General features: G+C 65.5%; 51 protein-coding genes (1 of these 51 only partly in view). 11 read left to right on the top strand and 40 right to left on the bottom strand.

Translation table 11 applies throughout. The features are described 5' to 3' along the window. The 9 genes from J5M67_RS18810 to J5M67_RS18770 form a co-directional block, all read right to left on the bottom strand. On the bottom strand, positions 1–48 hold the beginning of the coding sequence (locus J5M67_RS18810) for an MFS transporter (protein WP_207886849.1). It extends 1,224 nt beyond the left edge of the window; 48 of the gene's 1,272 nt are visible here — the first part of the coding sequence; it begins with the start codon at positions 46–48; its stop codon lies beyond the left edge, outside the window. 54 nt (positions 49–102) lie between these two features. Next, positions 103–1,167 (bottom strand): sugar phosphate isomerase/epimerase, encoded by a 1,065-nt coding sequence (locus J5M67_RS18805; RefSeq protein ID WP_207886848.1) that lies wholly within the window; start codon positions 1,165–1,167, stop codon positions 103–105. Between the two features lie 126 nt (positions 1,168–1,293). Next, positions 1,294–2,787: a PLP-dependent aminotransferase family protein gene (locus J5M67_RS18800; protein ID WP_207886847.1), complete on the bottom strand. Its 1,494-nt coding sequence runs from the start codon at positions 2,785–2,787 to the stop codon at positions 1,294–1,296. Between the two features lie 146 nt (positions 2,788–2,933). Beyond that, positions 2,934–3,617 (bottom strand): hypothetical protein, encoded by a 684-nt coding sequence (locus J5M67_RS18795; protein ID WP_243434746.1) that lies wholly within the window; start codon positions 3,615–3,617, stop codon positions 2,934–2,936. Positions 3,618–4,030: 413 nt separating this feature from the next. After that, positions 4,031–4,345 carry an AzlD domain-containing protein gene (locus tag J5M67_RS18790; protein ID WP_207886846.1) on the bottom strand — a complete coding sequence of 105 codons (315 nt, stop codon included), beginning with the start codon at positions 4,343–4,345 and terminating at the stop codon, positions 4,031–4,033. Further along, entirely contained in the window at positions 4,342–5,040 is a 699-nt protein-coding gene (locus J5M67_RS18785) for an AzlC family ABC transporter permease (protein WP_207886845.1), read from the bottom strand. The genes J5M67_RS18790 and J5M67_RS18785 overlap by 4 nt, the downstream gene beginning before the upstream one ends. 146 nt (positions 5,041–5,186) lie before the next feature. Further along, positions 5,187–6,227 (bottom strand): sterol desaturase family protein, encoded by a 1,041-nt coding sequence (locus J5M67_RS18780; RefSeq protein WP_207886844.1) that lies wholly within the window; start codon positions 6,225–6,227, stop codon positions 5,187–5,189. Positions 6,228–6,620: 393 nt separating this feature from the next. Continuing rightward, the gene (locus J5M67_RS18775) at positions 6,621–7,490 is read right to left on the bottom strand and encodes a DUF2971 domain-containing protein (RefSeq protein ID WP_207886843.1); all 870 of its coding nucleotides are present in this window, start codon (positions 7,488–7,490) and stop codon (positions 6,621–6,623) included. Positions 7,491–7,555: 65 nt separating this feature from the next. After that, the gene (locus J5M67_RS18770) at positions 7,556–8,536 is read right to left on the bottom strand and encodes an SIR2 family protein (protein WP_207886842.1); all 981 of its coding nucleotides are present in this window, start codon (positions 8,534–8,536) and stop codon (positions 7,556–7,558) included. Positions 8,537–8,925: 389 nt separating this feature from the next. Here J5M67_RS18770 and J5M67_RS18765 point away from each other — a divergent pair, with 389 nt between their 5' ends. Next, positions 8,926–9,405, top strand: coding sequence for a Bro-N domain-containing protein (locus J5M67_RS18765; protein ID WP_207886841.1), 480 nt, complete (start codon positions 8,926–8,928; stop codon positions 9,403–9,405). A gap of 537 nt (positions 9,406–9,942) precedes the next feature. On the opposite strand, the gene J5M67_RS18760 is transcribed toward J5M67_RS18765, so the two are convergent. The 4 genes from J5M67_RS18760 to J5M67_RS18745 all read right to left on the bottom strand — a co-directional run bounded on the left by J5M67_RS18760 (position 9,943) and on the right by J5M67_RS18745 (position 14,037). Continuing rightward, a complete protein-coding gene (locus tag J5M67_RS18760; protein WP_207886840.1) occupies positions 9,943–11,568 on the bottom strand; it encodes an NADP-dependent glyceraldehyde-3-phosphate dehydrogenase in 1,626 nt (541 codons plus the stop codon). Positions 11,569–11,761: 193 nt separating this feature from the next. After that, positions 11,762–11,902 carry a hypothetical protein gene (locus J5M67_RS18755; RefSeq protein ID WP_207886839.1) on the bottom strand — a complete coding sequence of 47 codons (141 nt, stop codon included), beginning with the start codon at positions 11,900–11,902 and terminating at the stop codon, positions 11,762–11,764. A gap of 167 nt (positions 11,903–12,069) precedes the next feature. Continuing rightward, positions 12,070–13,422: a GntP family permease gene (locus J5M67_RS18750; protein WP_207886838.1), complete on the bottom strand. Its 1,353-nt coding sequence runs from the start codon at positions 13,420–13,422 to the stop codon at positions 12,070–12,072. A gap of 93 nt (positions 13,423–13,515) precedes the next feature. Further along, complete coding sequence (locus tag J5M67_RS18745) at positions 13,516–14,037, bottom strand: gluconokinase (RefSeq protein ID WP_207886837.1); 522 nt, start codon at positions 14,035–14,037, stop codon at positions 13,516–13,518. A gap of 228 nt (positions 14,038–14,265) precedes the next feature. On the opposite strand from J5M67_RS18745, the gene J5M67_RS18740 reads away from it, so the two are divergent. Continuing rightward, on the top strand, positions 14,266–15,309 hold the full coding sequence (locus J5M67_RS18740) for a LacI family DNA-binding transcriptional regulator (RefSeq protein ID WP_207886836.1): 1,044 nt from the start codon (positions 14,266–14,268) through the stop codon (positions 15,307–15,309). Between the two features lie 171 nt (positions 15,310–15,480). Here J5M67_RS18740 and fahA read toward each other — a convergent pair whose 3' ends face one another. Further along, positions 15,481–16,785 carry a fumarylacetoacetase gene (gene fahA / locus J5M67_RS18735; protein ID WP_207886835.1) on the bottom strand — a complete coding sequence of 435 codons (1,305 nt, stop codon included), beginning with the start codon at positions 16,783–16,785 and terminating at the stop codon, positions 15,481–15,483. A 1-nt stretch (position 16,786) separates the two neighbouring features. Continuing rightward, entirely contained in the window at positions 16,787–18,085 is a 1,299-nt protein-coding gene (gene hmgA, locus J5M67_RS18730) for a homogentisate 1,2-dioxygenase (RefSeq protein WP_207886834.1), read from the bottom strand. A 90-nt stretch (positions 18,086–18,175) separates the two neighbouring features. Between hmgA and J5M67_RS18725 the strand changes: the two genes are divergently transcribed. After that, complete coding sequence (locus tag J5M67_RS18725; protein ID WP_207886833.1) at positions 18,176–18,916, top strand: IclR family transcriptional regulator; 741 nt, start codon at positions 18,176–18,178, stop codon at positions 18,914–18,916. Between the two features lie 102 nt (positions 18,917–19,018). On the opposite strand, the gene J5M67_RS18720 is transcribed toward J5M67_RS18725, so the two are convergent. Further along, on the bottom strand, positions 19,019–19,663 hold the full coding sequence (locus tag J5M67_RS18720) for a response regulator transcription factor (protein WP_207886832.1): 645 nt from the start codon (positions 19,661–19,663) through the stop codon (positions 19,019–19,021). A gap of 234 nt (positions 19,664–19,897) precedes the next feature. Between J5M67_RS18720 and hpaC the strand changes: the two genes are divergently transcribed. Next, positions 19,898–20,428 (top strand): 4-hydroxyphenylacetate 3-monooxygenase, reductase component, encoded by a 531-nt coding sequence (gene hpaC, locus J5M67_RS18715; RefSeq protein ID WP_207886831.1) that lies wholly within the window; start codon positions 19,898–19,900, stop codon positions 20,426–20,428. A gap of 25 nt (positions 20,429–20,453) precedes the next feature. Further along, on the top strand, positions 20,454–21,386 hold the full coding sequence (gene catA, locus J5M67_RS18710) for a catechol 1,2-dioxygenase (RefSeq protein ID WP_207886830.1): 933 nt from the start codon (positions 20,454–20,456) through the stop codon (positions 21,384–21,386). A 647-nt stretch (positions 21,387–22,033) separates the two neighbouring features. Here catA and J5M67_RS18705 read toward each other — a convergent pair. From J5M67_RS18705 to paaF, 24 genes are all read right to left on the bottom strand, one after another. Further along, positions 22,034–24,178: a methyl-accepting chemotaxis protein gene (locus tag J5M67_RS18705; protein WP_207886829.1), complete on the bottom strand. Its 2,145-nt coding sequence runs from the start codon at positions 24,176–24,178 to the stop codon at positions 22,034–22,036. Between the two features lie 78 nt (positions 24,179–24,256). Further along, positions 24,257–25,582 (bottom strand): hypothetical protein, encoded by a 1,326-nt coding sequence (locus J5M67_RS18700; RefSeq protein WP_207886828.1) that lies wholly within the window; start codon positions 25,580–25,582, stop codon positions 24,257–24,259. Between the two features lie 253 nt (positions 25,583–25,835). Continuing rightward, positions 25,836–26,783 carry a helix-turn-helix domain-containing protein gene (locus tag J5M67_RS18695; RefSeq protein WP_207886827.1) on the bottom strand — a complete coding sequence of 316 codons (948 nt, stop codon included), beginning with the start codon at positions 26,781–26,783 and terminating at the stop codon, positions 25,836–25,838. 92 nt (positions 26,784–26,875) lie between these two features. Continuing rightward, a complete protein-coding gene (locus J5M67_RS18690) occupies positions 26,876–27,910 on the bottom strand; it encodes a phosphotransferase enzyme family protein (protein ID WP_207886826.1) in 1,035 nt (344 codons plus the stop codon). Positions 27,911–27,919: 9 nt separating this feature from the next. Beyond that, positions 27,920–29,194 (bottom strand): aspartate aminotransferase family protein, encoded by a 1,275-nt coding sequence (locus J5M67_RS18685; protein ID WP_207886825.1) that lies wholly within the window; start codon positions 29,192–29,194, stop codon positions 27,920–27,922. Further along, a complete protein-coding gene (locus tag J5M67_RS18680) occupies positions 29,187–30,503 on the bottom strand; it encodes an amino acid permease (RefSeq protein WP_207886824.1) in 1,317 nt (438 codons plus the stop codon). Before J5M67_RS18680 ends, J5M67_RS18685 begins: the two co-directional genes overlap by 8 nt. 367 nt (positions 30,504–30,870) lie before the next feature. Next, positions 30,871–31,395 carry a cytochrome C gene (locus J5M67_RS18675; RefSeq protein WP_207886823.1) on the bottom strand — a complete coding sequence of 175 codons (525 nt, stop codon included), beginning with the start codon at positions 31,393–31,395 and terminating at the stop codon, positions 30,871–30,873. A gap of 7 nt (positions 31,396–31,402) precedes the next feature. Next, the gene (locus tag J5M67_RS18670; RefSeq protein WP_152223868.1) at positions 31,403–31,924 is read right to left on the bottom strand and encodes a methylamine dehydrogenase light chain; all 522 of its coding nucleotides are present in this window, start codon (positions 31,922–31,924) and stop codon (positions 31,403–31,405) included. 21 nt (positions 31,925–31,945) lie between these two features. Next, the gene (mauD, locus tag J5M67_RS18665) at positions 31,946–32,575 is read right to left on the bottom strand and encodes a methylamine dehydrogenase accessory protein MauD (RefSeq protein WP_207886822.1); all 630 of its coding nucleotides are present in this window, start codon (positions 32,573–32,575) and stop codon (positions 31,946–31,948) included. A 3-nt stretch (positions 32,576–32,578) separates the two neighbouring features. After that, complete coding sequence (locus J5M67_RS18660) at positions 32,579–33,118, bottom strand: MauE/DoxX family redox-associated membrane protein (RefSeq protein WP_207886821.1); 540 nt, start codon at positions 33,116–33,118, stop codon at positions 32,579–32,581. A gap of 14 nt (positions 33,119–33,132) precedes the next feature. After that, complete coding sequence (locus J5M67_RS18655; RefSeq protein ID WP_207886820.1) at positions 33,133–34,284, bottom strand: amine dehydrogenase large subunit; 1,152 nt, start codon at positions 34,282–34,284, stop codon at positions 33,133–33,135. A 991-nt stretch (positions 34,285–35,275) separates the two neighbouring features. Further along, positions 35,276–37,327: a phenylacetic acid degradation bifunctional protein PaaZ gene (paaZ, locus tag J5M67_RS18650; protein WP_207886819.1), complete on the bottom strand. Its 2,052-nt coding sequence runs from the start codon at positions 37,325–37,327 to the stop codon at positions 35,276–35,278. A 174-nt stretch (positions 37,328–37,501) separates the two neighbouring features. Continuing rightward, entirely contained in the window at positions 37,502–38,578 is a 1,077-nt protein-coding gene (gene paaE / locus J5M67_RS18645) for a 1,2-phenylacetyl-CoA epoxidase subunit PaaE (protein WP_207886818.1), read from the bottom strand. Between the two features lie 167 nt (positions 38,579–38,745). After that, complete coding sequence (paaD, locus tag J5M67_RS18640; RefSeq protein ID WP_207886817.1) at positions 38,746–39,279, bottom strand: 1,2-phenylacetyl-CoA epoxidase subunit PaaD; 534 nt, start codon at positions 39,277–39,279, stop codon at positions 38,746–38,748. After that, positions 39,266–40,027 (bottom strand): 1,2-phenylacetyl-CoA epoxidase subunit PaaC, encoded by a 762-nt coding sequence (paaC, locus tag J5M67_RS18635; RefSeq protein WP_207886816.1) that lies wholly within the window; start codon positions 40,025–40,027, stop codon positions 39,266–39,268. The genes paaD and paaC overlap by 14 nt, the downstream gene beginning before the upstream one ends. A gap of 10 nt (positions 40,028–40,037) precedes the next feature. Continuing rightward, entirely contained in the window at positions 40,038–40,319 is a 282-nt protein-coding gene (paaB, locus tag J5M67_RS18630; protein WP_017520939.1) for a 1,2-phenylacetyl-CoA epoxidase subunit PaaB, read from the bottom strand. 20 nt (positions 40,320–40,339) lie between these two features. Then, positions 40,340–41,332: a 1,2-phenylacetyl-CoA epoxidase subunit PaaA gene (gene paaA, locus J5M67_RS18625; protein WP_207886815.1), complete on the bottom strand. Its 993-nt coding sequence runs from the start codon at positions 41,330–41,332 to the stop codon at positions 40,340–40,342. Positions 41,333–41,755: 423 nt separating this feature from the next. Next, positions 41,756–42,109, bottom strand: a complete 354-nt coding sequence (locus J5M67_RS18620; protein WP_207886814.1) for a DUF1428 domain-containing protein — start codon at positions 42,107–42,109, stop codon at positions 41,756–41,758. A 344-nt stretch (positions 42,110–42,453) separates the two neighbouring features. Beyond that, entirely contained in the window at positions 42,454–43,773 is a 1,320-nt protein-coding gene (paaK, locus tag J5M67_RS18615; protein ID WP_207886813.1) for a phenylacetate--CoA ligase PaaK, read from the bottom strand. Positions 43,774–43,946: 173 nt separating this feature from the next. Beyond that, positions 43,947–45,161, bottom strand: coding sequence for a 3-oxoadipyl-CoA thiolase (gene pcaF / locus J5M67_RS18610; protein ID WP_207886812.1), 1,215 nt, complete (start codon positions 45,159–45,161; stop codon positions 43,947–43,949). Beyond that, positions 45,158–45,598, bottom strand: a complete 441-nt coding sequence (gene paaI / locus J5M67_RS18605) for a hydroxyphenylacetyl-CoA thioesterase PaaI (RefSeq protein ID WP_207886811.1) — start codon at positions 45,596–45,598, stop codon at positions 45,158–45,160. Before paaI ends, pcaF begins: the two co-directional genes overlap by 4 nt. After that, positions 45,591–47,108: a 3-hydroxyacyl-CoA dehydrogenase PaaH gene (paaH, locus tag J5M67_RS18600; RefSeq protein ID WP_207886810.1), complete on the bottom strand. Its 1,518-nt coding sequence runs from the start codon at positions 47,106–47,108 to the stop codon at positions 45,591–45,593. The genes paaI and paaH overlap by 8 nt, the downstream gene beginning before the upstream one ends. A gap of 3 nt (positions 47,109–47,111) precedes the next feature. Then, on the bottom strand, positions 47,112–47,903 hold the full coding sequence (gene paaG, locus J5M67_RS18595; RefSeq protein WP_207886809.1) for a 2-(1,2-epoxy-1,2-dihydrophenyl)acetyl-CoA isomerase PaaG: 792 nt from the start codon (positions 47,901–47,903) through the stop codon (positions 47,112–47,114). Positions 47,904–47,943: 40 nt separating this feature from the next. After that, entirely contained in the window at positions 47,944–48,717 is a 774-nt protein-coding gene (paaF, locus tag J5M67_RS18590; protein ID WP_207886808.1) for a 2,3-dehydroadipyl-CoA hydratase PaaF, read from the bottom strand. Positions 48,718–49,121: 404 nt separating this feature from the next. Here paaF and paaN point away from each other — a divergent pair, with 404 nt between their 5' ends. From paaN to J5M67_RS18560, 6 genes are all read left to right on the top strand, one after another. After that, the gene (gene paaN, locus J5M67_RS18585) at positions 49,122–50,816 is read left to right on the top strand and encodes a phenylacetic acid degradation protein PaaN (RefSeq protein WP_207886807.1); all 1,695 of its coding nucleotides are present in this window, start codon (positions 49,122–49,124) and stop codon (positions 50,814–50,816) included. A gap of 1 nt (position 50,817) precedes the next feature. Further along, entirely contained in the window at positions 50,818–51,417 is a 600-nt protein-coding gene (paaY, locus tag J5M67_RS18580; protein ID WP_207886806.1) for a phenylacetic acid degradation protein PaaY, read from the top strand. Between the two features lie 77 nt (positions 51,418–51,494). Continuing rightward, positions 51,495–52,418, top strand: coding sequence for a phenylacetic acid degradation operon negative regulatory protein PaaX (gene paaX, locus J5M67_RS18575; protein ID WP_207886805.1), 924 nt, complete (start codon positions 51,495–51,497; stop codon positions 52,416–52,418). Between the two features lie 139 nt (positions 52,419–52,557). Continuing rightward, the gene (gene feaR, locus J5M67_RS18570) at positions 52,558–53,472 is read left to right on the top strand and encodes a transcriptional regulator FeaR (RefSeq protein ID WP_207886804.1); all 915 of its coding nucleotides are present in this window, start codon (positions 52,558–52,560) and stop codon (positions 53,470–53,472) included. 433 nt (positions 53,473–53,905) lie between these two features. Beyond that, on the top strand, positions 53,906–54,313 hold the full coding sequence (locus J5M67_RS18565; RefSeq protein ID WP_207886803.1) for a cytochrome c family protein: 408 nt from the start codon (positions 53,906–53,908) through the stop codon (positions 54,311–54,313). A gap of 49 nt (positions 54,314–54,362) precedes the next feature. Next, complete coding sequence (locus J5M67_RS18560) at positions 54,363–55,853, top strand: aldehyde dehydrogenase family protein (RefSeq protein WP_207886802.1); 1,491 nt, start codon at positions 54,363–54,365, stop codon at positions 55,851–55,853. Positions 55,854–56,445: the final 592 nt, after the last annotated feature.

Below are 56,445 nucleotides of genomic sequence, written 5' to 3'. Positions count from 1 at the left end.
AACCAGGACGATAAAACGGAGCCACTTGGCTTTAGCCTGTGCTGTCATTGTTGTTCTCCACCGTTTACGGATAAGGGTTGGCCGCCGGAGCGACCGTCGGAATCAGGCGGCGTCGGCCAGGGTCAGTTCGGCCAGCAGGCGGAACTCGTTCAGCAGCCCGCGCACATGGCGCACCTGGTTGTTCGCCCAGCGATGCTCGTCGGCCAGCATGCGTTCCAGGCTGTAGCCCGGCGGCAGCGGCGTTTCGCTCATCTCGCGATAGGGAATGAACGGGTCGGCGGCCTCGTCGCTCTGGCGGAAGGACGGGGCGATGTAGTGGTTCTCCTGCTCGAGGATGAAGGCCACCACCTGGGGAGCGGTGTCGCCGAGCAGCAGCAGTTCCAGCAGCATCCGCGCGCCGGGGAGCTGATCCTCGGGGCTGCCCTGCAGCACGCCGTAATGGCCGAAGCCGTTCGCCTCGGGCACCACGCGCACGCCCTTCAGGTGCACCTGGCGGATGAACGGGGCGAGGTGGGCCAGCGCCGGCAGCGGGCGCTCGCAGGCGTTGATCATGTTGCCGAAGTCGAACAGCGCGTTCAGACGCGGATGCCCGACCTTGCGCAGCAGGGCGGCGATCTCGTCGCTCTTGAGCTCCTCGTGCTGCTCGAAGTCGAAGTTCAGGTTGTGCTGGTCGGCCAGTTGCGCCAGGCGCCGCAGGTCCACTTCAATCAGGTCCATCACCCGCGACAGGTGACCCTCGTAGCGTGAGTAGACGCGGATGTTGCGGCTGCCGATGGCCAGGGCCACGGCCACCGCCTGGTCGACGTCCTCGGGGCGGGTGCTGCTAATTTCCACGTGCAGGGCAAGACCCAGGCTGCGGGCCTTCTCGCCGAAGGCGGCCAGTTGTTCCGCAGTCATCTGCGACAGGCTGTTGTGCTCGCCGTCCAGCAGGTGCAGGGAGAGGCCGTCCAGTTCGTGGCGGTAGGCGAAGTCGAGCATGTCGCCGGGCGTGACCCGGCCCTGGGTCAGGTTGGTCAGCAGCGGGTAGCCGTGGGCGAACAGGCGCAGGCTGTCGAGACGGTCGAGCAGGCGGCGGGCGAGTTCGGGGGTCAGCAGAGGCGGGGGCGTATCTGCGGGCGCGGCGTTACGCGCCAGCAAGTCGGCGAATCGGGCTTGGATAGCATTCATTATTGTCATTCCTGATAGCGACGCCGGGGTGGCCGGCGGTGCTTTTATCGCTCCGGAATGGTGCTATCCCTATAGCCATTATTGTTTTGTTCGTATGACCATTTTGCCGGCCGCTCTAGGTCGGCCTCAGGGTTTCCAGCCAAGTGCCTTCAGTGCCCGGGCAAACTCCTGCACGCGGCGCCCGGCCTGCTCCTCGGGCACCGCGGCAAAGCCCAGCAGCAGCCCCGGCGGCAGGTAATTGCGGATGCAGTAGTCGCGCAGCGCGTAGGTGTACACCTCGTGCTCGGCCAGGCCCCTCGCGACGGCGGTATCGTCGCTGCCCTCGGGCAGCCAGCCGAGCAGGTGCAGCCCGGCTTCGGCGGGCGTGGGCGTGATGAAACCGCCGAGCTCGCGCTGCAGCGCCTCCAGCACGGCGGCCTGCCGCCCCTGGTAGAGGCTGCGCATGCGGCGGATGTGGCCGAGGAAGTGGCCGTCCTGCATGAAGTCCGCCGTGGTCGCCTGGTGCAGCGTCGACGGGCTGCGGTCCATCACCGCGCGGATGGCGCAGAACGGCTCCACCAGCGCCTCGGGCAGGATCACGTAGCCCAGGCGCAGCGACGGGTAGAGCACCTTGCTGAAGGTGCCGACATAGATCACCCGCTCCCAGGCATCCAGCGCGAACAGCGCCGGCAGCGTGCGGCCCACGTAGCGGAATTCGCTGTCGCAATCGTCCTCGACTATCCAGCCCTGGCTGCGCCCGGCCCAGTCGATCAGCTCCTGGCGGCGTGCATAGCTCATGGTGGTGCCCAGCGGGTGCTGCCGCGACGGGGTGGTGAACGCCAGCCGCGCGTCCGGCCGCTCGCGCAGGCCTTGCTGCACGTCCAGCCCCTCGTCATCGATGCGCAGCGGCACCATCTCGCAGCCCTGCGCCTGGAAGGCGATGCGCGCGGCGATATGGCCGGGGTCCTCCATCCACACGCTGTCGCCGGGGTTGAGCAGCAACATGCCGAGCAGGTTGAACGCCTGTTGCGCGCCGGAAGTGATCACCACCTGGTCGATGCTGCACTCGATGCCGCGCGCGTCGAATACATACTCGACGATGGCCTCGCGCAGGCGCTGCAGGCCCTTCAGCTCGCCGTAGCCGAGCGAGTCCTTGCTGCCCTTGCGCAGGTGGCGGTTCATCAGGCGCTTCCACACCAGCATGGGGAAGGCGTCATAGGCCGGGTGGCTGGGCAGGAAGGAGGTCGGGCAGTCCGGCGCCCAGGTGCTGTACGACACCCCGCTGAAATGCTCGCTGCGCAGCGAATGCACCGCCTGGCTCAGGTTCGACAGGCGCGGCGGCTTGCGCGGCGCATCGGCGGCGCTGCGGCCCTCCCACTCGCTGCCGACATAGGTGCCGGCGCCCGTGCGCGAGGCCAGGAAGCCCTCGGCGGTCAACTGGTCGAAGGCATTGAGCAGCGTGATGCGCGACAGCCCCAGCTCCTTGCACAGCGTCCGCGTCGACGGCAGCCGCGTACCGCCGGGCAGCCGGCCGGAGAGGATCTGCTTGCGCACCTGCAGGTACAGCTGGCGATAGAGGGGAATCGGGCTGGAACGATCCAGCTCGATGCCGGTGAGCAGCATGCCGCCGGGCGTCTTCATTCGGGGTGTGCCTTGCGCGATAGCGAGACGAGAGGGGCGGATTGTGCCTTGGCGGGGGAAATTGAGGGAGGGGTATTGCCGGTTGGTGGTGGCGCCGAGGGTTGCTCATCGACGCCGCGCAGGTGGCAGGGGATCGGGTTCGTGCGTCAGTACCCGCGTGATTCATCCAGCGCCGGCCCGCTCTCCCGCCCACTCGGAGCGTGTTGGGGCACTGGGTGTGCCTGGCGCTTCCGCGCCCATTTGACCAGCCGGCTCATGGCGATGAAGCCAGCGAAGATCAGCATCGGGTAGGCGTAAAGCAATTCGCCCAGGCTGTACTTCCAGGCCAGGGGACGACCGACACCGAGCAAGGCCGCGTAGAACCAGGAAACCGCCGAAACCGTGCCGGCAAAGATGCTCAGGGCCCGCATGCCCGGTTCGAGTTGGAGCAAGGAGCCCGCCCGGATCAGGGCGGGCATGACCACCGAATGCAACAGGCTGCCGTTGACCGTGAGCAGGGCGACGATGAGGACCTTGGCCTGCAGCTTGGGGTTGAGGAGGTACTCCATCCCCTTGGCGGACATATCCAGCAGGACGATGAGCGCGCCGGAAAACCAGAGCATCTGCAGCGCCAGGGTGATGGTGCGCTTCAGCGTCTCCATGGGCGCCTGCTCGAGGTGAACCGAGTCCGAACCTTTCAGGAGCTGCTTGACCATGGCGAAGTCACTGGTCAGGACCAGACCAATCGCGACGCAACAGGCGATCAGGTGGGTGTAGATCACACCCAGGCGAACGAACTCCATTACTGCTTCCCGCTGCAGCAGCGAAGTCACTACGTGAACGAATTCCATGAATTGTCTCTTGTTTTTGGAATGGGCCGCCGGTTGTACGGGGCCGTGACGAAGCGTCGGATGGGGTAGGGTCTTGCGAGCTGCCGTGCAGGTTAATCCATGTGAGGCGCAATATTATTTGTAAATAATTCTTACTGGCAAGAACAAAAAGCAGTACATGCGTGCCGATTCGACGGGGCGCCGAGGGGGCATTCGAGGCGTACGTCGTGGGGAGTCCGGGCCTTTCAGGCAAGGGAAGTGCGCGGGGCGATGCCCGTGCAAGCTGGCAAAGGGCTGGTACCTGCGAGCAAAGGTGCGGGCCGGTTCATCGAAGGAGGACGGTGGCCCGGCACCAATGCCGGGACGAACTCGGCCCGCGCCGGCTATCCCGCGCGGGCCTGGAGCCTGAAATCAGCCTGTGGTTGGGCGTCGCGCTACAACCACCAGCGCAGCAGATAGAACGCCCCCATGCTCAGCAGTACGCTGATCAGCACGTTGCGCGTCCACAGCACCAGCGCAACGGCGACGATGGCGCCGAGCAGGTAGGGGTTGTCCGGCCGCAGGTTCAACTGGTGGTCGGGGAGGAACACGATCGGCCCGCAGATCGCCGTCAGCATCCCCGGCACGGCGAAGCCGAGGAACTGCCGCACGTTGCTGCTCAGGCGGATCGGCAGGCGCGGCTCCAGGAACACGTAGCGGTTGAAGAACACGATCAGGCCCATGCCGAAGATCACTGCCCAGACCATCATGCGCGCACCCCCGAGAACTTCTGGCAGACGAAGCCGGCGAACATCCCCGCCAGCCCCGACAGCACCAACGCCGAGCCCAGCTGCCAGTAGCTGAACAGCACCGAACAGAACAGCGAGACGGCGACGCAGACCACGGTCGGCACGTTCTTCACCACCGGCGCGATCAGCGCGACGAAGGTGGCGGCGATGGAGAAGTCCAGGCCCAGGTGCTCCAGTCCCGGAATGCTGCTGCCCAGCAGCACGCCGGCGAGGGTGAAGAGGTTCCAGGCGATGTAGAAGGTCAGCCCCACCCCCAGCGCGTACCAGCGGTTGAAGGTCTCGCGGTCGTGGCCGCTGGTGAGGGCGAAGAACTCATCGGTGAGCAGAAAGCCCAGGCCCGCGCGCCAGCGGCCCGGCAGGCCGGAAATCACCGGGCGCAGGGTCATCCCGTAGAGCAGGTGCTGCGAAGTCAGCAGCAGGGTGGTGATCATGATCGAGAAGAACCCGGCGCCGCCCTTGAGCATGCCGATGGCGACCAGCTGCGCGGCCCCGGCGAAGACGATGGCCGACAGCCCCTGGCCGTGCAGCGGCGAAAGCCCGGCGTCGATGGCCAGCGACCCGGCGAGCAGGCCCCAGGGCAGCACCGCCAGGGACAGCGGCGTGATGTCGATGGCGCCCTTGAGGAAGGCGCGGGAGGAAAGCGTGGTTTGCGACATGGTGATTCTTGGCAGTCTTTCGTACCGACAGGGTGGCAGAGCGAGGGGCACGCTGGCTTGAACAATCTTGCTGCGGCCGGGGGATTTTTCCGTCGCAAATGAAAAGGGCAGCCTTCCCGGCTGCCCTCGACTGACCTTGAAGCCCGCTACGAAGTGGGCGCCTGGGATGTATCGCGCGCCATCGCTTGCCGGCGTCTCGCCTTGCGAATCTTGCGTGCCGTCTCCACGAAGGGCGTGACGATCAGGCTGTACAGCGTCAGGTAATGGTGATCGTCGCGCTCCCCGGCGCCGAACTGGATGGCTTCCGGCGTCCGGCGGGTGACGTAGAGCGTGCCGAACATCCAGTCCCACAGCGACAGATTGATCGCGAAGTTCTTGTTGAAGTGCCGGGGCGCATCGCTGTGGTGGATCTGGTGCTGGGCCGGGCTGTTCAGCACATGCTCCACCACCGGCCCGAACGACAGCCACACATGGCTGTGCCGCAGGTTCACCGCCAGCGCATTGAAGATGAAGATCAGGTAGGTCACGCCGAACAGCGTGTAACGGCTGATCTCCCCGCCGCAGGCGTACCAGAAGGCGCCGGCATAGGCACCCAGGGCGACCACCCCGGCCAGCTTCGCCGCGAGCTTCTCCACGAAATGAACGCGGCTGGCCGTCGCCGGCACCAGCACCGCCGCCGAGTGATGCACCTTGTGGAACGCCCACAGCCAGCGCGAGTGGAAGGCCCGGTGCACCCAGTAGTTCTTGAAATCGCCCACCAGGAACACCCCCAACCCATAGAGCAGGGAGAGGCCGAGGTTCTCGCCCACCTGCGGGCGCGCGCCCCAGAGCTTGGTGAAGAAGGCGATGTAATCGCCGGAGCGCAGGATGTACGGATCGACCAGACCGATGATGGGCACCATCAACGCCGCATGCAGGATGCCCCGCACGAAGTAGTACTGGTAATCGAGCAATGCCGAGCGATGGAAATGCACCCGGTTGCCGCCAATGAACTGCCAGAACGACCGCGCATCCGTCAGCCCACGGTACTTCCTGAAGCGGAACAGCGCATAGGCGACCGCATAGGAGAGGAACAGAAACAGGGCGCCGACGCGGCCGTTCAGGTCGAACAGACCGGCGAAGCGGTGGATGACCGGATCGATCACCAGGGTGGTCAGGTGGCTATGGAACGGCAGGAGATCATCCACGGCAGGCGAGTCTTCGGCGAAGGGCAGGGGGCTGGAGATCGGAGCAGGCCAGGGGCGCGGCGCAATCGGCAATCCGGTGCGTGCAATCAACGCTCAGGCTCATGAGCTTCATCGTAGCTTCGGGCTGCCACGGCGAAGCGACAGGCTGGAAGAAATGCATGGGGTGTCTCTTGTTCTTGGAATGGCCTGGCGATGGGGCCGGGGCATCGGACTCGGTGTGGCTGCAATGGTAATTGGGAATAATTCTTACTGTCAAAAGAGGGCGTGGCTGACGCGAGTCGACTTGATGGGGCTCGACACGCTGGTCAGCTTTGGAGCGGAAAAAATAAATCTGTCTCAGTGCTCTAATCTTGGGCCGCTTTGCGAGAGATAAATAAGTTCCTCGTTTGGTGCTTACTTTCGTTTAAATTCAGTAATGCGTAATAGAAAATGGCTGTCATCTGGGCGGGCGCGGAATAATTTTACACTTTGGTATTCTGGGTGCTTGTTTAGTATGGATATTATTTTCTCTTCCATGTCTTTATTTGCTCGGGCGCCAATGGTTACGGAGGTAAGGGCATCTCGTGGGAACTCAAAAAGATGATTCTCGTTAATTGTTTTACTTGCTTCCTTTAAGGGTCTTAGGATTCGCCATTCTTGTTCGTATGCCCAGTGAACACTTTTCACCAAAAAAATATTTGGGGCAGTAAGTGCCCTCAGTGTCATGCTGGGGCGCGCTCCGCGATATAAGACGCGGCGCAAATGCCTTAGTTCATCCTTGTCAGAGGTTTTGCTATGGAAATATTCATGGTGGGCGTCGAACTCCAGAACAAATCCCGTGTGACTTTGTGAGTAGTGAGACCACATCAGAAGATTGTCGGGCACTTCAGTTAGACATAGTGCCCCAATGGCAGAGTCTATTGCTGAGTAGATAACGTTTCTTAATGACGGTAGATTTTCTGAAAGCGTCCTTATTGCTCGATCTTTTATTTCGGGCAGGGTGCTAGATGAGATTGTTAGGAAGTGGTCGAATGACAATAATCTCTTCTGATTGTCTGGGAGGTTTTGGTATGTCTCCTCAAGCGTTTTGGAGACTTGCATTTCAATCTCTTTTTGTATTTCTTCTTCATTTACTATATCGGTAATTTCTGGGCGTCCCTCAAAGGGATCGTTAAATGATCCAAGCGGCGTGTAACGCAGCATTGCCCCGTCAATGATATCTATACGCTCAGGTGGGCAGTATTTGTAGAGCGTGGTGGGGCAGCCCATAATTGATTTTTCCAATTTAGACTCCTGTTGCATAGGTTGCCCGAAAGGCTACGTTAAATTAAATCTTTCTAGCGATGCTGCTAGGTCCTGTTCATGTTTTGCCAATGATTGAATTCAAGAATGTTGTCGCAGTGATAGTGGAGAAATTGGCATCGTAATTTTGAGTTCCAGTAGGCATGCTTTTCATTCTCTGTAAAATTCCCGTGCCATTCAATTATTTTTACTGTTTTGTTGGTGCCATGGAGTGAGATTATCTCATTTAGGTGTGAGTCATTTCCAGAATAACCAACTAAGTAGATTTCGGTTGACTCGCTTAGGGCTCTTTGTAGATATGTCCAATAAGTTGAGAGTATTCTTGAGGCTGCGATTACAGATTTTTTGTGCGCTACATGTGTTAGAACAATGTGCTCCGATCCGTTGTGGCTGTGCATATCAAGCTGGTTTCGTTGGTGTTTGTAAGTGACCCCATGCTCATCATAGTAAAGTGGGGAGCCGTGGAGGTGGAGATAGTAGCCAAAGTTGCGCTGATACCGTCTCTCAAGATTCTCTGGGGAGAATCCCAAAGTGGTGACTCCATCGACAAGGCTGCCGTCAAACCCATTTAGAATATTTGCGTCTAAAAAGGCATCGTATAGTAATTTGTCGTAGTTGAGCGTGGCAACATGGGAGTTGGTGCGTCTAATGTATTCTATAAGGCTGCTGCTAAATTCTTCAGGGAGGGTTTCTGTGTGTAAATGAAGGTGTGCTGCCACCTTGTGTAGATAGTTCGCTACTGCATATGGAAACTGTTGGCCAAGCTCAGAAAGCCAGTGAATATCTCTTCCAGAGATTTTATTCAATGTCTTGCAGGCTGTGACAACTTGATGGAGTGTGTCAAGTTGGTCCTCATCTTGTGGTATTGCTCCATCTCCGCCAAGGGTTTGGCTGATTAGGTTTTTTTGATTTTCATCTAGTAAGTGAGGTGAGTTCCATACCTCCATCATTGCTCTTCGCAGAGAGAATCTCTGCGGGTCTAGGGCCATACCTAGTCCATTTCCAAATATAAAAGCCTTTCTTGGCATATGACCTCCTATTATTTCGCCATCATCAATTATGGATGATGGCGCTGCGATGTCGCCAGCCTGTTTCTGCTCAGAAATCTGTATAAGTGCGCAGCAAGCGTACGCTCTTGCTTGACCATCAAAAATCTAACCTCTAACCTCGCGTCGCCCCTGTGAAAGCGACAGGGGGCGGGTTTGGCGACCCGTTTTAGTCATATGTGCGACCTGCACTGATAAGCCCTGCGCCGTAGCCTTACGGACGCAGCGCTTTGCTATGGCGGGCCGCGCAGGGAGACCTTCGGGTCTGCCGGGTTATGACTGCCGGTTCGCCAACCTTGCGCGGCTCCGCCACCCCATCCGTTTGGCGACGGATGAGGTGGCTTCATGGACAGTCATAGAGGTTTGCACAAATGGACGACATCTACGTTCCCACCGTTTTCCACCGCTTCAACCGTTCCCTGCGCGGCGTGTTGATCGACAACCAGCCCTGGTTGGTCGCGCGCGAGCTGGGGTATCTGATCCGCGAGCGGGTCGAGTCTTATGTTCTTCGTCTGGATGATGATCTGTTTCGCGAGGCGCGCCTGGTAACTGGCAGCGGCGAGGAGGCCGTGTTGCTGGTGAATGACTATGGTGTTTTCCATGTGCTGCAGCGCTTTCGCGATCCCGAGCATCGGCCGTTGCGTCGGTGGATTACCGGGCATGTGTTGCCGATGTTGCGGGATCAGGGCGTGATGCCGGCTGGCAGTCCGCGTCGGTTGTTGGCGCAGGGGGATGGCTGGCCGATGGCGGTGCTGGATTGGCAGGGGGAGTATTGGGTGACGGTGGATTCGGTGCCGCGGTTGATGGCGCAGGAGCGGCGGGGGAAGAGGGGGTGGTGGCGGAGGTTGTAGGGCTATTCGCTGCGCTCACTGATCGGGCCGCACGGACGTGCATTCAGCGTAAGTGCTGGCCCGATGGAATATCACCTGGAAAGCTTGTAGTGCGGGCTTGTTCGCGATGCTGTTCCGCCGTTTTGGCGCTCAGTGTTCTTGCCTCGCTTCGGCGTTTGCTGAGAGTTCTTGTTTCGCCCCCTCGGGCGAGTCACTTTCTCAAACGCGAGAAAGTAACCAAAGCGCTTGCCCCTGCATCCGGGTCCCGCTTCGCGGGACTTCCCTCGCTCCATCGAAGTTTCAGGGGCCCGCCGCGAAGGGCCATCCCTGGCCCATCGCGGCTCTCGCGGCATCCATGCCGCTCAACCCCTGAAACTCCGATTCCACTCGGCCTCCTGAAGGGGCAGGCCGGAGTGTGCGGAGGTTTCTCTGGAAGTCATCAAGAGCAGAAACAGAGCATCTTGCTGCCATGGACGCGGGCCATGCTCAAAAATCGGGGCGTGGCCTAGGCGCCCCGCCGCTCCTACAGCTGGTGCGGCGGGGGCGATTGGTGCGGGGTTAGAAGATGTAATCCGTGGTCAGGAAGTTGGAGTCGCGGTCGCGGATGATCTGGCTGATCAGTTCCTTGTTCGACTCGGTGAAGCGGGTGGCGACCAGGGTGCGGATGGAGAAGGTGCGCAGGGCGTCGTGGACGGAGAGGGTGCCTTCGGCGGAGTTCTTGCGGCCGTTGAAGGGGTAGCTGTCCGGGCCGCGCTGGCATTGGGCGTTGATGTTGATGCGGCCGACCTGGTTGACGAAGGCGTCCACCAGCGGGCCGATCTGCGCGGGGTCGTCGCCGAACAGGCTGAGCTGCTGGCCGTAGTCGGACTGCAGCACGTAGTCGATCACTTCATCCAGCTCGCGGTAGGGCACCACGGGCACCAGCGGGCCGAACTGTTCCTCGTGGTAGAGGCGCATGTCCGCGCTGACCGGGCTGAGCAGCGCGGGGTAGAAGAAGCTTTCGCGGCTTTCGCCACCGCCGGGGTTGATGACCTGGGCGCCCTTGGCCAGTGCGTCCTGCAGCAGGCCAGTGAGGTAGTCGACCTTGCCCGGCTCGGGCAGCGGCGTCAGCGCTACGCCCGGTTCCCAGGGCATGCCGGGTTTGAGTTCGGCGAGCTTGGCGCTGAATTTGTCGAGGAAGCCGGGCAGCACGTCTTCGTGGACGAACAGGATCTTCAGCGCGGTGCAGCGCTGGCCGTTGAAGGAGAGGGCGCCGGTGATGGCTTCGCTGACGGCGTTGTCGAGGTCGACGCTGGGCAGGACGATGCCGGGGTTCTTGGCATCCAGGCCCAGGGCAGCGCGCAGGCGGTGCGGGCGCGGGTGGAGCTTCTTCAGGTCGGCGGCGCCGGAGTGGGTGCCGATGAAGGCGAAGACGTCGACCTTGCCGCTGGCCATGAGCGCGCTGACGGTCTCGCGGCCGCGCCCGTAGATGACGTTGATGACGCCCGGCGGGAAGCTGTCGCGGAAGGCTTCGAGCAGCGGGCGGATCAGCAGCACGCCGAACTTGGCGGGCTTGAAGACCACGGTGTTGCCCATGATCAGCGCCGGGATCAGGGTGGTGAAGGTTTCGTTCAGCGGGTAGTTGTACGGGCCCATGCACAGCGCCACGCCCAGCGGCACGCGGCGGATCTGCCCGAGGGTGCCCTGTTCCAGTTCGAAGCGGCTGGAGCGACGGTCCAGCGCCTTGAGCGCTTCGATGGTGTCGACGATGTAGTCGCAGGTGCGGTCGAACTCTTTCTCCGAGTCCTTGAGGTTCTTGCCAATCTCCCACATGAGCAGCTTGACCACGGCCGTGCGCTGTTCGCGCATGCGGGCGAGGAAGCGTTCGACGTGGGCGATGCGCTCGGCTACGCGCAGGTTGGGCCACAGGCCCTGGCCGTTGTCGTAGGCGGCCACGGCGGCGTCCAGCGCGGCGAGGGCGGCGTCGGCATCGAGCAGCGGGGTGCTGCCGAGGATGACCTGTTCATCGCCCTGGTCGGTGGCGAGGAAGATCGGGCTGCGCACCGGGGCGAGCGGGCCGTCCCAGCGGCGCAGTTCGCCGTTGACCAGGTAGTCGCGCTGTTCGATGGGGGCGTCGGGGCGCCAGGCTTCGGGGATGTCGTTGAGGCAGGGGAACAGGCGGTCGAGTTTATTGTTGTCGTGCATGACTCATCCTTCGGGAGCGGTGGGCTACTGGTCTGTTTTAGTCCGTGATTGTGCTTAGGTAAATCGATTCAGCAAGCGATGCGACGAATGGGCCAAAGTGAGGCCCTTCGTGGGGCGAATAGCCGAACTTGGTTATTCGCCGGTGGTTTCGGTGGTTGGGATTCGGCGGACAACGCGTGCCGCGTTATGCGCCCTACGGGTGCGACGGGGCCGGGTTTGGCGCGGGGAGCGGTTGCAGCAATTCCTGCTGCTCGGCGTAGCGGGCGCGGATGTCGAAGTCGCGGGGCCAGGTGGGTTGGGCGGCGGGGGCTTTCGGAGTTGCGGAGGAAGTCACGGGCGATACCTCGTTGCAGGAGTCCGGTGGGCGAACGGCTTGGCGTTCGCCGGGTGGTTTGGAGCCGGAGGTGATGGGTATCGCTGCGCTCCACGCCATCCTACGGGAGCCCCGGGGAGCGTCGTTGGTAGGATGGGTGGAGCGAAGCGATACCCATCAATCAGGCGTCACACGAACAGCGACAGCAGCAGGATGAAGCCCAGGCCGACCACCGAGAGGATGGTTTCCATGGCGGTCCAGGTCTTGAAGGTTTCCATCACGCTCATGTTGAAGTACTGCTTCACCAGCCAGAAGCCGGCGTCGTTGACGTGGGAGAGGATCAGCGAACCTGCGCCGGTGGCCAGCACCAGCAGTTCGCGGTTGACGCCGGGGATGAGGTTGATCACCGGCACCACGATGCCCGCGCCGGTGATGGTGGCGACGGTGGCGGAGCCGGTGGCGATGCGGATCACCGCGGCCACCAGCCAGGCCAGGAGGATCGGCGAGATCTGCGCCTGCACGGCCATGTGGCCGATCACGTCGCCCACGCCGCTGGCCACCAGCATCTGTTTGAAGCCGCCGCCGGCGCCGATGATCATCACGATGGCGGCGGTGGGCGCGAGGCTGTGGTCGAGCAGCTTGAGGATCTTCTTCGAGTCGAAGCCGCGGGCGTAGCCGAAGGTGTAGAGCGACAGCAGCAGGGCCAGCAGCAGGGCGGTGATCGGGTGGCCGATCATGTCCAGCCAGGCGCGGACGATGTGGCCGTCGGCGAGCATGACGTCGGCGAAGGTTTTCAGCAGCATCAGGAACACCGGCAGCAGCACGGTGAACAGGGTGATGCCGAAGCTGGGCAGGTCGCTGGTGTCCGGCTCGTGGGCGATCTGCGCCACCAGTTCCTCATTGGGCTGGCCGGGAATCACCTTGGAAATCCAGGCGCCGAAGATCGGGCCGGCAATGGCGGCGGTGGGCAGGGCGACCAGCAGGCCGTAGAAGATGGTCTTGCCGATGTCCGCGCCGAACACTCCGATGGCCAGCAGCGGGCCCGGGTGCGGCGGCACCAGGCCGTGCACGGCGGAGAGGCCGGCGAGCAGCGGGATGCCGATCTTGATCAGCGATACGCCGCTGCGGCGGGCGACGATGAACACCAGCGGCACCAGCAGGATGAAGCCGATCTCGAAGAACAGCGGGATGCCCACCAGGAAGGCGGCGAGCATCATCGCCCAGTGCACGCGCTGCTTGCCGAACGCCTGGATCAGCGTGCGGGCGATCTGATCGGCGCCGCCGGACTCGGCCATCATCTTCCCGAGCATGGTGCCCAGGGCGAGGATGATGCCGACGAAGCCGAGCACGCTGCCGAAGCCGTCCTGGAAGGATTTGACGACGGTCGCCACGGGCATGCCGGAGGTCAGGCCGAGGAAGCCGGCGGCGATGATCAGGGCAATGAACGGGTGAATCTTCAGGCGCGTGATCAGCAGGATCAGGCCGATGATGGTGACTACCGCATCCAGCAGCAGATAGGTGTCATGGGACATGCCGAGCATGGGGCTCTCCTGTTGTTGTCGTTTTGCCGGAGCGGCTTTTCTTCTGAGATGAATTGAGACAGCGCTATCTTTGGCGGGCAGGCGCTATCGGTTTCAGTCGTGGGAGTGCTGGCGCCACCAGAGGTGCGCGGCTTCGGCCAGTTCTTCCAGCGGGCGGGTGGCGTCCAGGCGCAGGGTCAGCGGTTCGCTCACCGGCGGTTCGAGGGCGGCGAACTGGCTGTCGATCAGGCTGGCCGGCATGAAGTGGCCGGGGCGGGTGGCAACGCGTTGCGCGGCGGTTGCCGGGGTCAGTTCGAGGAACACCACGCCCAGGCCGGGCACGGCGCGGCGCAGGCGTTCGCGGTAGATGAGCTTGAGCGCGGAGCAGGTGAGCACCGGGCGCTGGCCGGCGGCGATGGCTTTCTGCAGCTCGGCGGCGAGGGTGTCGAGCCAGCCGGCGCGGTCTTCGTCGGTCAGCGGGATGCCGGCGCTCATCTTGCGGATGTTGGCTTCGGGGTGGAAGGCGTCGCCCTCGATGGCGAACGCGCCGCTGCGCAGGCACAGGGCCTCGCTGACGCTGGACTTGCCGCATCCGGCGACACCCATGATGAGTACGGCATCGATGGCGGGGAGCATGCAGGGCCTCGGTGTTGAGACAGCGCTATCTTTGTAGGGCGTAACGAAAAGCATCGGCTGCCTCCGTATTCTTGTCATTCTAGTCGGTCTGTTCTGGCGGCTTCGGCGCTGCTTGTGGAAAGCAAGGGGCCGGCGGGCGGGGGACCGGTGGGGCCGGTCTCAGGCAATTGCCCTGGTCGCGAGACAGCGCTACCTTAGTGCCTCGATTTTTGTTTGGCAAGCCGCCCGATGACCGCTCCCAAAAATAACAAAAGCAATGACAAGAATTCGCGCACCACTGGCAAACCCACCCTCAACGATGTCGCGCGCCGCGCTGGGGTAAGCCCGATTACCGCCTCGCGCGCCCTGCGTGGCGTCAGTACGGTGGCCGAGGATCTGGCGGAAAAAGTCCGTCAGGCCGCCGCCGAGCTGGGTTACGTGGCCAACCCCGCCGCCCGCGCGCTGGCCTCCAAGCAGAGCCACAACATCGTGGTGCTGGTGCCGTCGCTGGCCAACCAGTTGTTCATCGAGACGCTGGAAGCCATCCATGCGGTGATGCACCCGCGCGGCCTGGAAGTGCTGATCGGCAACTATCACTACTCCCGCGACGAAGAAGAGAACCTGCTGCGCAACTACCTGGCGTACCAGCCGCGTGGATTATTGCTGACCGGCTTCGACCGCACCGAGAGCGCCCGGCGGATGATCGAGGCCAGCGGCGTGCCGGCGGTGTACATGATGGACCTGGACCCCGGCGCCGGCCTGCATTGCGTGGGCTTCTCGCAGATCCGCGCGGGGGAGGCGGCGGCCAGGCACCTGCTCAAGGGTGGGCGCAAGCGCCTGGCCTACATCGGCGCGCAACTGGACCAGCGCACGTTGTTGCGCGGGGAGGGATTCCGTCGAGCGTTGCAGCAGGCCGGTTGTTATGACCCGGCGCTGGAGGTGCTGACGCCGCGCCCGTCGTCGGTCGGCCTGGGCGGCGAGCTGTTCCGCCAGTTGCTGTCCAGCCATCCGCAGGTGGAAGGCATCTTCTTCGGCAACGACGACCTGGCCCAGGGCGCATTGCTGGAGGCCATGCGCCACGGCATCCGCATTCCCGAACAAGTGGCGGTGCTGGGTTTCAACGACCTGCCCAGCTCGGAATTCATGGTGCCGCGATTGTCGAGCATCCGCACGCCACGCAAGTCTATCGGGACCCATGCGGCGGAGCGCCTGCTGGATCTGATCAACGACAAGACGGTGAGTGAGCCGGTGATGGACCTGGGGTTCGAGTTGATGGTGCGGGAAAGCAGCTGACGGCGCCTTTTGGGAGCGCCTTTCAGGCGCTTTTCGCGGACAAGGTCCGCTCCTACGGGAGCGACATGGCGGTTTTCCTGTAGGAGCGAGCTTGCTCGCGAACAGTGCTAGCCGACGACTTTGTGGCTGGGCGGTTCGCGAGCAAGCTCGCTCCTACGAAAAGCAAAGCGCTCAATGCGCCGGCAGAATCCGCCCACGGCATTCGCCGAAGCCGATCGACGGGTAGCCGTCGCGGCGGCAGCGGGCGCGCAGGATGATTTCGTCGCCGTCTTCGAGGAAGCGGCGTTCCTCGCCATTGCTCAGCACCACCGGCTGTTTGCCGCCGGTGGTCAGCTCCAGCAGGCTGCCGAAGCTGTCCGGGGTTTCGCCGGAGAGGGTGCCGGAGCCGAACAGGTCGCCCGGTTGCAGGCGGCAGCCGTTGACGCTGTGGTGGGCGACCATCTGCGCCACGGTCCAGTACATGTTCAGCGTGTTGCTCAGGGCGATGCGTTCCGGGGCCTGGTGCTCGTGGCGCATGCGCGGGGTGAGCAGCAGCACTTCCAGTTCGATGTCCAGCGCGCCGTGCTGCTGGTCGGCCTCGTCATGGAGGTACGGCAGCGGCTGCGGGTCGCCTTCCGGGCGGGCCGGCTGGGCGGTGCGGAAGGGTTCCAGCGCTTCGGCGGTGACCACCCAGGGGGAGATGGTGGTGGCGAAGCTCTTGGACAGGAAGGGGCCGAGCGGCTGGTATTCCCAGGCCTGCACGTCGCGCGCGGACCAGTCGTTGAGCAGGCAGAAGCCGGCGATGTGGCCGGAGGCGGCGCTGATCGGAATGGCCTTGCCCTGGTCGTTGCCCTGGCCGATCCAGATGCCCAGTTCCAGCTCAAGGTCCATGCGCGCGCACGGGCCGAACACCGGCACGTCGAGCCCCGCCGGCAGGGTCTGGCCATTGGGGCGGCGCACTTCGGTGCCGGAGGGCACGATGGTGGAGGCGCGGCCGTGGTAGCCGATGGGCACGTATTTGTAGTTGGGCAGCAGCGGGTTGTCCGGGCGGAACAGCTTGCCGACGTTCTTCGCGTGGTGGATGCCGACGTAGAAGTCGGTGTAGTCGCCGACCTTCGCCGGCAGGTGCATACGGCACGCGGCCTGGGGCTTGAGCAGCGCGGCGCCGAGGTGCTCCATGCGCTTCTGCTCGCTGCTGCCTTCGCTGAGCAGATGGATCAGTGCGTCACGCAGGGTGCGGCGGGCGGTGCCGCCGAGGGCGAAGAAGGCGTTGAGGCTGTCGCCGCTGGCGACCGCGGCGGCTTGGTGGGCGGCGCCGTGGAAGAGGCCGGCTTCGCAGGCGGTCTTCAGGTCGAAGATGTAGTCGCCGATGGCGACGCCGCCGCGCGCCGAATCACCCGGCGGGCTGAATACGCCCAGGGGCAGGTTCTGCAGGGGGAAATCCGGGTGGCCGTTGGCCGATTCGATCCAGCTTTGCGCGTTGTGGGAGACGCTCATCTTATTGCTCCGGGGAAGGGTCGAAGGTCTTCTGCATGCCGCTCCAGCAGGCATCATAGTCGCGCTGCAATTGCGGGCAGTCGAGGGCGAAGCGGCTGGGGCGCAGCACGCGGCCGGTCTCGAACATGAAGGCCATGGTGTGATCGATCTTGTGCGGTTTCAGGTCGGCGGCGATGGCCTGCCGGGTGGTGGCGTTGTCCGGGCCGTGGGCGCTCATGCAATTGTGCAGCGAGGCGCCGCCGGGGACGAAGCCGTCGGCCTTGGCGTCGTACACGCCCTGGATCAGGCCCATGAATTCGTTCATCAGGTTGCGATGGAACCACGGCGGGCGGAAGGTGCTCTCGGCCACCATCCAGCGCGGCGGGAAGATCACGAAGTCCATGTTGGCCATGCCGTGGGTGTCGCTGGGCGAGGTGAGCACGGTGAAGATGGACGGGTCGGGGTGATCGAAGCTCACCGTGCCGATGGTGTTGAAGCGGCGCAGGTCGTACTTGTAGGGCACGTTATTGCCGTGCCAGGCGACCACGTCCAGCGGTGAGTGGTCGAGGGTGGTGGCCCAGAGCTCGCCGAGGAATTTCTGCACCAGTTGCACCGGGCCTTCGACGTCCTCGTAGTGCGCCACCGGGGTGAGGAAGTCGCGCGGGTTGGCCAGGCCGTTGCTGCCGATGGGGCCGAGGTCGGGCAGGCGCAGGGCGCCGCCGTGGTTCTCGGCCACGTAGCCGGCGGCGGCATCGTCCAGCAGTTCCACACGGAAACGCATGCCGCGCGGGATCACGGCGATCTCCAGCGGTTCGATCTCCAGCACGCCCAGTTCGGTGACCAGGCGCAGGCGGCCGGCCTGGGGCACGATCAGCATCTCGCCGTCGGCGTTGAAGAACGCCCGGCTCATGGAGAGGTTCGCGCGGTAGGCGTAGACACTGACGCCACTGGTGGCCTCGGCTTCGGCGTTGGCGGCCATGCATAGCAGGCCGTCGATGAAGTCGGTAGGCTCCTGCGGCATCTCGAAGCTGTTCCAGCGCAGGCGGTTGGGCGTCACCGGGCCCAGGGCGGTGCCGGTAATCTGCCGCGCCAGGCGTTCGTAGCGGGGATGCGCGGCGGACGGGCGAATGCGGTACAGCCAGGTGCGCCGGGCCTCGCTGCGCGGCACGGTGAAGGCGGTGCCGGAGAGCAGTTCGGCGTACAGGCCATAGGGTACGTGCTGCGGCGAGTTCTGCCCGACGGGCAGTGCGTTGGGCAGGGCCTCGCTGGCGAATTCGTTGCCGAATCCGGACAGGTAGGCCGGGGCGCGGGAGGCAGTCATGGTGGTTTCACTCTTTTTATCGTAATTGAATTACGATAAACGTAATTTCATGAGGGCGGGCCGTCAAGCCCACCCGGGAGTCCTTTTAAGTTGAAGACCAGGAAAGAAGCGGAAGAGTCCATCCCGACGAAGGGCAAGAAGGTGCAGTCCGCCGAGGTCGGCACCGAGATCCTCAAGGCCCTGGCGGACCTGGCGCCGAGCACGTCGCTCAAGCGCCTGGGCGAGTACCTGGAGATGCCGGCGGCCAAGGTTCATCGCTATTTGCAGGCGCTGATCGCCAGCGGCTTCGCCGAGCAGGACCCGCTCACCAACCATTACGGGCTGGGCCGCGAGGCGCTCTATGTCGGGCTGGCGGCGATCCGCCGGCTGGATGTGGTGAAGGTGGCGAGTCCCGCGCTGGCCGAGCTGCGCGACAACCTGGGGCAGACCTGCTTCCTGGCCATCTGGGGCAGCCACGGGCCGACCGTGGTGCAGGTGGAGCCGGCGCAGGGGATGGTGACGCTGGTGACCCAGGTGGGTTCGGTGCTGCCGGTGCACGGATCGTCCACCGGGCTGGTGTTCGCGGCGTTCCGGCCGGGGCTGGAGGAGGGGGCTGATCAGTCGGTGCTGGCGAGCATTCGCGCCGAGGGGCTGCATTCGATCCATGGGCTGCTGATGCCGGGGGTGAATGCGCTGTCGGTGCCGCTGTTCGCCACCGGGCGGGAGCTGGCCGGGGTGATTACGGTGGTGGGGTCGGAGGCGAGCTTCTCGGCCGATCCGCACGGCGAGGCGGCGCGGGGATTGCTGGAGGCGGCGCGGGAGATCAGCTTGCGGATGGGCGGGGAGGTCTGAACCTGCTCTTCGCAGGAGCGAGCTTGCTCGCGAACCTCTCAGCTCCGATGCTGCCGGGAGGTCCGTTCGCGAGCAAGCTCGCTCCTACATGTATTGGGTACCTTACCCTCGCCCAACCTGCTTCACCGCCGTCTCCTTCCCGCCCAGGTCGAGCACTTCCCGCACCAGCATGGCGATGCTCGACACGCCCATCTTTTCCTTGATCTTGGTGCGGTGCACGTCGACGGTCTTCACGCTGATGTTCAGCTCGCGGGCGATGACCTTGCTCGCCTTGCCGTCGATGACCATGCCCAGCACTTCGCGTTCGCGGCCGGTGAGCAGGTCGAGCTTGCTCTGCAAGTGCTGGCGCTGGGTCGCGCCGGCGTGCACCTGCACGGCGTCCTTCAGCGCGGCCTGGATGCGTTCGAGCATCTGCTGCGGGTTGTAGGGCTTCTCGACGAAGTCGATGGCGCCGTTCTTCATCGCCTTCACCGACATGGGGATGTCGCCATGGGCCGAGACGAACAGGGTCGGCAGCGCGATGCCGCGCTCGTTGAGGATTTCCTGCAGCTGGAAGCCGCTGGTCTCCGGCATGCGCACGTCCACCACCAGGCAGGCGGGCAGGTCGGGATCGTAGTGGGCGAGGAATTCGTCGGCGCCGGCGAAGCACAGGGCCTGCACGCTGACCGATTCGAGCAGCCAGGCCAGCGAGGTGCGCAGGTCCTTGTCGTCGTCGACGATGTACACAACGGGTTTACGGGTTTCCATTTCGGGCTACCACGGCATTTCTAATTATTTTTCGCCCCGAGGGGCGCAAGGCATGTCAGGGAGCATAACGACTGGAACCCTCGCTGACGATAAAGAAACCCCCTAGATGACTAGCGGCGATCTCTCCTCGGTATGGAGTTCGTCCGAATATTTCCGCCTGGCATCGGCGCTTACTCTCGTTCCATCAGTCACGGACCGCTTTGCGTGTGGTCCCCCGAGAGGAAGGGTGCCGAGATGGCCGACCTTAGCCAGACCCAGATCGACTTCCGCAACGCCATGGCCCAGCTGCCGGCGGCGGTGAACATCATTACCAGCAACGGCCCCGGCGGACGCTGCGGCATCACCGCCAGCGCGGTGTGCTCGGTCACCGATTCGCCGCCGACGGTGCTGGTCTGCATCAACCGCAACAGCGCCAGCCACGACGTGTTCCGCAACAACGGCTACCTCTGCGTGAACGTGCTGCGTGGCGAGCAGGAAGAGCTGGCACGGCACTTCGCCGGGATGACCCGCGTGCCCATGGAGGAGCGCTTCGCCTGGGACCTGTGGGACAGCGCCTGCCCCGAGGCGCCGGTGCTGCGCGATGCGCTGGTGACCCTGGGGGGACGGATCAGCGAGTGCAAGGAAGTGGGTTCGCACTCGGTGATGTTCGTCGAGCTGGACCAGGTGTCCGTGCGCGAGCAGGGCGACAGCCTCGTCTACTTCAACCGCCTGTTCCACCGCGTCGACCGCACCGCCCCATCGGCGATCCACGCCGCCGGGCGTTGATAACAACAAGACGAGGTAACCCCGCATGACCGTGAAGATTTCCCAGTCCGCCGACATCCAGAGGTTCTTCCAGGAAGCCGCCGGCTATGGCAACGACCAGGGCAGCCCGCGCTTCAAGGCGCTGATCAACCGCATCCTCATCGATGCCGTGCGCATCATCGAGGACATGCAGGTCACCGACGACGAGTTCTGGAAGGCGGTGGACTATCTCAACCGCATGGGCGCCGGCCAGGAAGCCGGCCTGCTGGTGGCGGGTCTGGGCCTCGAACACTTCCTCGACCTGCTGCAGGACGCCCGCGACGAACAGGCCGGCCTCACCGGCGGCACTCCGCGCACCATCGAGGGCCCGCTGTACGTGGCCGGCGCGCCGCTGTGCGAAGGCCAGGCGCACATGGACGATGGCAGCGAGGCGGGCGTTGCCACCCCGATGTTCCTCGAAGGCCAGGTGCTGGACCTGGACGGCAACCCCATCGCCGGCGCCATCGTCGACCTGTGGCACGCCAATACCAAGGGCATGTATTCCTACTTCGACCAGAGCCAGTCCGAGTTCAATCTGCGCCGCCGCATCGTCACCGACGCCCTGGGCCGCTACAAGGCGCGCAGCATCGTGCCGAGCGGCTACGGTTGCCCGCCGGCCGGCACCACCCAGGAAGCCCTGAACCTGCTCGGCCGTCATGGCCAGCGTCCGGCGCATATCCACTTCTTCATCTCGGCGCCGGGGTATCGCCACCTGACCACGCAGATAAACCTGTCGGGCGATGAGTACCTGTGGGACGACTTCGCCTACGCCACCCGCGACGGGCTGGTGGGTGAAGTGGAGTTCCGCGAGGACGTCGCGCGGGGTGTGGCGGGCCGTTATGCCGAACTGCAGTTCAACTTCCTGTTGCAGAAGGCGGTGGGTGCGGACGCCGAGCAGCGCAGCCAGCGACCGCGTGCATTGCAGGTGCAGGGCGCCTGATCCTGCTGTGATGTCCCCATAGGAGCGGACTCCGTCCGCGATGCTCTCGTGGCTGGGCTATCGCGGACGGAGTCCGCTCCTACAAAAGCTTGTCCCGCCGATTGCCGCCCCGCTCCTTCAAGCACCGTAGGGCGCACAACCGTTCGCGGTTGTACGCCGATGTACTTTGCCTGATCACCAGCTTCGAGGCCGAGTTCGGAGTGTCTTCGGACCACGGCCAATCGGCGTATAACGCGGAGTGTTATACGCCCTACGCGAAGGTCCTACCTGGCGTAGGGCGTACAACCGTTCGCGGTTGTACGCCGACACACCGCAGCCGTCGCGGGCGTCAAGGCTGCGCCGAAGCACCTGGGAACGAGGTCAAACGGCGTATAACGTCGAACGTTATACGCCCTACGTTCCTGCGCCTTCGCGGGCAGGGTCTGTTCCTGCAAACATTCGCCCCGGCGAACACCGTGCCACTTGCCAGCACGATCAGCCCCCTCTCCTTGGGGAGAGGGCTGGGGTGAGGGGCCCGCTCGGCACCAATCCATCCAGACGAGCACCCGTAGGAGCGGACTCCGTCCGCGATGTTCTTGTGCCTGGGCTATCGCGGACGGAGTCCGCTCCTACGAAAGCACATTCCGCAACGGCTCACGATCCGTGCCTCAAGCCCTGAACCGCTGAATCAACTGTCGCTGGTAATCCGCCATCTCGTTCAGCCGGTGGCTGACCTGCGCCGACTGTTCCGCCTGCCCCGACAGCGAATGGGTCACGTTGCGGATGGCTTCGATGTTGCGGTTGATCTCCTCGGCGACGCAGCTTTGTTCCTCCGCGGCGCTGGCGATCTGCAGGTTCATCTCGCTGATCAGGTTGACCGAGTGGGCGATGCGTTGCAGCGCCTCTACCGCCTGCTGCACCTGGCCGACGTTGTGTTGCGCCTGACCGTGGCTGCCGTGCATGGCCTGGGCGACCTCACGGGTGCCGCTTTGCAGGTTGGCGATGACCTCGCGGATTTCCTCCACCGAGCTCTGTGTACGCTGCGCCAGTCCACGCACCTCGTCGGCCACCACGGCGAACCCGCGACCCTGTTCGCCGGCGCGGGCGGCTTCGATGGCGGCGTTGAGGGCGAGCAGGTTGGTCTGCTCGGCGATGGAGCGGATCACCTCCAGCACCTGGCCGATCTGTTCGCTGCGTTCGGCTAGGGCCTGCACCTGGGCCATGGCGGTGGTCATGCCTCGGGCGAGTTCGCCGATGCCTTGGGTGGCGTGGGCGATCACGTCCAGGCCTTCACGTGCAGACTGGTCGGCCTGGCCGGCGGCTGCGGCGGCCTGGGCGGCGTTGCGCGCGGAGTCCTGGGCGGTGGCGGTCATCTCGTGCAGTGCTGTCGCCACCTGGTCGATCTCGCGGAACTGCTGCTGCATGCCGTCGCTGGCCTCGCGGGCGACCAGCGCCGAGCGGTCGGCGGTGGCGCGGGTGTCGCTCACCGCGCCCTGCAACTGGCCCATCACCGGCTGCAGTTTGTCGAGGAAGCGGTTGAAGCCCTGCGCCACCCGGCCCAGCTCGTCGCGGCGGCTGTAGTCGAGGCGGCGGGTAAGGTCGCCATCGCCGTCGGCAATGGCCTCGACCATGCCGGCCAGACGCAACAGAGGGCGGGTGACGCCACGGGCGGTGAGCCAGACGAGCACGATGCCGAGCAGGCTGAGCAGCAGGCCAACGCCGAACTCGATCATCGAACCGTGGACGCGTTCATCATCCATGGCGCGTTGCAGGCTGACGGCCGGGGCCATCAGGGTGGCGTGCGGCACGCTGAGCAGCACGCCCCAGGGTGCGGCGCCGTCGATCGGCCGCAGCGGTTCGAGCACCTGTATCTGTTCGGCATCGCCAAGCGTGAACGGCTGGTTGCGTTGCTGGGCAGCTAACAGATCGTTGGCATTGGCGGGCTGCACGTCGTGCAGGCGCTTGCCGACCGTCGCGGCGTCCTGGCTGTTGCCGGCAATCACCCCGGCCGGGCTGAGGATGCTGATGCGCCCGCTGCCGTTGTACAGGCCGGCGGCGCTGGACCGGGCGTTCTGCTGCAGGCTGTCGAGGCTGATGTCGAGGCCGACCACGGCGATCACGCGGCCATCCTCCAACAGCGGAAAGGCGACGCTGGTGACCAGCCGGCGGGTGCCGGAGGCATCGTCGGAATAGGGATCGAGTACGCACGCCTGGCGGCTGTCGCGCGGGCAGGTGTAGAAGGCGTTGTAGGGCTTGCCGCTGGGGCCGGGGGAAGTGTCGGAGAGGGTTTTCTCGTCACCGATCACCGGCGTGGGCGTGCCGCCTTCGCCGCGTACCCAGTAGACGGAGAAACGCCCGGTCTCGTTGCTGCCGGCCTCGGCGTCGCCCTGGAACTGCGCGTCGGCCCTGTCCAGCGCCTGGGGTTCGAAGATCAGGTAAAGGCCGAGCAGGTCGGCCTTGCCGGCGATGGCGTCGCGCAGCTCATGGGTCAGGCGCTGGCGCAAGGTTCGCGCGTCGATCTCGCCGCGTGCCGCCTGGGCGCGCAGGCTCAGCAGCTGGCGGCTCAGGCCCTGGCCATAGTCGTAGGTACGCAGGAACAGGCGTTGCAGTTGCAACGCCTGCACCTTGCCCTGGGCCTGCAGGTTGGTCTCGGCGGCGCTGGCCAGCATTTGCCGGCTGGCGTCCTTCACGCGGCTGGTGCTCTGCTGGTTCTGGTAGAGGGACAGGCCGACCAGCAGGGTGACTACCAGGATCAGGCAGAGGCTGGCGAGCAGGACGATCTTGCTCTGGATATTCAGGGTCGGAGTGGGCATGGGAAGGCACCTGATGCAGAAACAGGAACGGGGCGGCGCCTTGCAGCGACCGCCCCGTGGCGTCATGTGCGACCGTGGTCAGTACATGAAGGAGAAGACCACCTGGCTGTACAGGTTGGTGTCGTTGTTGCCCAGTTGGGTGCCGCCTTGCTCGGCGCTCTTGTCCGGCTGGTAGAGGCCGATCAGCGGCATCACCATCAGGTTCTGGGTGACGCCCCATTCGGCGTACAGGTCCAGTTCCTGGCCGTCGGTGTTGCCCAGGTCCTTGTCGAGGGTCTTGAAGTCGAACAGCATCGCGCCGAGGTTCAGGTTCTCCAGCGGGGAGACCTTGAAGGTGAGCTGCTGGATCTTGCTGTTGCTGTTGAAGGGGCCGGCGTAGTTGCCCGCGACCTCACCCTGGAACCAGGTGCCGTAGCCACGGCTGAAGCCGTAGAACAGGGTGTCGTAGTTCTCCGAGAAGCGGCTGTAGCGGTAGCTGATGCCCGGCGTCCAGGCCACGTCCTTGAAGGTCCAGCCGGCTTCGAGGTACCAGGCGTCCTCATTGTCGACGTGGCGCTTGTCCTGCTCGGCGTATTCGCCGGAGAGGAACAGGTTCTCCACGCCGGCATTGCCGGTGGCGCGCAGGCTGTAGGTCTTCATGTCGCGGCGGTCGAGCTGGAGGGGCGAGGCGTATTGCTCGTCGATGTCGGTGACGTCGATGTAGGTCAGGCCGACGGTGACTTCCTTGGCCACGTGCTCCAGGGTGCCGACGTAGAGCTCGGACTTGGCCTGGGCGCGGTTGTCGGATTTCAGCCACATCAGGTCGCTGCGCCAGCCTTCCTTGCCGCCCAGGCGCAGCACGGCGGTTTCGTCGAAGTTCTTGCGCGCCGCCAGGTAGTAGGCGCCGCCCCGGTTGAATTCGCCATCGGCCACGCCCTTGCCGAGGTTCAGCGCGTCGCCGTCGATCAGGAAGCCGTCGCCGACCACGATGTTCTGGCGGCCGAAGGAGAGGTCCACACCGTCCTCGCCCAGGGCGGAGAACAGGCCCGCGGAACGCCAGCCGAGGGAGGCGTCCTCGATCTTGGTGGTGCGCTCGGAGCCATCGCTGAAGCCGGCGGCGTCGCCGTCACCCCAGGTGCCGGAACTGAGCAGGCCGAAGGCGCCGTAGGTGGTGCCTGCGCCGGCCAGGCCCTGGTCGAAGCTCAGGCCGTACTTCACGTAGCCCTCGCGCCAGGACGACGAGCCCTCGCTCAGGCGGCCGCTCGGCGCGTAGTTCTCCTGGCTGTGGAAGATGCCGAAGGTGGCTTCCAGGTTGGCGTTCAGGTGGGTGTCGTCGTCGGCATACAGTTCGTAGGCGCTGACATTGCCGGCCCCGGCAATGAGCAGGGCGAGCAGGGTGGGGCGCAGCATGGCGGCGTGGGTCATGGTGAAGGCATCCGATTCGTTATTGTCGATTGAGGGGATGTGACTTCTGCCGATGCTAAGTAAGGGGTGGCCCCGAGCCGTTGTTCCTGTCTGCCAAGTGATTGTGTGTGATTGCCAGATCGGATCGCTGATAGCTTGACCGCTTTTTTGTAGGAGCGAGGGGACGCCCAGTTCTTGCTCGCGAACGAGCCATCCGGCGACGCCAGCGTCAAGCGGGTTCGCGAGCAAGCTCGCTCCTACGAAGAGCAAAAACTCAGCGCGAGCGGGAGATCAGCGATGGCTGCTCGGCGTAGAGCCGCTTGAACAGGGTCGAGAAATGGCTGGAGATGGCAAAGCCCAGGTCCAGGGCCAGGTGGGTGATGCTCTGCTGCGGCTCCAGCTTGAGCCGGCGGCGCGCCTCGGCCAGGCGCAGGCTGAGGAGGAATTGCTGCGGCGTGCTCTGGCAGATCTGCCGGAAGCAATACTGCAGGGTGCGCTGGCTGGTGTTCAGGCTCTGGCTCAGTTTCAGTAGCGACAGCGGTTCGGAAAGGTCCGCCTGCATCCGCTCGATGGCTGCCAGCACCAACCGGCGATGCTGCTGCAGCGAGCGCGGTGTGTCTTCGCGATCACCGCCGGGGAGGACTTCCTCCAGCGCTTGCAGCACGCGGCTGAGCACCAGGTCGACGGCATGGCCGGCCTGCTGCGGGTCGATCACCCGCCAGGGCTCGCGCTCGAAGGTGGCGATGGCGTCGCACAGGCTGCGGCGCAGGTCGTTTGCGCCGGTCGGCGAAAGCTGCAGGCGCCGTTGCTCCAGCGCACGCTCGAAGAGTCCGCGTTCCTCGGCGCCGAGCAGGCGGTCCAGCTGCGGCGGGCTGAAGGTCAGGCCGAGCATGTGGATTTCGCCAGCGGCGCAGATTTCCAGCTCGCGGCCGCCTTCGAGCACCAGCAGGGTGTCGTCGTGCAGGGGCTGGCCGTTGAAGCGTGAATCGTCGTTGGCGCGCAGGGGAATGCCGATCACCAGGTGGCCGGCGGGCGGCGCCATGTTCTCGTGCAGGTGCAGGTTGGAGTGTTCGTAGATCAGCGATGCGTCGGGCAACTGCACATGCAGCAGCTCCGCCTGCAGGCGGCCGTGGCCGAGCTGGGTGTAGTCCTGGCTCCAGCCGGCGAGGGCGCAGGCCAGTTCATCGGAGTCGGTTGCCTGGTGGCGGGCGATGCCGGTCATTGCGGTTCACCTCGGTTGTGCGCCGAGTATCGGTCAGCAATGGCACGCAGGCTTGTGCCTGCGCGCCAGGGTGTTGCGGCGCTCTGCCAGATTCAGCGACTGGCGAGGTAGGCGGCGGCCAGTGTACAGGCCCGCTCGATCAGCATGGGCGCCAGTTCCCGCGCGGTTTCGCTGTTGCGCCGGGTGTGCACCCAGCCCAGGTAGGTGGTGCCGCGCAGGGCGAGGAACAGCGGCAGGGCGGCACGGTCGGCGGCGGACAGCGGCTTGACCGAGTCGTAGCCGGCCAGCAGCGCGGCCTGGATCTGCGCCAGGCGCGGGTCGTCCAGGCAGAAGTACAGCGCGGTGGCCAGTTCGAACATGTGCCAGCCGAAGCCGGCATCGTCGAAGTCGATCAACTGCAGTTCGCCGCCCTCGAGCAGCAGGTTCTCCGGCACCAGGTCGGCGTGGATCATGCCGAAGTTGTTTAAGGTTCGGCCGTAGCGGCGCAGGTCGAGGCGAGCTTCCTGGCGCGCGCGCTGGAGCAACTCGCGTTGCTCCGCGCTGAGCAGGTCGAGCTCCCAGAAACGCCCCCAGAACGGGTTAGCGCCCACCAGCCCTTCCTCGTCCCAGGCGTGCCGGGTGAATTCGTTGGGCTGGCGCCACTGCGCAGAATTCAGGTGGATGCGCGCCGCCACGACGCCGGCCTGATGGAACAGCGCCTCGATGTCACCATCGGCGCTCAGGCCCTGTTCGGCGGAGCCCAGGGTGCTGCCGGAAAGCCAGCCGAGCATGTCGACGAAGCGCGGCTCCGCCAGCGCGGCGCTGCGTACTTCGGCCAGATGCTCGCCGCTGCGGGTGCGGATGATGCTCGGCACGCCGATGCCGCCGGCGGCCAGCTGTTCCATCCAGGCCAGTTCGGAGCGCAGCGCGGCTTCGCTGTGGTAGCCGCCGCGGTGCACGCGCAGGGCGCTGCGCGTGCCGTCGCTGCGGGTGGCGCAGAACACCGCGTTCTCGCGGTACTTCAGCAGTTCCAGCCCGACGAAGTCGCCGTCCCAGTGGCGCAGTGCGTCCAGCGCCAGCTCGCGCAGGCAGGCGATTTGCTGGTGGTGATCAAGCTCTGCGAAACAAGCCTTGGAAAAGTCGTTCATGGTGGCTCCTCAGAGTTCGCTCAGGACCTGGTCCAGGGTGTCGATGAACAGCTCGCCGTGCTCGGCCTCGAACACCAGTGGCGGGCGGATCTTGAGGATGTTGTCGTCGGCGCCGATCTTGCTGATCAGCACGCCGCGCCGGCGCAGGGTGTTGATAATGCGCCGAGCTTCGAGGCCGGCCGGTTCGCGGCTGGCGCGGTCGCGTACCAGTTCCACGGCGAAGAACAGGCCCTGGCCACGGACGTCGCCGATGATCGGGTGGCGCTCGGCGAGGCGCTGCAGCCCGGCGCTGAGCTTGGCGCCCTGGCGCCGCGCATTGCCTTGCAGGTCCTCTTCGGCAATCACGTCCAGCACCGCCTGGCCGACGGCCGCGGCCACCGGCGAGCCGCCGAAGGTGTTGAAGTACAGGTTGCTGCGGCCGAAGGCCTCCACGCGCTCGCGGCTGGTCACCACGCCCGCCAGGGGGAAGCCGTTGCCCATGGGCTTGCCGAGGGTGACGATGTCGGGCACCAGCGGGTGCGACTGGTGGCCCCACAGGTGGTCGCCGGTGCGGGCGAAACCCGATTGGACCTCGTCGGTGATCAGCAGGCCGCCGGCCTCGCGCACCAGCTTCGCCACACGCTCCAGATAGCCGGCCGGCAGGCGCGGGATGCCCTCGTTGGCGAACAGCGTGTCGATCAGCATGGCCGCCAGGCCGACGCCGGCGGCCTGCAGCTCGGCGATGGCTTGCGCGACCTTGGCCACGTAGCGCTCGGCGACCTGCTCGGGCGTGCCGTCGGCATGGTAGAGGCAGGGGATCGGCACGGCCCGCGCGTGGGCCGAGAAAGGCTCGGAGCTGGGCAGCGCGGTGGTCACGGCCGCCAGTGTGGTGGTGTTGCCGTGGTAGTTGTAGTCGCTGACGATCACGCCCTTGTTGCCGGTGGCGAAGCGCGCCATGCGCAGGGCCAGTTCGTTGGCCTCGCTGCCGGTGCAGGTGAACATCAGGCTGTCCAGCGGTTCGGCGAAGGTCGCGGTGAGGCGCTCGGCGTAGCGCACCACGCGCTCGTTGAGGTAGCGGGTGTGGATGTTCAGCGTCGCCGCCTGCTCGGCCATGGCCGCCACCACCTTCGGATGGCAGTGGCCGACGCAGGGCACGTTGTTGTAGCAATCCAGGTAGCGCTTGCCGGCGGCGTCGATCAGCCAGACGCCTTCGCCTTTCACCAGTTCCAGCGGCTCGTCGTAGAACAGCGGCGAGGCATCGCCCATGACCTGGTGGCGGCGCTGCAGCAGGGTGGATTCAGACATTTTCGGCACTCTCCAGAGGCTTGCCCGCGCGAGTGGCGCGCAGCAGGTAATTGAGAACCAGCGCGGCGACCACCAGGGCCAGGGCGCTGAGCATGGCTACTTCCAGCTGGAAGCAGGCGGCGATCACCACCAGCGTCAGCAACATGCCGATGGCCGCGACGATGGGGCCGCCACGCAGGCGGAACGGGCGGGCCAGGCCCGGCTGGCTGCGGTGCAGACGCAGGTAGGCGGCGAACAGCACCAGGTGGCAGCTGCCCAGCAGCAGGACGATGCACAGCAGGAGTTTCTCCGGCGGCACCAGGGTCAGCGGCAGGCCGATCACGGTCAGCACCAGCAGGGCGACGTAGGGCGCGCCACGGCGGTTGGTGCGGGCCAGCGCGGCGGGGAAGAAGCCGTCACGGGCCAGGGCGAACAGCTGGCGGGAGGCGGAGAAAACCACCGAGAAGAAGGTCGCCAGCAGGCCGCACACGGCGCCGGAGCCCACCAGCAGCGGCAGCCAGTCGCGCTCGCCGTAGAGCCCGCCGTGGGTCATTGCGGCGTACAGCGGGTCACCGGCGTTGCCGACCACGTCCACCCCAGCCGCACCCGGCGCGCTGATCACCACGGTGAGTGCGGTCAGCAGCAAGGTGCCGACGGCGGCGATGATCCCGCGCGGCATGCTGCGGCCCGGATCGGCGGCTTCCTCGGCGGCGGAGGCGACCTGTTCCAGGCAGATGAACATCCAGATGGCGAAGGGCACGCAGGCGAAAACGCCGGCGACGCTCACGCCCGGCACTGTACTGCCGGCGCTTGGCAGGAGGTTTTCCCAGTGCACGTGCGGCAGCATGGCGCCGCCGAAGGCCAGCAGCGCGATGGCGGCCACGGCGCCGGCCAGCAGGGTCAGCCCGAGGGCCTCGCCGACGCCGATGATGTGGATGCCGATGATCACCGCGAACAGGCCGATGCGTACCGGCCAGCCGCCGAAGCCGAACACCGACTCCATGTAGGCGGCGAGGAAGTTGGCGGCAGCACCGGTGCCGATGGTCAGCGCTAGTGCGCAGGCGGCGCCGACCAGGTAACCGACGAAGGGCCCGAAGGCTAGCTGCGCGTAGGCGAATACGCCGCCGGCGTGGGGCCGCGCGGTGGAGAGTTCGCACACGCACAGCGCCAGGCCGCCGCAGAGCACGGCCATCAGCAGGGTGGCGACGAGCATGTTGGCCCAGCCGCTGCTGGCCAGACCGTAGTTCCAGCCGGAGAACTGCCCGGCGATGACCAGTGAAATGCCGAGCCCGGCGATCTGGGGCCAGCGGAGTACGCCTTGTTTGAGCATGGTGGTTGTCCCTTGCCTGTAATTGATCGAATGGGTGAACGGCAGTCAGCCGCGCGCGCCGGAGCGCAGCGGGCAAGGGAGGTTTTCGGCATGTGCCGAGGGTTGGATGCGTGGAGTCATGGAATGGGCCCTTCTTGTTGTTTTATGGGGTAAGCACGCGCCCGCCGTCAGGTGGGGCGGGCAGGGAAAAGGTACGAAGGGCGCGGGGTAGGGCGATATCAGAAATGCGCAAAGTCGCAGGGCGGTCTTTTTGTGGGAGCCAGCTCGTCGCGGGCCTTGCCGGCAGTGCGCGGGCACCTCGAGGCGGGGATGAAGACCGCGCGCAAAAAAAAGCCCGCCGGAGGCGGGCTGCAGGAGACCAAAGGAGTCAGGGTTTGCTGATGCCATCGTCGATGACGATGCCCTTGGCGCGCATCTGGCTGATCAGCCCGGCGCGGGTCGAGGGCAGGTTGAGCATGGCCTCGTGGCGGATCGCCGCGACTTCCTGCTCGGTGTACGGCTGGTAGTTGGCCGGCATGCTCTTACCGGCCATGCCGTCCTCGCGCATGATCCAGTTGATCAGGTCCGCCAGTTGCGCATTGCTCAGCGCCGACTGCGACATCCCCGGCACCCGCACCAGGAACTGGCGCCCGCCGTCGACCTTGAGGAAGTTGCCGACGAAGCCCTTCATGCGCGGCGTGTCGTTGGCGGCCGAGCCTTCGCCGTCGCCCAGGTGGCAACCGGCGCACTGCAGCTGGTAGTTCACCGCCGTGCTGTAGTGGGCCTGGGCAATCGGCGTCTGCGGCGACTCGTTGCCCGGCGCGTGTTTCTGGTTCGGGTTGGGGATGGCCCGGGCCATGGCGAGCGGAGCCGCCATGGCGCAGACCAGTCCGACGATCAGCAGCGAGCGCATGGGCGCCTCACACCGCGACGCCGCGGATGATCGAAACGGTGCAGTGGTAGATGTGCGACTTGGCGGCCAGGCACCAGTTCACATCGTTGTTGTTGAACGGACGGTAGGCCGGTTCCTCGCTGTCGTTGCGGGTGCAGGCGCACTGGTTGCAGCTGTGCTTACCGCAGCAGTCGTTGTAGGAAATGATGTAGTCCTTGCCATCCGACGGGTTGCGGCAGGTGCCGATCCAGGTCACCTGGGAGGCCTCGGTGCCCGGCGGGCAGGAGGTCACGCTACCGCCGCAGCAGGAGCAGAGGAAGCCGTCGATGGAGCAGTAGCGCCAGTAGTCGCAGCTGTTCGGGTCGCCCGGATCGCCGGCCTTGGGGGCTTCGGCGGCCAGCGCCTTGCTGGTGCGGTCGATCGGCAGCAACACCGGCAGGGCGGCACCGGCAACCATCAGCGAGCCGAGGCGGCCGAGCAGCTTGCGGCGGGAAGTGGTGTCGGCCACGTGACGGGCGGAGCGCTCGAACAGGAGGTCGAGGAGTTTCATGGGGATCTCCTTTCGTTATCGTTATGCGTGGGAGTGCGGGGTGTCGTGGCCGTGGTCGTGCGCGTGGGCATGGCCGTGCAGGTACTGCTGCAGGGTGGCGCTGCCCAGGTGCTCGGCCTCGAACAGGCTGTCCAGGTGCTCGCGGGAGTTGACCAGGCCCTTGGAACGCAGGATGCCGTTCTGGTCGATCAGCGCCGCGTAGGGCAGCTTGCCGATCTGATAGGTCATGCCGACTTCCGGGCCGACCACGTAGGTCGCGTCTTCCAGCTTGTGTTCGCGGATCAGCGCCTGCTGGGCGTCCATGTCGCCGTCGCTGACGTACACCACGTCGAGGCGGTCGGCCTGCTGCTTGGCGATGGATTTGATCGCCGGCAGCAGCGACTTGCAGATCGGGCAGGTCGGCGAGAGGAAGAACAGCAGCTGGGCTTTGCCACTGGCATAACCGAAGTTGACCGGACGGCCGTTGCGGTCAGCGGCGGTGACCTGGGGCGCGGGTTCGTTGACCGCGACGCCCTTGTCGACCATCAGGGCGCCGGCCGGGGCCAGGCGCGAGTGGAGGACGCCGATCTGGCGCACCAGACCCATGACAGCGAAGGCCAGGGCGATCAGCAGGGCCCAGAGCAGGATGTTGGAAACGATCAGGGCTTCCATGGTTCACCTTCCAATAAGTTTGAACAGACGGGGGCCGTTGGACAGAAGACCTTCGGCGGCAGCGTAGATGAGCAGGGCGGTGGCGCTGGCGGCGATGACCACGAAGCCGTCGAACAAGCCGAGTTCGCGGGTCTGCGGCGACAGGCCGGCGGCCAGTGCCAGGGCGACCAGAATGGCGTTGCGTGCCAGCAGCACCGGGCGCAGCGGTTGCGCCTGGTCCGGGCCGGAGCAGCCGCAATCGATGTCGCGGCGGCCGCGCCACAGGTTGAAGCCGATGGCGGCCGCGTACAGGGCCAGCAGCAGGGCGGCGAGCAGTGCCGCGCCCGCCCGGCTGGCCGGAACCAGCAGGGCGAAGGCGACGCCGATCTCCAGCAGCGGCAGGCCACGGGCGACCGGCTTGAGCAGTGCCTTGGGCAGCAACTGGTAGTCGTCCAGCTGCCGGGTGAAGCGGCCCGGCGCGCGCAACTTGTGGGTCGCGGCGTTGGCCAGGATCACCGAGACGGAGACGGCGCTGGCGATGATGTAGATGGGGTCGATGTTCATGAGCTGTGCCTCGCTCAGTGACTCATGATCTGAGTCGCGGTTTTCTGCAGCTTCTCCATGGTCCCGGTGAGCTTGCCGGTCTTCAGGTCGAAGATGTCCACGCCGCCCTCGACGTTGATGCCCAGCAGCAGCGGGTTGGCGTCGCTGGTGGCCTGCAGGCTCCAGATCGGCGCCTTGCCTTCCAGGGTGCCGACCTTCTTGTGGGTCTTCAGGTCGAAGGCCCAGATGATCGGGCTCGGGTCTTCCCACTTCATCGGCTCGTGGGCGTCATGCATCAGCACGTAGAGGCGATCCAGCTTCGGCGCGATGGCCATCAACTGCCAGCCGCCCGGCGCCCAGCCGGCCTTCTTCTCTTCGTCGGTGACCAGCGACCACTCGGGCAGGACCTTGGGCTGCTTGCCGGAGAAGTCGATGGCACGAACGGTGCCGGTGGTGGTGGTGAAATAGTAGGTGTCGCCGACGTTCACGGCGCGCTCGACCAGCTTCTCCTTGTCCGGGGAGAAGAACGGCGTGCGGCTGCGGGCGGTTTCCTTGCCGTCGTCGCCGAGGGTCACCAGCTGGACGCTGCCGTCGCCGCACAGCGAGGCGATGCCGCGCTTGCCGACCGGATAGCTGAGCACGCAGCCGGGGATGGCGATTTCGCTGGAGACGGACTTGGCCTTGGTGTCGACCACGGTGATCGAGGTAGACGGGGTGAAGTTGTAGACGTAGACGAAGCGGTCGTCGGAACTGGTGCCGATGCCGAAGCGCTGGGTCAGCGACTCGGCGCGTTTGGACGGGATCACCACTTCCCAGTCCGGCGACAGGGTCGAGGTGTTCCAGGCGGTCAGCACGTCGGTGCGGGTGCCACGGGTGCCGCGGGAATAGAACAGGTCGGCGCTGTACAGCAGCTTGCCGTCGCGGCTCAGGGTCGAGGGCGCGGCGAAACCGGTGCTGACCATGCCCAGCAGGCGCTTGTTGTCGGCGTCGATCACCGTTACCCGGCCGGCGACGAAGCTGTCGAACTCGACGTCGACCACGTAGGCGCGGTGCGGGCTGGGCGGGAACGGGAGGGTGGTCTGGCCGATACCCTTGTCGGCCGGTAGGTCGGCGAAGGCGCCGTGCACGCAAGCAAGCGCCACGCCGAGGGCCAGTGTCGTCTTGGCGAGGATCCTGTTTATTCGCATCAGGTGGACTCCCTGGATTTATTGGAATTGTGGAGCGTCAGAGGTGGCAGGGTTCTACGGATCAAGTCTGCCCGCGACGGGGTGCGGGGGAATTGTTCTGCGTGCCAATCGGTTGTCTGGCCGTGCCACTACTGCCTGAGTGGTCGCGCCCGGCGGCGGGAGAATGGCGGGCTTGTCCGGAGCGCGCGGGGATTGGTCTGGATGACTTTAGAGCACGCTGGCGCGGGGGCTTGGGGAATCTTTGCGGCGCCTGGGTGGGAAGATGTGGCGGTGTTTGATTTTCTGCCAGGGGAGGCCGCCGCGTAGGGCGTATAACGTTCGACGTTATACGCCGATTGGCCTTGGCTTCAGGGCGCTTCGATCTCGGCCCTGGCGTTGATGGTGGGGCACGGTGTATCGGCGTACAACCGCGAACGGTTGTACGCCCTACAGAAAGCAACGGCATTACGGATGCGCGCAGCTCTCGTAGGAGCGGACTCCGTCCGCGATGCTCCTTCTTTTCGTAGGGCGGATAACGCCTAAGGCGTTATCCGCCGTCTTGTTCGGCGTTTCTGCGCCGCTTCAGTGTGTGCTGAGGCATTTTGTTTCGCCCCCTCGGGCGAGTTACTTTGCCAAACGACGCAAAGTAACCAAAGGTCTTGCCCCTGCATCCGGGTCCCGCTTCGCGGGACTTCCCTCGCTTCATCGAAGTTTCAGGGGCACGCGTCGACGGGCCATCCCTGGCCCGACGACGCTCTCGCGACATCCATGTCGCTCAACCCCTGAAACTCCGATTCCACTCGGCCTCCTGAAGGGGCGTTCCGGTGTCTGCGGATGCTCTTCTGGAAATCCACAAAATCCAGAGCCCAAAGCGAGTCAGGCTCCCGTAGGAGGGGACTCTGTCCGCGATCAACCGGCCAACCGGCTGGAATACGCGCGGCACCCTCAACCAGCAGGCAAAAAAAGACCGGCCCGAAGGCCGGTCGAGGGTGACACCGGAGTTGAAACTGCCTCAGGCGCGCTTGAGCACCAGGGTCAGGATGTCGTAGCTGGCCACCAGCTCGCCGAGCTGGTTGGTGACTTCCACGTCCCAGGCCACCACGCCCTGCGGCTCGCCCTTGGGGCTCTTCTTGCCCTGGTCGATCTTGCGCTTGCAGGTCAGGCGCGCCTGGATGGTGTCGCCGATGCCCACCGGATTGATGAAGCGCAGGGTGTCCAGGCCGTAGTTGGCCAGCACCGGGCCGACGCCGGGGGAGACGAACAGGCCGGCCGCCGCCGAGAGCACGAAGTAACCGTGGGCGATGCGCTTGCCGAACTGCGAGTCCTTCGCCGCCAGTTCGTCGAAGTGCATGTAGAAATGGTCGCCCGACAGGCAGCCGAAGTTGACCAGGTCGGCTTCGGTAACGGTGCGGCGGTGGGTCAGCAGCGACTCGCCGATCTTCAGGTCGTCGAAATGGCGACGGAACGGGTGCACCTCGGTCTCGTAGACCTGGGCGCCGCGCACGTACTCGCCGGTGACGGCCATCAGCATGGTCGGTGAGCCCTGTACCGCAGTGCGTTGCAGGTAGTGCTTCACCGCCCGCAGGCCGCCCAGTTCTTCACCGCCGCCGGCGCGGCCCGGACCGCCGTGCTTGAGCACCGGCAGCGGTGAGCCGTGGCCGGTGGATTCGGCGGCGGATTCGCGGTCGAGGATGTGCAGGCGGCCGTGCAGTGCGCCCATGGCCGGAACGACTTTCGCCGCTACCTGCGGATCACGGGTGATCAGGCTGGCGACCAGGCTGCCCTTGCCACGGGCGGCGAGGGCGATGGCTTCGTCGATGTCGTCGTAGCCCATCAGGGTGCTCACCGGACCGAAGGCCTCGATGTCGTGGGCGCCGCCTTCGGCATGTGGATCGCTGCTGCGCAGCAGGGTCGGGGCGAAGAACGCGCCTCCGTTGACGCCGTCGCCACGCGGGGCGAAGCCGTCTTTGGCGCCAAAGACCAGTTCGCTGGATTTCAGCAGCGCTTCGACGCGCTCGGCGACGTCGGCCTGCTGGGCGTGGGAGGCCAGGGCGCCCATCTTCACGCCTTCTACGGAGGGATCGCCGACCACGACCTTGGCCAGGCGATCGCGCAGGCGCTCGGCCACGACGTCGATGTGCCTGGCGGGAGCGATGGCGCGGCGGATGGCGGTGCACTTCTGTCCGGCCTTGGTGGTCATCTCGCGGGCCACTTCCTTGACGAAGAGGTCGAACTCTTCATCGTCCGGGGTGACGTCCGGGGCGAGGATGGCGCAGTTCAGCGAGTCGGCCTCGGCGTTGAACGGCACGGAATTGCGGATCAGGTTGGGGTTCACGCGCAGCTTGGCGGCGGTGTCGGCGGAGCCGGTGAAGGTCACCACGTCCTGGCCCTGCAGGCGGTCCAGCAGGTCGCCGGTGCCGCCGATGATCAGCTGCAGGCTGCCGGCGGGGAGCAAGCCGGACTCGTGCATCACGCGCACGGCGGCTTCGGTGATGTAACTGGTGGCGGTGGCCGGTTTGACGATGCACGGCATGCCGGCGAGGAAGCTCGGCGCGAATTTCTCCAGCATCCCCCAGATGGGGAAGTTGAAGGCGTTGATGTGCACGGCGATGCCGCCGCGCGGCACCAGGATGTGGCTGCCGGCGAACTTGCCGGTCTTGCCCAGCGGCATGGCCGGACCTTCGTGGACGACGTTGCCCGAGGGCAGCTCGCGGCCGCCGACGCCGGCGTAGGCGAACAGGGTGCCGGCGCCGCCTTCGATGTCGATCCAGCTGTCGGCGCGGGTGGCGCCGCTGTGGCGGGAAATCTCGTAGAGCTGTTCCTTGCGCTCGGTCAGATACAGCGCCAGGGCTTTCAGGCGCTGGGCGCGCTGCTGGAAGTCCATGGACATCAGTTCCCTGAGGCCCTGCTCGCGGGCATGGGCGACGGCTTCGGCGAAGTCCAGCGCCTCTTCGTGGGTGCGCGCCACGGTCTGGCCGTTGAGCGCGCTACGCAGCGCCTGGGCGCCGTGCTGGCCGACCCAGCGGCCGCCGATGAAACTTTGCAGGATTGGCTCTTGGGCCATGGTTGTCTTCCTCCGGATCGCTACGCAAGGGGCCGGCTTCTGCCGGTGACCGCCGCGCCGGGTGGGCGTTGGCGGCGCTTGATCAATTGGCGGAACGATGCCGCCGGATTAGGGGCGCCAGGGGCCTTGTGGGCCGCTGGCGGTGAAACTGATGCGTTACGTGTAGGAGCCAGTTCAGAGTTGGTCGAAGTCCAGGACGACGTTGTCGCTGACCGGGTACGCCTGGCAGCTCAGCACGTATCCCGCTGCCACTTCGTAATCCTCCAGCGCGAAGTTGCTGTCCATCTCCACCTCGCCCGAGACCACCTTGCACTTGCAGGTCGAGCACACGCCGGCCTTGCAGGAGTAAGGCAGTTCGGCGCCCTGGGCGTTGCCGGCGTCGAGCACGCTGACGCTGTTGCGGGCCAGCTCGAAGGACAGCTCGCGGCCATCGCTGATGACGGTGATCTGGCTTTTCGCGCTATCGATCGCGGCGGCGGCCTGGCGGGCCTCGCGCTTGCTCTCGCTGCCGGCGGCGGCGAACAGCTCGAAGTGGATGCGGTCGGCCGGCATGCCATTGCCCTTGAGCTGGTCGCGCACGGTCTCGGTCATCGCCTGCGGGCCGCAGATGAAGGCGGCGTCGAGGCTCTTCACGTCGAGCCAGCGGCTGAACAGCTGGCCGCATTTGTCGGCGTCGATGCGGCCGTTGTAGAGGTCGACGTCCTGCTGTTCGCGGCTGAATACGAAGATCAGGTTCAGGCGCTGCAGGTAGCGGTTCTTCAGGTCTTCGAGCTGTTCGCGGAACATCGCAGCGTTGCTGGAGCGGTTGCCGTAGAGCAGGGTGATGCGGCTGTGCGGCTCGGTTTCCAGGGTGGTCTTGACGATCGACAGGATCGGCGTGATGCCGCTGCCGGCGGCGACCGCCAGGTAGTTACCGTGGCGCGCCGGGTCCAGGGCGACATTGAAGTGGCCGGCCGGCGGCATCACTTCCAGGCTGTGGCCGACCTTCAGCGTCTCGTTGGCGTAGGCGGAGAACCGCCCGCCCGGTACGCGCTTGATCGCCACGCGCAGCTCGCCGTCGTTGACGCCGCTGCAGATGGAATAGGAGCGGCGCACTTCCTCGCCGTCGAGCTGGGTGCGCATGACCAGGTGCTGGCCGTGCTGGAAGCGGAAGCTGTCGGCCAGCTCCGCCGGGACGTCGAAGGCGATGGACACGGCGTCGCGGGTTTCGGCGCGCACTTCCTTGATTTTCAGGCTGTGGAACTTGCTCATTGTTCTTCTCCTGCGGTTTGACCGCGTGGAGGGCGAATACAAACGTCGCGAGCGAAGGTCAGGCGAGGCGGAAGCGGCTTCGGAAGCGGAGTTCACGTCTGTGAATGAGCATTTCGAAGTCGTTTCCAACGATGCATGGCCGAGCGCAGCAGTTTGTCTTCGTCCTCCTAGATGCACTTGAAGTAATCGAATGGCTCACGGCAATCGATGCAGCGGTACAGCGCCTTGCAGGCGGTGGAACCGAACTGGCTGAGCTGCTCGGTGTGCAGGCTGCCGCACTGCGGACAGCGCACTTCCGGGGTCTCGCCCAGCAGGCTGCGCTTGCTGGTGCTGCCGGCTGGCGGGGCGATGCCGTAGTCGCGCAGTGCCTTGCGGCCCTCGTCGCTGATCCAGTCAGTAGTCCAGGCCGGGTCCAGGCGGCGCTCCAGCTGCGGCGCGGCGAAACCGGCGTGCTCCAGAGCGTGCTGGATGTCCTGCTCGATGACCTCGGTGGCCGGGCAGCCGGAGTAGGTCGGGGTGACCACCACGTGCAGGTGGCCATCCAGCCAGTCGAGCCCGCGCACGATGCCCAGATCGACCACGCTGACCACCGGCACTTCCGGGTCCATCACCGCGCCGAGCACGCTCCAGGCGCGGCTGAGGTCGTCAGCCGTGCCGGCGCGGGCGCCGCGGTCGCTGGTAATCAGCTCACCAGGTCGCATCGGGATAGGCCCGCTGGAGGAACTGCATCTCGGCCAGGAGGATGCCCAGGTGCTCGGTGTGCAGGCCACGGCGGCCGCTGAGGTAGAAGTTCACCGCAGGCTCGGGCAGCGGCAGGGTCGCGGCGGCGAAGATGTCGGCGACCTTGGCTTTCCAGGCGGCTGCCAGCTCTTCGGGGTTCGGTGCCACGCCTTCGACGAACAGGCGCTGTTCCACTTCATCCGCGTTGCACAGCTCGACCGTGAAGCGCCACACCTGCGGAATGGCCGCGAGCATGCGCGCGTGGCTTTCCTCGGTGCCATCACCCAGGCGCTGCACCCACTCGGAAGAACGGCGCAGGTGGTAGGTGACTTCCTTCAGGCCCTTGGCGGCGATGGCCTTGATGCGCTCGTCGCTGGAGCTGCTCAGGGCGTGCAGCACATGGAAGTGCCAGGCGTCGTAGAGGAACTGCTTGGTCATGGTCACGGCGAAGTCGCCGTTGGGCTGCTCGACCAGCAGCAGGTTGCGGAAGGCGCGCTCGTCGCGGCGGAAGGCCAGGGCGTCGGCGTCGCGGCCGTCGTCCAGCAGTTCCACGGCGTACTCGTACCAGTTGCGCGCCTGGCCCACCAGGTCGAGGCCGACGTTCATCAGCGCCAGTTCTTCTTCCAGTGCCGGGGCGTGGCCGCACCATTCGCACAGGCGCTGGCCCTGGATCAAGGCGCTGTCGGCGAGGCGCAGCAGGTATTCGATCTTGTCAGAGTTCGGGTTCATCGCACGCGTCTCACATGTGGCCGACTTCGGGCGGCAGCTCGTAGAAGCTGGCGTGGCGGTAGACCTTGTCCTGCGACGGGTCGAACAGCGGGTCCTTCTCGTCGGGGGAGGAGGCGGTGATCAGCGCGGAGGGCACGACCCACAGGCTCACGCCTTCGTTGCGGCGGGTGTACAGCTCGCGGGCGTTCTCGATGGCCATGGCGGCGTCGGCGGCGTGGACGCTGCCGACGTGCTTGTGGTTCAGGCCGTGTTTGCTACGGACGAATACTTCGAACAAAGTCCACTCGGACATGACTTTTCTCTCCTCGCGACTCAGGCGGCGTCTTTTTTCTGTTGTTGTTTGCGGGCGTAGGCGACCGCGGCTTCGCGGACCCAGGCGCCGTCTTCGATGGCTTTGCGACGGGTGGCGACGCGCTCGGTGTTGCACGGGCCATTGCCCTTGAGCACTTCGTAGAACTCTTCCCACTGGATGTCGCCGAAGTCGTAGTGGCCGCGTTCCTCGTTCCACTTCAGGTGCGGGTCCGGGGCGGTGCAGCCGAGCAGCTCCAGTTGCGGCACCGTCTGGTCGATGAAGCGCTGGCGCAGTTCGTCGTTGCTCTGCCGCTTGATCTTCCAGGCCATGGACTGGGCGCTGTTGGGGGAGTCGGCGTCGCTGGGACCGAACATCATCAGGGCCGGCCACCAGAGGCGGTTGATGGCGTCCTGGACCATGTCCTTCTGCGCCTGGTTGCCGTGGCGCATCATGGTCAGGAGGATTTCGTAGCCCTGGCGCTGGTGGAAGCTCTCTTCCTTGCAGATGCGGATCATGGCGCGCGAGTACGGGCCGTAGGAGGTGCGCTGCAGCACCACCTGGTTGACGATCGCCGCACCATCCACCAGCCAGCCCACCGCGCCCATGTCGGCCCAGTTCAGCGTCGGGTAGTTGAAGATGCTGGAGTACTTGGCGCGGCCGCTGTGCAGCTTGGCAACCTCGGCGTCGCGGTCGGCGCCCAGGGTTTCCATGGCGCTGTAGAGGTAGAGGCCGTGGCCGGCTTCGTCCTGGATCTTCGCCATCAGCTGGAGCTTGCGCTTGAGGGTCGGTGCGCGGGTCACCCAGTTGCCCTCGGGCAGCATGCCGACGATCTCGGAGTGGGCGTGCTGGGAAATCTGCCGGATCAGCGTCTGGCGGTAGGCGTCGGGCATCCAGTTCTTCGCTTCGATCTTGATCTCGGCATCGATCTTTTCCTGGAAGGCGCGTTCTTCCGGTGACATCTCGTCCAGCGCCTTGATGCGCTTCACGCCGGTCTCAACCAGTTGTGCGTACATGCTGTGTCTCCAGCCTTTTGTCGTGTTCGTGGGACGGCCTTGGCCATGGCTGTATTTTTAAATGATACAGAAATGAATGTCTAACACTAAATGATGTGTCGTAATTGGATTTTGTATCGCTTGGGCCGGCGCTGGGGGCTTTGGATTGGCGAGAAAAGGTCAGGATATCGCGATTAATTTAGCGAATGGCATTGAACGTGAAGGTAAGTGGCGGGGATTGTCTGCGCGGTTGTTGCACTTGAATGGCGGGCTGTTCTGAGTCGAAAGGCGACGAAGTGATACTAAAAATCTGTTTAGATGAATTTATTAATGATTATTTGGTGGGTTTTGTAGGAGCGAGCTTGCTCGCGAACCGCCTAACTCCGTAGCCGCCGGAAAGCATGGTTCGCGAGCAAGCTCGCTCCTACGAAGAGCCGGAAGGCATCAGGCTTGGACGATCACCTCGAAGCCGCCGAAAATCATGCGTTGCCCGTCGAAGGGCATGTCGCTGAATTCGGTCTTCATCCGTGGGTCTTCCATGAACTTCTTCATGCCCGCGTCCCGCACGTCCTTGCTGGGCCAGGTGATCCAGGAGAACACCACGGTTTCGTCTTCCTTGAGCTTCACCGCCATGGGGAAGGAGGTCACCTTGCCCTCGGGCACGTCATTGCCCCAGCACTCGACGACGCCGAGCGCGCCATGCTCCTTGAACAGCGCCGCTGCCTTGCGCGCCACTTCTATGTAGCGTTCGCGGCTGGCGGTGGGTACCGGTACGAGGAAGCCATCGACATAGTTCATCGTTCATCTCCTGCGGGTGGGCGAGCAGCCGGATGCCGTCTGCTTTTGAGGAATAGTCGAAGGGCGGGCTGGGAGATCGACAGTAAAGATTGCTGGGGCGACGGGCGGTCGCGGTGTGGCGGGTAATTCCGGAGTTGGGTGTTCCCTCACCCTAACCCTCTCCCGGAGGGAGAGGGGACCGTTCGGTGTGAATGGAGATGCCGAGTCAGCCGGCGACTGAGAATCGCCCCCTCTCCCTCAGGAGCGGGGCGCGCAGCCAGGGCTGGGGTGAGGGCGGATCGGCGACGAATTATCAGAAAGCAAAAAGCCCCGCCGAAGCGGGGCTTTTTCATCACGCTGATCGATCAGCCCTTGGGCCGATTGTCATACACGTGGCAGGCCTTGCCTTCCGAGCGCTTGAGGCTGTGGGACGGCTGCACCAGCACGCGGGCGCTGATGCCGATGTGGGTTTTGATCTGCTTGCCCAGCTCGTTGCCGATGGCCTTCTGCTCGTCCGCCGAGAGCCCTTGCTGGTCGTGGCGCAGTTCGACGTGCACGTCGATGCAGTCGAGGTTGCCGTTGCGGTGCAGGTGGATCTCGTAGCACTCGGCGAGCTGCTTGATCTTCAGCACCTGCTCCTCGATCTGCGTCGGGAACACGTTCACTCCGCGGATGATCAGCATGTCGTCGCTGCGCCCGGTGATCTTGTCGATGCGCCGCATCGGCCGCGCAGTGCCCGGCAGCAGGCGGGTCAGGTCGCGGGTGCGGTAGCGGATCATCGGCAGCGCTTCCTTGGACAGCGAGGTGAACACCAGCTCGCCGTATTCGCCGTCGGGCAGTACGGCGCCGGTGGCCGGGTCGATGATCTCGGGGTAGAAGTGGTCTTCCCAGACGGTCGGGCCGTCCTTGGTTTCGGCGCATTCCATGGCCACGCCCGGGCCCATGATTTCCGAGAGGCCGTAGATGTCCAGGGCGGTGATGCCCATGCGCTCTTCCACGGCGCGGCGCAGCTCGGCGGTCCAGGGTTCGGCGCCGAAGATGCCCAGGCGCAGCTTGAGGCTGTGCGGGTCGATGCCCTGGCGCTCGATCTCGTCGGCGATGTTGAGCATGTAGGACGGGGTGACCATGATGATGTCCGGCTGGAAGTCGCGGATCAGCTGGACCTGCTTCTCGGTCTGGCCACCGGACATGGGGATCACGGTGCAGCCCAGGCGCTCGGCGCCGTAGTGCGCGCCCAGGCCGCCGGTGAACAGGCCGTAGCCGTAGGACACGTGCACCTTGTCACCCTTGCGGCCGCCGGCGGCGCGGATGGAGCGGGCGACCACGTTGGCCCAGGTGTCGATGTCGTTCTGCGTGTAGCCGACCACGGTGGGTTTGCCGGTGGTGCCGCTGGAGGCGTGCAGGCGCACGATCTCGCTCTGCGGCACGGCGAACATGCCGTAGGGGTAGTTGTCGCGCAGGTCGTTCTTGCCGGTGAAGGGGAACTTCGCCAGGTCTTCCAGGGTTTTCAGGTCGTCGGGGTGGACGCCCGCCGCGTCGAAGCGCTGGCGGTACAGCGGGACGTTGTCGTAGGCGTGCTTGAGGCTCCAGCGCAGGCGCTCCAGCTGGTGCTGGCGCAGCTCGTCGACACTGGCGGTTTCCATCGGGTCAAGCAGGGCACGTTCGGCATCATGGTACATGTTCATGGGTTCACTCGATTTGTTCTTGTACGCCAGCCCGGGTGCGGGCTGCGAGTGTCATGGGAGCAGGATAACGCCCCCGTTCGCGGAAAGTTTCGAACCCCTGTCAGAGATGTTGCTCTGCCTGCCAGGCGGTGGCTTTCACGACTGGCGGTACGGGGTTCGAAACTTCCGTGGGTTCAGATCCGTTCGATGATCAGCGCGATGCCCTGGCCGACGCCGATGCACATGGTGCACAGGGCGTAGTGGCCGCCGCATTCTTCCAGTTCATGCAGGGCGGTGGTGACCAGGCGCGCGCCGCTCATGCCCAGCGGATGGCCGAGGGCGATGGCGCCGCCGTTGGGGTTCACCCGTGCGTCGTCATCCTTCAGGCCCAGCTCGCGCAGCACGGCCAGGCCCTGGGCGGCGAAGGCTTCGTTCAGCTCGATCACGTCCATGTCGTTCAGCGCCAGGCCGGCCAGCTCCAGCACCTTGCGGGTCGCCGGCACCGGGCCGATGCCCATGATGCGCGGCTCGACGCTGGCGGTGGCCATGGCCACCACGCGGCCGCGGGCCTTCAGGCCGTGGCGCGCGGCGGCGGCGGGGGTCGCCATCAGCAGGGCGCAGGCGCCATCGTTGACGCCCGAGGCGTTGCCGGCGGTGACGCTGCCGCCTTCGCGGAACGGCGTGCCGAGCTTGGCCAGTTGCTCCAGGGTGGTATCGCCGCGCGGGTGTTCATCCTGCTCGACCAGCTTGGCCGGGCCCTTGCGCTGGGGAATCTCCACCGGGACGATTTCCTTCGCCAGGCGGCCGTTGGCCTGGGCGGCGGCGGCCTTGTGCTGGCTGCGCAGGGCGAAGGCGTCCTGGTCGGCGCGGCTGATGTTGAACTGCTCGGCGACGTTCTCGGCGGTCTCCGGCATGGAGTCGATGCCGAACTGCTGCTTCATCAGTTTGTTGACGAAGCGCCAGCCAATGGTGGTGTCGAAGATTTCCGCGCTGCGGCCGAAGGCCTGCTCGGACTTGCCCATCACGAAGGGCGCGCGGGACATGGATTCCACGCCGCCGGCCAGCATCAGCCCGGCCTCGTTGCAGCGCAGGGCGCGCGCGGCGCTGCCCACGGCGTCCAGGCCCGAGCCGCACAGGCGGTTCAGCGTGGTGCCGGGCACGGTCACCGGCAGGCCGGCCAGCAGCGAGGCCATGCGGGCGACGTTGCGGTTGTCCTCGCCGGCCTGGTTGGCGCAGCCGAAGATCACGTCATCGATGGCGCTCCAGTCCAGCTCCGGGTGGCGCTGCATCAGGGCCTTCATCGGGATGGCCGCGAGGTCGTCGGCGCGTACGCCGGACAGGGCGCCGGCGTAGCGGCCGATCGGCGTGCGCACCGCGTCGATGATCAGGGCGTCAGTGAGGTCTGTCATTCGGAGGTCTCCTGCGCCAGCACGGTGCCGCGCACTTTGTAGGATTTGCCGTGGAACAGGGCGATCAACTGGCCCTGGGAATTCTCGATGCGCACGTCGTAGTTGCCGGTGCGGCCGCTGCGGCTCTGCTCGCAGGCGCTGGCGGTCAGCTCGTCGCCCTCGCGGGCCGGCGCCACGAAATCGATGCTGCAGCCGATGGCGACGGTGGCGTCGTTGTAGCTGTTGCAGGCGAAGGCGAAGGCCGAGTCGGCCAGGGCGAACAGGTAACCGCCGTGGCAGGTGCCGTGGCCCTGGATCATGTCCTCGCGCACACGCATCGACAGCTTCGAACTGCCGGGGCCGGCATCCAGCAGCTGGATGCCCATGCGCCGGGTGGCCTGGTCGCGCTCATACATGGCCTCGGCGCAGGTCAGGGCCAATCGGGTGGCGTCAGCCATGGAAGGTTCTCCCCTCGGCGTGCAGGCGGCGCAGCAACAGGGACGGGCGATAGCGGTTCTCGCCGTAGGCGGCCTGCAGGTTGTCCAGCACGCGGAGCACGCAGCCGATGCCGATTTGCCCGGCCCAGGCCAGTGGGCCCTGCGGGTAGTTCACCCCGGCACGCATGGCGAGGTCGATGTCGCCGGCGCTGCCCACGCCGTGCAGCACGGCATCGGCGCCTTCGTTGGCGAGCATGGCGACGGTGCGCAGCACGGCGAGGCCGGGGGTGTCGCTCAGGCGGCTGGCGGCGATGCCGGCCCTGGCGAGCAGGGCGACGGCCTGGTCGAGCGCTTCGGGCGTGGTGTCCGCCGAGGTGGAAATGCCCAGGCGCGAAGCCTTGGTGTAATCCAGTGCGAGGTCGATCAGCACCAGGTTGCGCAGGCCGTCTTGCTTGGCGCGCTGGCTGGCGAGGCGGCCGTCGGACAGCGCGATCACCGCATCGCCGACGCGCAGCAGGCCGCTGCCGGCGCGCTGGACAACTTCGATGCCGGCATCTTTCAGGCGCTGGACCAGCGGCTGGGCGACGCCCAGGTCGCCTTCCAGCACGCAGGTGTTCACGGTGGCGGCACTGCTCAGGCTGGCCGGCTGCGGGCGCTCGGCGCCTTCGGCGTAGTCATAGAAACCCTGGCCGCTCTTGCGGCCGAGGCGGCCGGCGTCCACCAGTTCCTTCTGGATCAGCGAGGGCTGGAAGCGGAAGTCGCCGTAGTAGGCGGCGAACACCGAGCAGGTCACGGCGTAGTTGACGTCGTGGCCGATCAGGTCGGTCAGCTCGAAGGCGCCCATGCGGAAGCCGCCGGCGTCGCGCATCAGCGCATCCAGCGTAACGCAGTCGGCGGCGCCTTCCTGCAGCAAGCGCAGGCTCTCGGCATAGAAGGGGCGCGCCACGCGGTTGACGATGAAGCCGGGCGTGGATTGGCTGTGGACCGGCTTCTTGCCCCAGGCCAGCGAGGTGGCGTAGAGGCTGTCAGCCAGCGCCGGATCGGTGGCGAGGCCGGAGACGATCTCCACCAGCGGCATCAGCGGCGCCGGGTTGAAGAAGTGCATGCCGACCACCTGCTGCGGGCGTTTGAGGCCGGCGGCGAGGCTGGTGATGGACAGCGAGGAGGTGTTGCTGGCGAGGATGCAGTCCTCGGCGCACAGCGCTTCCAGTTGCTGGAACAGGCCGCGCTTGACCTCCAGGTTCTCGACGATGGCTTCGATCACCAGCTTCGAGTCGGCCAGCGCCTCGACGGCTTCCACCGGTTGCAGGCGTGCAACGATGGCGGCACGTTCCTCGGCGCCCAGCTTGCCTTTCTCCACCAGGCGACCGAGTTGGCGGTCGATGCCATCGATGGCCTGGGCGGCAGCGCCGGGGCGGTTGTCATGGAGCTTCACCGGGTGACCGGCCTGGGCGGCGACCTGGGCAATGCCCGCGCCCATGGCGCCGGCGCCGATCACCGCGACTTTCGCGTCTTGCAGTAATGCGCTCATCGATCAGCGGCCCTTGAAGCTGGGGGTGCGTTTTTCCATGAAGGCGGACACGCCCTCGCGGTAGTCCTCGCTGCGGCCGGCCAGGCGCTGCAAGTCGCGCTCCAGTTCCAGCTGCTCGTCGAAGCTGTTGTTCAGGCTGGCGTTGAGGCTGCGCTTGATCAGCGCCAGGCCATAGGTCGGCTGGGTGGCGAGGTGGCGGGCGAGCTTCAGGGCTTCTTCGCGCAGGTTGGCGTCATCCACCACTTGGTAGATCAGGCCCCATTGCTCGGCCTGTTCGGCAGTGAGGCGGTTGCCCAGCAGCGCGAGAGCCTTGGCGCGGGCCATGCCGACCAGGCGCGGCAGGGTCCAGGTGCCGCCGGAATCGGGGATCAGGCCGATCTTGCAGAAGGCCTGGATGAAGCTGGCCGAGCGCGCCGCCAGCACCAGGTCGCAGGCCAGCGGGATGTTCGCGCCGGCACCGGCGGCTACGCCGTTGACCGCGCAGATGACCGGCAGCGGCAGGTCGCGCAAGGTGCGGATCAGCGGGTTGTAGAACTGTTCGATGGACTGGCCCAGGTCAGGCATGTCCGCGCCGGGGGCGACGTTGCGATCGGACAGGTCCTGGCCTGCGCAGAAGCCGCGGCCTTCGCCGGTCAGCAGCAGGACGCGGGCTTCCGGGTTCTGCCGGACCTGCTTGAGTGCTTCGCGCACTTCGCCATGCATGGCGGCGTTGAAGCTGTTGAGCTGCTCCGGGCGGTTCAGGCTGAGGAGGGCGACGCCGTCCTCGATGGAAAACAGGATGTGCTCGAAGTTCATGGGCGGACTCGCTCCATCAATGGGCAATAGGAGAAGGGGCTCAGCAGCCCTGATAGACGGGTTTGCGCTTTTCCTGGAAAGCACTGATGCCCTCATTGCGGTCGGCAGTGCCGGCCAGCAGGGTGAAGGCGTGACGTTCGAAGCGCAGGCCGGTGGCTAGATCGGTGTCCTGCGCCTTGAGCAGCGCTTCCTTGGCCAGGCGCACGGCCAGCGGCGCCTTGGCGGCGATGCTGCGGGCGATCTGCAGGGCGCGCTCGACGGTGAATTCAGGCTGGGTGACTTCGCTGACCAGGCCGGCGCGCTGGGCGTGGCGGGCGTCGATGGCTTCGCCGGTGAGCACCATCTGCATCGCCAGTGGCTTGCCCACGGCGCGCAGCAGGCGCTGGGTGCCGCCGGCGCCGGGCATGATGCCGAGGTTGATTTCCGGCTGGCCGAAGCGGGCATCTTCGCCGGCGACGAGGATGTCGGCGTGCATGGCCAGCTCGCAGCCGCCGCCCAGGGCGAAGCCGTTGACGGCGGCGATCAGCGGCTTGGAGAAGGCGGCGATGCGCTGCCAGTAGCCGACGCGGGGGTCATTGAGGATGCCGACCAGGTCGCGCTCGGCCATCTCCTTGATGTCGGCGCCGGCGGCGAAGGCCTTGCGGCTGCCGGTCAGCACCACGGCGCGGGTTTCGCTGTCCTGCTCGGCGGCGTCGAGTTCGGCGGCCAGTTCGCCGAGCAGTTCGGTGTTCAGTGCGTTCAGCGCCTCGGGACGCTGCAGGGTGATCAGGCGGACGCCCGCTTCAGGCATCTGAACGGCAAGGGTGCGAGGCATGACATCGTCCTCAGGCTGCACGCACGGCATCGCAGGCCGGCTCATTGTTGGAATCCAGGGTATGTCCTGCGCGGTAGGCGGAGGTCTCCCGGGTTTTCCGCAGTATATGCCTAAAGCGATACAAAACAACAAGTGCAAAATGTATTTGTGTGTCTTGTATTGGGTCGGTTTCGAATTTTCCCCACGCTCGCATTTCGGGTTGTCGGTCAGAAATGGCGGGCTTCTGAAGCGATGTTGCCGTTTGTCGGCGGCTCTGTTGAGGCTTGTTGAAAGCGATACGGCGTGTGGTGCTTTCCTGTTTCAAAATGATGTGATACAAAATTCGAAAGCAAGTTGATCGCTTTGCGAAGTGTCCCGCCCCTTGCGTCGCGTGCACCGCCACAACTACTAGAAGAGGAATCCCCATGTCGTCCGCCGCCCAGGCCTCCGCCCTCGAACTGTTCGAGCATCACCGCGCCACCCTCGAACGCGCCGTGGAGGCCATCGCCCGCCGCGGCTACTGGTCGCCCCACGGGGAAAGCCTCAAGCAGTATCCGGAGGAGTCGGTGAAGGGCGCCCAGGCGGCATTCGAGGCCTTGCTCAACCGCCATTTCCAATTGCAGGGACCGCAAGCCGTTGGCCACGCTGGCGCCGAGCGCTCGCCCTATGGCTTCGATCTGGGCGTGACCTACGACCAGTACGACACCGATGAATTGCTGAACCGCCAGCAGCAAGCCCTGCCGGCCTGGCGCGATGCCGGGGCCAAGGCGCGCGTTGGCGCCTGCCTGGAGATCGTCCGGCGTCTCGCCGCGTTGAGCCCGACCATGGCCCATGCGGTCATGCACACCAGCGGCCAGGGCTACATGATGGCCTTCCAGGCCGGCGGCGCCCACGCGCAGGACCGCGCCCTGGAAGCGCTGGCCTATGCCTGGCGGGCCATGGCCGAAGTACCGGAAACCGCCTGCTGGACCAAGCCCCAGGGCAAGGCCGAGCCGCTGGTGATGGACAAGCGCTGGCATATCGTCCCGCGCGGCCTGGCGCTGGTGATCGGCTGCGCCACCTTCCCGACCTGGAACACCTACCCGGGCCTGTTCGCCAGCCTGGTCACCGGCAATCCGGTACTGGTCAAGCCGCACCCGGCGGCCATCCTGCCGGTGGCGATGAGCGTCAGGGTGGCCCAAGAGGTGCTCGGCGAGCTGGGCTTCGATCCGGCGCTGGTCAGCCTGGTGGTGGATACCGTCGAGGCCCCGGTCAGCCAGGTGCTGGCCCTCGATCCGCGCGTGAAGCTGGTCGACTTCACCGGCTCCAGCGCCTTTGGCAACTGGCTGGAAGACAACGCCCGCCAAGCCCAGGTGTTCACCGAAAAGGCCGGCGTCAACAGCGTGATCATCGACAGCGTGCGCGACCTCAAGGCCGTGGCGCGCAACCTGGCGTTCAGCCTCAGCCTGTATTCCGGGCAGATGTGCACCACCACCCAGGCCATCTACGTGCCGCGCGGCGGCATCCGCAATGGCGACGGGCATGTCAGCTTCGACGAGGTCGCCCAGGCGCTGGCCGGCGCCGTGCGCGGCTTCCTCTCCGACAACGAGCGTGCCTGCGGCGTGCTCGGTGCGATCCAGTCCGAAGCGACCGCCGAACGGATCCTCGCCTGCCGCGCGCTGGGGGACGTCCTCCTCGACAGCGAGTCCCGCGAGCACCCGCAGTTCCCCGGAGCTCGCGTGCGCACGCCGCTGCTGCTCAAGGTGGACGCCAGCGAGCGCGCCGCCTTCGGCGAAGAGCGCTTCGGCCCGATTGCCTTCGTCATCGCCACCGATGACAGCGCCCACAGCCTGCAGGTGGCCGGCGACGTATTGAAAGAGAAGGGCGCCATGACCCTGGGCGTCTACTCCACGGACGCTGACTTCCTCGACCGGGCGGAGAGCTTCGCCCAGGACGTGGCGGTGTCGCTGTCGGTGAACTTCGACGGCGGCGTGTTCGTCAACCAGTCGGCGGCCTTCAGCGACTTCCACGCCACCGGCGGCAACCCCACGGCGAACGCATCGATCACCGATGGCGCCTTCGTGACGCGGCGCTTCGTGGTGGTGCAGAGCCGCCGTCACGCACCGGTGGAGGGCGCCTGAGATGCCGTGCTACAGCCTGGACGGGGTGACCCCGGTGGTGCACCCGACCGCTTTTGTTCATCCGACCGCCGTACTGATCGGTGACGTGATCGTCGGTCCGGGTTGCTATATCGGCCCGCTGGCGGCATTGCGCGGCGATTTCGGGCGGATCGTCCTGGAAGAGGGGGCCAACTTGCAGGATACCTGCGTGATGCACGGCTTCCCCAACAGCGACACCGTGGTCGAGCGCAATGGCCATGTCGGCCACGGTGCGGTGCTGCATGGCTGCGTCGTTGGTGCCGATGCGCTGGTGGGGATGAACGCGGTGGTGATGGACAACGCCCGGATTGGCGAACGTTCCATCGTTTCCGCCGCCGCCTTCGTCAAGGCCGGCTTCGAATGCCCGCCACAGAGCCTGGTGATGGGCGCGCCTGCTGCCGTGAAGCGCGTGCTGAGCGACGAGGAGGTGGCCTGGAAGCAACGTGGCACCCGCGAATACCAGGAGCTGACCCGGCGCTGCCTGACGAGCCTGGTGGAATGCGCGCCGCTGGCGGAAGTGGAGGCGGACCGCCCGCGCATGGGCGATTCGGGAGTGCGCCCCAAAGGGGACAACTCCCAATGACCACTGGGGTTCACACCAATGGCAAGGCGGCCCGGCGGGCAGGTATAGTCGGGCCTTTGTCCGTGCCCAGCCAGACCATGACCGCCCTCGCACCGCTGAACCAGCTGATTACCCGTTTCCAGGAACAGACGCCGATCCGCGCCAGTTCGCTGATCATCACCCTCTATGGCGATGCCATCGAACCCCATGGCGGCACCGTCTGGCTGGGCAGCCTGATCAATCTGCTGGAGCCCATCGGCATCAACGAGCGGTTGATCCGCACCTCGATCTTCCGCCTGACCAAGGAGGACTGGCTGACCGCCGAGAAGGTCGGCCGGCGCAGCTACTACAGCCTGACCGGCACCGGCCGGCGGCGTTTCGAGAAGGCCTTCAAGCGGGTGTACAGCTCCAGCCTGCCGGCCTGGGACGGCGCCTGGACCCTGGTGATGCTCTCCCAGCTGGCCGCGGACAAGCGCAAGCAGGTGCGCGAGGAGCTGGAATGGCAGGGCTTCGGCGCCATCGCCCCGACCGTACTGGCCTGTCCGCGCGGCGACCGCGCCGACCTGGTGACGACCCTGCAGGACCTGGAGGCGCTGGACGACAGCATCATCTTCGATACCCACGCCCAGGACGTGCTGGCGTCCCGCGCCATGCGCCTGCAGGTGCGCGAGAGCTGGAACATCGACGAGCTGGCGAGCCACTACAGCGAGTTCATCCGCCTGTTCCGCCCGCTCTGGCAGGTGCTGCGCGAGCAGGACAACCTGCAGCCGTCGGACTGCTTCCTGGCGCGCATCCTGCTGATCCACGAATACCGCCGGCTGCTGCTGCGCGACCCGCAGTTGCCGGACGAGCTGCTGCCCGGCGACTGGGAAGGGCGCGCGGCGAGACAGCTGTGTCGCAATATCTACCGGCTGATCTACGCCAAGGCCGAAGAGTGGCTGAACAGCAACCTGGAAACCGCCGACGGTCCGCTGCCGGACGTGGGCGAGAGCTTCTACCGCCGTTTCGGCGGATTGAAGTGAAGTTGGCCTGAAATGTGCCTTACCCTGCCTCACCGATAGGTGGTGCAGGGCAAGTGATCGGTCCTGACATCGATCAACGTCGATCCGCCCATCGAGGCGGACGCTGATAACAACAAGAACGCGCGAGGCTTTGCTGGTCATGAATACCTCAACCCAAGCGCGCGGCGATGCCTTCGAGGCATGGCTGGCGCGGATCAACCAGGCGTGCGGGCGTTTCGCCGCGCATCCCCTGGGGCCGGAATTCAGTAGCGAGCTCAAGGAATTTCAGGGCGGCGCCATCAAGCTGAGCCAGGTCGAACTGGAGCAGATCAGCCTGTACCGGACCAGCAAGGAAATCGCGGCCGGTGGCGGCAACAACTATTACGCGGTGTTCCAGCTCGACGGCCGTTCGCGCCTGGAGCAGGGTGACAACCGCGTGGAGCTCTCGCGCGGCGACATCACACTGATCGACGCCAGCCTGCCAAGCAACATGACCTACCTGGAGAAGGCCCGGCAGGTCTCGCTGATCCTGCCGCGCCAGGTCTTCGAGCGCGCGCGGATCAACTCGGTGAACTGCGCCACGCGCATTCCCGCCAGCGCGCCGATCGCCGCGCTGGCCAGCGGCATGGTCGGCGAGGTCAGCCGCCACGATGGCATCGGCATGCAGGAAAGCGAGGCGACCCTGGATGCCCTGGTCAGCCTGTTGCGCCCTGCGATCAGCGGTCAGGAAAGCGAGTGCGACAGCCATGAACGGCTGTTCCGTAAATCGGTGTCGTTCATCGACGAGCACATCAGCGCCGAGGAGCTCTGCCCGGAACTGATCGCCCGCGAGGTCGGTGTTTCCGTGCGTGGCCTGTACCGCATGTTCTCGAAGAAGGGCATGGTCGTCGCCCAGTACATCAAGAACCGTCGCCTGGACTTCTGCGCCGAGTCGCTGCGCAACGCGCACTTCGAGCAGAAGCTGTCGGCGCTGGGCTATGCCTGGGGCTTCTCGGATTCCAGCTACTTCTCCACGGCGTTCAAGTCGCGCTTCGGGGTTTCCCCGGGGGAATACCGCAAGCGCTACGCGCAGTAGGTGATATCGGGCAGGGTTCGCCCGTCCCGCGGCGGGAGAGTGGCTCTTGTAGGAGCGGACTCCGTCCGCGATCGGCATCCTGCTGTTCGCGAGCAAGCTCGCTCCTACGAAGAGCGTGGCGACGTTCCCCGTCGGAACCCCGGTGTGAACGCCTATCGGCGGATGAAGCGTTCCGCTTCATGCGCCCTACGGTTGAGCTCCCACGCATAGGGCGTACAACCGTTCGCGGTTGTACGCCGATTCACCGACATCATCGTCGTGCCTGAATTTATGCCCGGCATTCCCGCGTCTTGGCACCCCCGCCAAACCAACTGGCACACAGAACAAGTCCCGCCATCCCGGCGCCAGTAACAATCCCCCTCGAAAAGCGCGAATTCCTCGCGCGTGCCGGCGTGTTGCCCGCGTCGGCCTGACTGCTTCGAGGTGGAGCCAGATGTCCTTCCACAAATCCCTCAAGGCCGCCGCCGGCGCACTGCTGCTGGCGCTCGCCGCCGCCCACAGCGCTGTCGCCGCGGCCGACACCTGCCCGGCCGCCGAAGCCGAGCAGGGCCAGGCTGTATTCGCCCGCGACTGCTCCGTCTGCCACTCCGCGCAGAAGGACGGCCCCGGAATGATGGGCCCCAACCTGCATGGCGTGGTCGGCCGCATGTCCGGCTCGCTGGCCGGCTTCAGCTACTCCGAGGCGATGAAGAGCAAAGGCGCCGCCTGGAACCGCGACAACCTCGACGCCTTCATCACCCAGCCGCAGTCCGCGGTGCCCGGTACCTACATGCCGTTCGCCGGCCTCGCCGACGCCGCCGAGCGCCGCGCCGTGACCTGCTGGCTCAGCCAGCAGCACTGACCCCTTTTCCCGAACGGGCCGCCGCGCCCGCTTTTCGCCAGGAGTGAACATGAGCACGACTGAAATCCTGCCCCAGGTAAGCGCATTCCTCAGCCGCCGCCACGGCTGCTTCATCGACGGTGCCTGGGTTGTCACCGACGGCCCGACCGTCGACGTACTCAACCCGGCCACCGGCGAAACCATCGCCAGGGTTGCCGACATCGACACCGCCATGCTCGACCGCGCGGTGCACTCGGCCCACGCGGCATTCAAGTCGCGGGTCTGGTCCGACCTGCGCCCGGCCGACCGCGAGCGCATCCTGCTGCGCTTCGCCGACCTGGTGGAGAAGCATGGTGAGGAGCTGGCCCAGCTGGAAACCCTCAGCCAGGGCAAGTCGATCAACCTGTCGCGGATGCTCGACGTGGGCGCCACCGTCGAGTTCATGCGCTACATGGCCGGCTGGGCGACCAAGATCGAAGGCACCACGATGGACGTGTCGATCCCGCTGCCGCCGGGCACCAAATTCACCGCGTACACCCGCCGCGAGCCGGTGGGTGTGGTAGCCGGGATCGTGCCGTGGAACTTCCCGATGATGATCGCCATCTGGAAGCTGATGCCCGCGCTGGCCACCGGTTGCACCGTGGTGATCAAGCCCGCCAGCGAAACCCCGCTGACCGCGCTGCGCCTGGCCGAACTGGCTTTCGAGGCCGGCGTACCGGCCGGCGTGTTCAACCTGGTCACAGGCGACGGTCCGAACATCGGTGGCGGCCTGGCTTCGCACCCGCTGGTCAGCAAGGTGTCGTTCACCGGCTCCACTGCCGTGGGCCGCAGCGTCGGCATGGCGGCGATGAAGAACATGACCCGCTTCGCCCTGGAGCTGGGAGGCAAGAACCCGATGATCATCCTGGCCGACGCGGACATCGACAAGGCCGTGCAAGGGGCACTGCTGGGCGGTCTGCTCAACAGCGGCCAGGTCTGCGCCGCTGCCTCGCGCTTCTATGTGCACGAGTCGCGCTATGACGAGTTCGTCGAAAAGCTCGGCGCCGTGGTTGGCGGCATGAGCATGGGCGCCGGCATGGATGCGAGCGCGCAGGTCACCCCGCTGGTGTCGCGCAAGCAGCAGCAGAGCGTGCTCAAGCACATCGAAACCGCCCGCCGCGAAGGCGCGCGCGTGGTCTGCGGTGGTGCGGCAGGCGAGGGCAGTGGCTTCTTCATCCAGCCGACCATCCTGGCCGGCGTGACCCAGAAGATGTCCATCGCCCGCGACGAAGTCTTCGGCCCGGTGCTCGGCGTACTGCCGTTCAGCGATGAAGACCAGGCCATCGAAATGGCCAACGACAGCGAATACGGCCTGGGCGCCAGCCTGTGGACCAACGACCTGACCAAGGCGATGAACCTGGTGCCGCGCATCGAATCCGGCACCGTCTGGGTCAACGCCCACGTGCTGCTCGACCCGAGCATGCCGTTCGGTGGCGTCAAGCAGTCGGGCATGGGCCGCGAGTTCGGCCGCGCCGTGGTCGAGGCCTATACCGAGATCAAGTCGGTGTGCATCGCGCACTGATTGATGGTGAGAGCAACACCCTCGTTTAGCAGCGGGCCTTCGGGCCCGTTTTTTTGCGCGCGGGATTGTGGTGGGGGAGACGCCTGTGGGAGCGCCCCGTGGGCGCGATTCGCGGACGGAGTCCGCTCCTACGTGGGCGCATGGCGCCGGTGTTCACATAGGGCACCGAGTCATTCGCGATGGATTTCGCGGACAAGGTCCGCTCCTACGGGATCTCACCACGCCATAGCATCGGCTCTCGCTTTTGCTCTTGAGGTTGTCCAGAGAAACGTCCGCACACGCCGGAGCGCCCCTTCAGGAGGCCGAGTGGAATCGGAGTTTCAGGGGTTGAGCGGCATGGATGCCGCGAGAGCGTCGTCGGGCCAGGGATGGCCCGTCGACGCGGGCCCCTGAAACTTCGATGGAGCGAGGGAAGTCCCGCGAAGCGGGACCCGGATGATGGGGCAAAGACCTTTGGTTACTTTGCGTCGTTTGGCAAAGTAACTCGCCCGAGGGGGCGAAACAAAATCTTCCAGCACAAGCCAAAGCGGCGCAGAAACACCCACCCTCGATTCGGCGGATAACGCCTTAGGCGTTATTCGCCCTACGAAGA

The sequence above is a fragment of the Pseudomonas sp. 30_B genome, assembly GCF_017491605.1.
In the GTDB taxonomy this organism is placed as follows: domain Bacteria; phylum Pseudomonadota; class Gammaproteobacteria; order Pseudomonadales; family Pseudomonadaceae; genus Pseudomonas.
Note: the sequence above shows the minus strand (reverse complement) of the source record. Positions and strands in the feature narration are given on the sequence as shown.

Excerpts from the sequence above, each read along its gene's own strand:
- J5M67_RS18790 (WP_207886846.1), bottom strand. The coding sequence starts at position 4,345 with ATGATGGTCTGGGCAGTGATCTTCGGCATGGGCCTGATCGTGTTCTTC.
- J5M67_RS18695 (WP_207886827.1), bottom strand. The coding sequence starts at position 26,783 with ATGACCGGCATCGCCCGCCACCAGGCAACCGACTCCGATGAACTGGCC.
- paaZ (WP_207886819.1), bottom strand. The coding sequence starts at position 37,327 with ATGGCCCAAGAGCCAATCCTGCAAAGTTTCATCGGCGGCCGCTGGGTC.
- paaB (WP_017520939.1), bottom strand. The coding sequence starts at position 40,319 with ATGTCCGAGTGGACTTTGTTCGAAGTATTCGTCCGTAGCAAACACGGC.
- J5M67_RS18785 (WP_207886845.1), bottom strand. The coding sequence starts at position 5,040 with ATGTCGCAAACCACGCTTTCCTCCCGCGCCTTCCTCAAGGGCGCCATC.
- catA (WP_207886830.1), top strand. The coding sequence starts at position 20,454 with ATGACCGTGAAGATTTCCCAGTCCGCCGACATCCAGAGGTTCTTCCAG.
- J5M67_RS18740 (WP_207886836.1), top strand. The coding sequence starts at position 14,266 with ATGACCGCTCCCAAAAATAACAAAAGCAATGACAAGAATTCGCGCACC.
- paaN (WP_207886807.1), top strand. The coding sequence starts at position 49,122 with ATGTCGTCCGCCGCCCAGGCCTCCGCCCTCGAACTGTTCGAGCATCAC.
- J5M67_RS18770 (WP_207886842.1), bottom strand. The coding sequence starts at position 8,536 with ATGCCAAGAAAGGCTTTTATATTTGGAAATGGACTAGGTATGGCCCTA.
- paaG (WP_207886809.1), bottom strand. The coding sequence starts at position 47,903 with ATGAACTTCGAGCACATCCTGTTTTCCATCGAGGACGGCGTCGCCCTC.
- J5M67_RS18655 (WP_207886820.1), bottom strand. The coding sequence starts at position 34,284 with ATGCGAATAAACAGGATCCTCGCCAAGACGACACTGGCCCTCGGCGTG.
- feaR (WP_207886804.1), top strand. The coding sequence starts at position 52,558 with ATGAATACCTCAACCCAAGCGCGCGGCGATGCCTTCGAGGCATGGCTG.
- J5M67_RS18560 (WP_207886802.1), top strand. The coding sequence starts at position 54,363 with ATGAGCACGACTGAAATCCTGCCCCAGGTAAGCGCATTCCTCAGCCGC.
- J5M67_RS18685 (WP_207886825.1), bottom strand. The coding sequence starts at position 29,194 with ATGTCTGAATCCACCCTGCTGCAGCGCCGCCACCAGGTCATGGGCGAT.
- paaK (WP_207886813.1), bottom strand. The coding sequence starts at position 43,773 with ATGAACATGTACCATGATGCCGAACGTGCCCTGCTTGACCCGATGGAA.
- J5M67_RS18670 (WP_152223868.1), bottom strand. The coding sequence starts at position 31,924 with ATGAAACTCCTCGACCTCCTGTTCGAGCGCTCCGCCCGTCACGTGGCC.
- hpaC (WP_207886831.1), top strand. The coding sequence starts at position 19,898 with ATGGCCGACCTTAGCCAGACCCAGATCGACTTCCGCAACGCCATGGCC.
- J5M67_RS18720 (WP_207886832.1), bottom strand. The coding sequence starts at position 19,663 with ATGGAAACCCGTAAACCCGTTGTGTACATCGTCGACGACGACAAGGAC.
- mauD (WP_207886822.1), bottom strand. The coding sequence starts at position 32,575 with ATGGAAGCCCTGATCGTTTCCAACATCCTGCTCTGGGCCCTGCTGATC.
- J5M67_RS18660 (WP_207886821.1), bottom strand. The coding sequence starts at position 33,118 with ATGAACATCGACCCCATCTACATCATCGCCAGCGCCGTCTCCGTCTCG.
- J5M67_RS18795 (WP_243434746.1), bottom strand. The coding sequence starts at position 3,617 with ATGGAATTCGTTCACGTAGTGACTTCGCTGCTGCAGCGGGAAGCAGTA.
- J5M67_RS18760 (WP_207886840.1), bottom strand. The coding sequence starts at position 11,568 with ATGCACGACAACAATAAACTCGACCGCCTGTTCCCCTGCCTCAACGAC.
- paaY (WP_207886806.1), top strand. The coding sequence starts at position 50,818 with ATGCCGTGCTACAGCCTGGACGGGGTGACCCCGGTGGTGCACCCGACC.
- J5M67_RS18765 (WP_207886841.1), top strand. The coding sequence starts at position 8,926 with ATGGACGACATCTACGTTCCCACCGTTTTCCACCGCTTCAACCGTTCC.
- paaF (WP_207886808.1), bottom strand. The coding sequence starts at position 48,717 with ATGCCTCGCACCCTTGCCGTTCAGATGCCTGAAGCGGGCGTCCGCCTG.
- J5M67_RS18805 (WP_207886848.1), bottom strand. The coding sequence starts at position 1,167 with ATGAATGCTATCCAAGCCCGATTCGCCGACTTGCTGGCGCGTAACGCC.
- J5M67_RS18800 (WP_207886847.1), bottom strand. The coding sequence starts at position 2,787 with ATGAAGACGCCCGGCGGCATGCTGCTCACCGGCATCGAGCTGGATCGT.
- J5M67_RS18620 (WP_207886814.1), bottom strand. The coding sequence starts at position 42,109 with ATGAACTATGTCGATGGCTTCCTCGTACCGGTACCCACCGCCAGCCGC.
- paaX (WP_207886805.1), top strand. The coding sequence starts at position 51,495 with ATGACCGCCCTCGCACCGCTGAACCAGCTGATTACCCGTTTCCAGGAA.
- paaA (WP_207886815.1), bottom strand. The coding sequence starts at position 41,332 with ATGTACGCACAACTGGTTGAGACCGGCGTGAAGCGCATCAAGGCGCTG.
- J5M67_RS18705 (WP_207886829.1), bottom strand. The coding sequence starts at position 24,178 with ATGCCCACTCCGACCCTGAATATCCAGAGCAAGATCGTCCTGCTCGCC.
- pcaF (WP_207886812.1), bottom strand. The coding sequence starts at position 45,161 with ATGACAGACCTCACTGACGCCCTGATCATCGACGCGGTGCGCACGCCG.
- J5M67_RS18700 (WP_207886828.1), bottom strand. The coding sequence starts at position 25,582 with ATGACCCACGCCGCCATGCTGCGCCCCACCCTGCTCGCCCTGCTCATT.
- paaD (WP_207886817.1), bottom strand. The coding sequence starts at position 39,279 with ATGCGACCTGGTGAGCTGATTACCAGCGACCGCGGCGCCCGCGCCGGC.
- paaC (WP_207886816.1), bottom strand. The coding sequence starts at position 40,027 with ATGAACCCGAACTCTGACAAGATCGAATACCTGCTGCGCCTCGCCGAC.
- paaE (WP_207886818.1), bottom strand. The coding sequence starts at position 38,578 with ATGAGCAAGTTCCACAGCCTGAAAATCAAGGAAGTGCGCGCCGAAACC.
- paaI (WP_207886811.1), bottom strand. The coding sequence starts at position 45,598 with ATGGCTGACGCCACCCGATTGGCCCTGACCTGCGCCGAGGCCATGTAT.
- hmgA (WP_207886834.1), bottom strand. The coding sequence starts at position 18,085 with ATGACTGCCTCCCGCGCCCCGGCCTACCTGTCCGGATTCGGCAACGAA.
- paaH (WP_207886810.1), bottom strand. The coding sequence starts at position 47,108 with ATGAGCGCATTACTGCAAGACGCGAAAGTCGCGGTGATCGGCGCCGGC.
- J5M67_RS18690 (WP_207886826.1), bottom strand. The coding sequence starts at position 27,910 with ATGAACGACTTTTCCAAGGCTTGTTTCGCAGAGCTTGATCACCACCAG.
- J5M67_RS18745 (WP_207886837.1), bottom strand. The coding sequence starts at position 14,037 with ATGCTCCCCGCCATCGATGCCGTACTCATCATGGGTGTCGCCGGATGC.
- J5M67_RS18675 (WP_207886823.1), bottom strand. The coding sequence starts at position 31,395 with ATGCGCTCGCTGCTGATCGTCGGACTGGTCTGCGCCATGGCGGCTCCG.
- J5M67_RS18565 (WP_207886803.1), top strand. The coding sequence starts at position 53,906 with ATGTCCTTCCACAAATCCCTCAAGGCCGCCGCCGGCGCACTGCTGCTG.
- fahA (WP_207886835.1), bottom strand. The coding sequence starts at position 16,785 with ATGAGCGTCTCCCACAACGCGCAAAGCTGGATCGAATCGGCCAACGGC.
- J5M67_RS18750 (WP_207886838.1), bottom strand. The coding sequence starts at position 13,422 with ATGCTCGGCATGTCCCATGACACCTATCTGCTGCTGGATGCGGTAGTC.
- J5M67_RS18680 (WP_207886824.1), bottom strand. The coding sequence starts at position 30,503 with ATGCTCAAACAAGGCGTACTCCGCTGGCCCCAGATCGCCGGGCTCGGC.